The organism is Streptomyces sp. SAS_270 (genome assembly GCF_052543295.1).
This window is the reverse complement of record NZ_JBMNDS010000022.1, coordinates 45,790-103,138: the sequence shown is the minus strand read 5'-3', so window position 1 is coordinate 103,138 and position 57,349 is coordinate 45,790. Positions and strand designations below refer to the sequence as shown.

General features: G+C 68.5%; 49 protein-coding genes, 2 tRNA genes and 2 pseudogenes (1 of these 53 cut by a window edge). 25 read left to right on the top strand and 28 right to left on the bottom strand.

Annotated elements, in window-relative coordinates; translation table 11 throughout:
* From ACN6LB_RS17580 to ACN6LB_RS17570, 3 genes are all read left to right on the top strand, one after another.
* Positions 1-130, top strand: partial view of an MGH1-like glycoside hydrolase domain-containing protein gene (locus tag ACN6LB_RS17580; RefSeq protein WP_445026732.1) — the 3' end only. Its footprint begins 2,564 nt before the window's first position; the window shows 130 of its 2,694 coding nt (coding positions 2,565-2,694); its start codon lies off the left edge, out of view; the stop codon is at positions 128-130.
* Entirely contained in the window at positions 127-1,578 is a 1,452-nt protein-coding gene (locus ACN6LB_RS17575) for an alpha-amylase (protein ID WP_445026731.1), read from the top strand. Before ACN6LB_RS17580 ends, ACN6LB_RS17575 begins: the two co-directional genes overlap by 4 nt.
* Before the next feature lie 175 nt (positions 1,579-1,753).
* Positions 1,754-2,407 (top strand): DUF1326 domain-containing protein, encoded by a 654-nt coding sequence (locus tag ACN6LB_RS17570; RefSeq protein WP_445026730.1) that lies wholly within the window; start codon positions 1,754-1,756, stop codon positions 2,405-2,407.
* Between the two features lie 30 nt (positions 2,408-2,437).
* On the opposite strand, the gene ACN6LB_RS17565 is transcribed toward ACN6LB_RS17570, so the two are convergent.
* Positions 2,438-3,274, bottom strand: coding sequence for a DUF2182 domain-containing protein (locus tag ACN6LB_RS17565; protein WP_445026729.1), 837 nt, complete (start codon positions 3,272-3,274; stop codon positions 2,438-2,440).
* 219 nt (positions 3,275-3,493) lie between these two features.
* On the opposite strand from ACN6LB_RS17565, the gene ACN6LB_RS17560 reads away from it, so the two are divergent.
* Positions 3,494-3,985 carry a VOC family protein gene (locus tag ACN6LB_RS17560; protein ID WP_445026728.1) on the top strand — a complete coding sequence of 164 codons (492 nt, stop codon included), beginning with the start codon at positions 3,494-3,496 and terminating at the stop codon, positions 3,983-3,985.
* Positions 3,986-4,100: 115 nt separating this feature from the next.
* Complete coding sequence (locus ACN6LB_RS17555; RefSeq protein ID WP_445026727.1) at positions 4,101-4,937, top strand: alpha/beta fold hydrolase; 837 nt, start codon at positions 4,101-4,103, stop codon at positions 4,935-4,937.
* 15 nt (positions 4,938-4,952) lie between these two features.
* Here the strand turns inward: ACN6LB_RS17555 and ACN6LB_RS17550 are convergent, their stop codons facing one another.
* The 16 genes and pseudogenes from ACN6LB_RS17550 to ACN6LB_RS17475 form a co-directional block, all read right to left on the bottom strand.
* On the bottom strand, positions 4,953-5,303 hold the full coding sequence (locus tag ACN6LB_RS17550) for a UBP-type zinc finger domain-containing protein (protein WP_445026726.1): 351 nt from the start codon (positions 5,301-5,303) through the stop codon (positions 4,953-4,955).
* On the bottom strand, positions 5,300-6,757 hold the full coding sequence (locus ACN6LB_RS17545; protein WP_445026725.1) for an ATP-binding protein: 1,458 nt from the start codon (positions 6,755-6,757) through the stop codon (positions 5,300-5,302). The genes ACN6LB_RS17550 and ACN6LB_RS17545 overlap by 4 nt, the downstream gene beginning before the upstream one ends.
* Positions 6,754-8,430, bottom strand: coding sequence for an NAD(P)/FAD-dependent oxidoreductase (locus ACN6LB_RS17540; RefSeq protein ID WP_356144864.1), 1,677 nt, complete (start codon positions 8,428-8,430; stop codon positions 6,754-6,756). Before ACN6LB_RS17540 ends, ACN6LB_RS17545 begins: the two co-directional genes overlap by 4 nt.
* A 95-nt stretch (positions 8,431-8,525) precedes the next feature.
* Positions 8,526-9,800, bottom strand: a complete 1,275-nt coding sequence (locus ACN6LB_RS17535) for a DUF4032 domain-containing protein (RefSeq protein WP_356144866.1) — start codon at positions 9,798-9,800, stop codon at positions 8,526-8,528.
* Between the two features lie 48 nt (positions 9,801-9,848).
* A complete protein-coding gene (locus tag ACN6LB_RS17530; RefSeq protein ID WP_445026724.1) occupies positions 9,849-10,673 on the bottom strand; it encodes an amidohydrolase family protein in 825 nt (274 codons plus the stop codon).
* A 91-nt stretch (positions 10,674-10,764) separates the two neighbouring features.
* Positions 10,765-11,586, bottom strand: a complete 822-nt coding sequence (locus ACN6LB_RS17525; RefSeq protein ID WP_445026723.1) for an N-formylglutamate amidohydrolase — start codon at positions 11,584-11,586, stop codon at positions 10,765-10,767.
* A gap of 77 nt (positions 11,587-11,663) precedes the next feature.
* Positions 11,664-12,089, bottom strand: a pseudogene (locus ACN6LB_RS17520) (NPCBM/NEW2 domain-containing protein); the annotation flags it as partial.
* Positions 12,090-12,122: 33 nt separating this feature from the next.
* Positions 12,123-13,793, bottom strand: a pseudogene (locus ACN6LB_RS17515) (NPCBM/NEW2 domain-containing protein); the annotation flags it as partial.
* A 223-nt stretch (positions 13,794-14,016) separates the two neighbouring features.
* Positions 14,017-14,940 carry an RNA polymerase sigma-70 factor gene (locus ACN6LB_RS17510; protein ID WP_445026722.1) on the bottom strand — a complete coding sequence of 308 codons (924 nt, stop codon included), beginning with the start codon at positions 14,938-14,940 and terminating at the stop codon, positions 14,017-14,019.
* Between the two features lie 102 nt (positions 14,941-15,042).
* Positions 15,043-15,516, bottom strand: coding sequence for a carboxymuconolactone decarboxylase family protein (locus ACN6LB_RS17505; RefSeq protein WP_445026721.1), 474 nt, complete (start codon positions 15,514-15,516; stop codon positions 15,043-15,045).
* A gap of 168 nt (positions 15,517-15,684) precedes the next feature.
* On the bottom strand, positions 15,685-18,027 hold the full coding sequence (locus tag ACN6LB_RS17500) for an ABC transporter permease (protein WP_445026720.1): 2,343 nt from the start codon (positions 18,025-18,027) through the stop codon (positions 15,685-15,687).
* Positions 18,024-18,716, bottom strand: coding sequence for an ABC transporter ATP-binding protein (locus tag ACN6LB_RS17495; RefSeq protein ID WP_445026719.1), 693 nt, complete (start codon positions 18,714-18,716; stop codon positions 18,024-18,026). Before ACN6LB_RS17495 ends, ACN6LB_RS17500 begins: the two co-directional genes overlap by 4 nt.
* Positions 18,713-19,237, bottom strand: a complete 525-nt coding sequence (locus ACN6LB_RS17490) for a PadR family transcriptional regulator (protein WP_445026718.1) — start codon at positions 19,235-19,237, stop codon at positions 18,713-18,715. Before ACN6LB_RS17490 ends, ACN6LB_RS17495 begins: the two co-directional genes overlap by 4 nt.
* 213 nt (positions 19,238-19,450) lie before the next feature.
* Positions 19,451-20,977: a hypothetical protein gene (locus ACN6LB_RS17485; RefSeq protein WP_445026717.1), complete on the bottom strand. Its 1,527-nt coding sequence runs from the start codon at positions 20,975-20,977 to the stop codon at positions 19,451-19,453.
* A 91-nt stretch (positions 20,978-21,068) separates the two neighbouring features.
* Positions 21,069-21,455, bottom strand: coding sequence for a hypothetical protein (locus tag ACN6LB_RS17480; RefSeq protein WP_445026716.1), 387 nt, complete (start codon positions 21,453-21,455; stop codon positions 21,069-21,071).
* A 167-nt stretch (positions 21,456-21,622) separates the two neighbouring features.
* Complete coding sequence (locus ACN6LB_RS17475) at positions 21,623-22,186, bottom strand: GNAT family N-acetyltransferase (RefSeq protein ID WP_445026715.1); 564 nt, start codon at positions 22,184-22,186, stop codon at positions 21,623-21,625.
* 290 nt (positions 22,187-22,476) lie between these two features.
* On the opposite strand from ACN6LB_RS17475, the gene ACN6LB_RS17470 reads away from it, so the two are divergent.
* Positions 22,477-23,445 carry a hypothetical protein gene (locus ACN6LB_RS17470; protein ID WP_445026714.1) on the top strand — a complete coding sequence of 323 codons (969 nt, stop codon included), beginning with the start codon at positions 22,477-22,479 and terminating at the stop codon, positions 23,443-23,445.
* Positions 23,446-23,448: 3 nt separating this feature from the next.
* Entirely contained in the window at positions 23,449-23,874 is a 426-nt protein-coding gene (locus tag ACN6LB_RS17465; protein WP_445026713.1) for a DUF3592 domain-containing protein, read from the top strand.
* A gap of 56 nt (positions 23,875-23,930) precedes the next feature.
* Here the strand turns inward: ACN6LB_RS17465 and ACN6LB_RS17460 are convergent, their stop codons facing one another.
* Positions 23,931-24,833, bottom strand: coding sequence for an AraC family transcriptional regulator (locus ACN6LB_RS17460; protein WP_445026712.1), 903 nt, complete (start codon positions 24,831-24,833; stop codon positions 23,931-23,933).
* A 104-nt stretch (positions 24,834-24,937) separates the two neighbouring features.
* On the opposite strand from ACN6LB_RS17460, the gene ACN6LB_RS17455 reads away from it, so the two are divergent.
* Positions 24,938-25,912, top strand: coding sequence for an MBL fold metallo-hydrolase (locus tag ACN6LB_RS17455; RefSeq protein ID WP_445026711.1), 975 nt, complete (start codon positions 24,938-24,940; stop codon positions 25,910-25,912).
* On the opposite strand, the gene ACN6LB_RS17450 is transcribed toward ACN6LB_RS17455, so the two are convergent.
* Entirely contained in the window at positions 25,909-26,646 is a 738-nt protein-coding gene (locus tag ACN6LB_RS17450; RefSeq protein WP_445026710.1) for an ANTAR domain-containing protein, read from the bottom strand. The two genes, ACN6LB_RS17455 and ACN6LB_RS17450, sit on opposite strands and share 4 nt — an antisense overlap.
* Positions 26,647-26,773: 127 nt before the next feature.
* Here ACN6LB_RS17450 and ACN6LB_RS17445 point away from each other — a divergent pair, with 127 nt between their 5' ends.
* Positions 26,774-27,187 carry a helix-turn-helix transcriptional regulator gene (locus ACN6LB_RS17445; RefSeq protein ID WP_445026709.1) on the top strand — a complete coding sequence of 138 codons (414 nt, stop codon included), beginning with the start codon at positions 26,774-26,776 and terminating at the stop codon, positions 27,185-27,187.
* A 119-nt stretch (positions 27,188-27,306) separates the two neighbouring features.
* A tRNA-Met gene (locus ACN6LB_RS17440) sits at positions 27,307-27,380 on the top strand.
* A 154-nt stretch (positions 27,381-27,534) separates the two neighbouring features.
* Here the strand turns inward: ACN6LB_RS17440 and ACN6LB_RS17435 are convergent.
* Positions 27,535-27,900 carry a hypothetical protein gene (locus ACN6LB_RS17435; RefSeq protein WP_445026708.1) on the bottom strand — a complete coding sequence of 122 codons (366 nt, stop codon included), beginning with the start codon at positions 27,898-27,900 and terminating at the stop codon, positions 27,535-27,537.
* 97 nt (positions 27,901-27,997) lie between these two features.
* Positions 27,998-28,441: a tautomerase family protein gene (locus ACN6LB_RS17430; protein ID WP_445026707.1), complete on the bottom strand. Its 444-nt coding sequence runs from the start codon at positions 28,439-28,441 to the stop codon at positions 27,998-28,000.
* Between the two features lie 344 nt (positions 28,442-28,785).
* On the opposite strand from ACN6LB_RS17430, the gene sigJ reads away from it, so the two are divergent.
* From sigJ to ACN6LB_RS17415, 3 genes are all read left to right on the top strand, one after another.
* Positions 28,786-29,661, top strand: a complete 876-nt coding sequence (gene sigJ / locus ACN6LB_RS17425; protein WP_445026706.1) for an RNA polymerase sigma factor SigJ — start codon at positions 28,786-28,788, stop codon at positions 29,659-29,661.
* A 121-nt stretch (positions 29,662-29,782) separates the two neighbouring features.
* Positions 29,783-30,235 (top strand): VOC family protein, encoded by a 453-nt coding sequence (locus ACN6LB_RS17420; protein ID WP_445026705.1) that lies wholly within the window; start codon positions 29,783-29,785, stop codon positions 30,233-30,235.
* Between the two features lie 123 nt (positions 30,236-30,358).
* Entirely contained in the window at positions 30,359-31,096 is a 738-nt protein-coding gene (locus ACN6LB_RS17415; RefSeq protein ID WP_445026704.1) for a VOC family protein, read from the top strand.
* Positions 31,097-31,148: 52 nt separating this feature from the next.
* Here the strand turns inward: ACN6LB_RS17415 and ACN6LB_RS17410 are convergent, their stop codons facing one another.
* Positions 31,149-31,562, bottom strand: coding sequence for a VOC family protein (locus ACN6LB_RS17410; protein ID WP_445026703.1), 414 nt, complete (start codon positions 31,560-31,562; stop codon positions 31,149-31,151).
* Positions 31,559-32,143: a dihydrofolate reductase family protein gene (locus ACN6LB_RS17405; protein WP_445026702.1), complete on the bottom strand. Its 585-nt coding sequence runs from the start codon at positions 32,141-32,143 to the stop codon at positions 31,559-31,561. The genes ACN6LB_RS17410 and ACN6LB_RS17405 overlap by 4 nt, the downstream gene beginning before the upstream one ends.
* 208 nt (positions 32,144-32,351) lie before the next feature.
* On the opposite strand from ACN6LB_RS17405, the gene ACN6LB_RS17400 reads away from it, so the two are divergent.
* Complete coding sequence (locus tag ACN6LB_RS17400) at positions 32,352-33,002, top strand: MOSC domain-containing protein (protein WP_445026748.1); 651 nt, start codon at positions 32,352-32,354, stop codon at positions 33,000-33,002.
* Between the two features lie 349 nt (positions 33,003-33,351).
* A complete protein-coding gene (locus ACN6LB_RS17395) occupies positions 33,352-34,320 on the top strand; it encodes a hypothetical protein (RefSeq protein WP_445026701.1) in 969 nt (322 codons plus the stop codon).
* 126 nt (positions 34,321-34,446) lie between these two features.
* On the opposite strand, the gene ACN6LB_RS17390 is transcribed toward ACN6LB_RS17395, so the two are convergent.
* Complete coding sequence (locus ACN6LB_RS17390; protein WP_445026700.1) at positions 34,447-35,313, bottom strand: helix-turn-helix domain-containing protein; 867 nt, start codon at positions 35,311-35,313, stop codon at positions 34,447-34,449.
* Between the two features lie 148 nt (positions 35,314-35,461).
* Here ACN6LB_RS17390 and ACN6LB_RS17385 point away from each other — a divergent pair, with 148 nt between their 5' ends.
* Together ACN6LB_RS17385 and ACN6LB_RS17380 are read left to right on the top strand one after the other, a co-directional pair.
* Positions 35,462-36,376 carry an SDR family NAD(P)-dependent oxidoreductase gene (locus ACN6LB_RS17385; RefSeq protein ID WP_445026699.1) on the top strand — a complete coding sequence of 305 codons (915 nt, stop codon included), beginning with the start codon at positions 35,462-35,464 and terminating at the stop codon, positions 36,374-36,376.
* Positions 36,377-36,469: 93 nt separating this feature from the next.
* A tRNA-Met gene (locus ACN6LB_RS17380) sits at positions 36,470-36,543 on the top strand.
* A 111-nt stretch (positions 36,544-36,654) separates the two neighbouring features.
* Here the strand turns inward: ACN6LB_RS17380 and ACN6LB_RS17375 are convergent.
* From ACN6LB_RS17375 to ACN6LB_RS17360, 4 genes are all read right to left on the bottom strand, one after another.
* Positions 36,655-37,641 carry a L,D-transpeptidase gene (locus ACN6LB_RS17375; RefSeq protein WP_445026698.1) on the bottom strand — a complete coding sequence of 329 codons (987 nt, stop codon included), beginning with the start codon at positions 37,639-37,641 and terminating at the stop codon, positions 36,655-36,657.
* A 140-nt stretch (positions 37,642-37,781) separates the two neighbouring features.
* Positions 37,782-39,233, bottom strand: coding sequence for an amidase (locus ACN6LB_RS17370; RefSeq protein ID WP_445026747.1), 1,452 nt, complete (start codon positions 39,231-39,233; stop codon positions 37,782-37,784).
* Between the two features lie 142 nt (positions 39,234-39,375).
* The gene (locus ACN6LB_RS17365; RefSeq protein ID WP_445026697.1) at positions 39,376-41,214 is read right to left on the bottom strand and encodes a glycoside hydrolase family 15 protein; all 1,839 of its coding nucleotides are present in this window, start codon (positions 41,212-41,214) and stop codon (positions 39,376-39,378) included.
* A 41-nt stretch (positions 41,215-41,255) separates the two neighbouring features.
* On the bottom strand, positions 41,256-44,852 hold the full coding sequence (locus ACN6LB_RS17360) for an ATP-binding protein (protein ID WP_445026696.1): 3,597 nt from the start codon (positions 44,850-44,852) through the stop codon (positions 41,256-41,258).
* A gap of 841 nt (positions 44,853-45,693) precedes the next feature.
* On the opposite strand from ACN6LB_RS17360, the gene ACN6LB_RS17355 reads away from it, so the two are divergent.
* From ACN6LB_RS17355 to ACN6LB_RS17320, 8 genes are all read left to right on the top strand, one after another.
* A complete protein-coding gene (locus ACN6LB_RS17355; protein WP_445026695.1) occupies positions 45,694-47,592 on the top strand; it encodes a GMC family oxidoreductase in 1,899 nt (632 codons plus the stop codon).
* Positions 47,589-48,701 carry a ferritin-like domain-containing protein gene (locus ACN6LB_RS17350; protein WP_445026694.1) on the top strand — a complete coding sequence of 371 codons (1,113 nt, stop codon included), beginning with the start codon at positions 47,589-47,591 and terminating at the stop codon, positions 48,699-48,701. Before ACN6LB_RS17355 ends, ACN6LB_RS17350 begins: the two co-directional genes overlap by 4 nt.
* Positions 48,698-49,228 carry a hypothetical protein gene (locus ACN6LB_RS17345; RefSeq protein ID WP_356140472.1) on the top strand — a complete coding sequence of 177 codons (531 nt, stop codon included), beginning with the start codon at positions 48,698-48,700 and terminating at the stop codon, positions 49,226-49,228. The genes ACN6LB_RS17350 and ACN6LB_RS17345 overlap by 4 nt, the downstream gene beginning before the upstream one ends.
* A complete protein-coding gene (gene iolE, locus ACN6LB_RS17340) occupies positions 49,225-50,139 on the top strand; it encodes a myo-inosose-2 dehydratase (protein WP_445026693.1) in 915 nt (304 codons plus the stop codon). Before ACN6LB_RS17345 ends, iolE begins: the two co-directional genes overlap by 4 nt.
* Positions 50,140-50,141: 2 nt before the next feature.
* Positions 50,142-51,137 (top strand): sugar phosphate isomerase/epimerase family protein, encoded by a 996-nt coding sequence (locus tag ACN6LB_RS17335; protein ID WP_445026692.1) that lies wholly within the window; start codon positions 50,142-50,144, stop codon positions 51,135-51,137.
* Between the two features lie 29 nt (positions 51,138-51,166).
* A complete protein-coding gene (locus ACN6LB_RS17330) occupies positions 51,167-51,982 on the top strand; it encodes an MBL fold metallo-hydrolase (RefSeq protein ID WP_445026691.1) in 816 nt (271 codons plus the stop codon).
* Positions 51,983-52,001: 19 nt separating this feature from the next.
* The gene (locus ACN6LB_RS17325) at positions 52,002-53,657 is read left to right on the top strand and encodes an alpha-keto acid decarboxylase family protein (protein ID WP_445026690.1); all 1,656 of its coding nucleotides are present in this window, start codon (positions 52,002-52,004) and stop codon (positions 53,655-53,657) included.
* A gap of 682 nt (positions 53,658-54,339) precedes the next feature.
* Entirely contained in the window at positions 54,340-57,264 is a 2,925-nt protein-coding gene (locus ACN6LB_RS17320; protein WP_445026689.1) for a glycosyl hydrolase 115 family protein, read from the top strand.
* Positions 57,265-57,349: the final 85 nt, after the last annotated feature.

Here is a 57,349-nt window from a genome sequence, read left to right as displayed (position 1 = left end):
CGACACGGGCGCCGGACTCGGCGCCGCCCACCAGACCGGCTGGACCGGCCTGGCCGCGGTCACCGCGACCCTCTTCCGCGTCGTCGGCGCGGGCGACTGGGGCGCCCTGCGCGAGGAGTCCCTGTCATGACGGCGATCCTCGAAATCAACACCATGGTCTGGCTGGGCGAGTTGAGCACCCGCTACGGGCGCCGCGTCACCCTCGGCGAGGTACCCGGCGAGGTCTGGGACGAGATTGCCCTGCCGGGCATCGACGCCGTGTGGCTGATGGGCGTCTGGCAACGCAGCCCCGCCGGACTGGCCGTCGCCCTGCGCGACGAAGCCCTCCTCGCGTCGCTCCGCCAGGCCCTGCCCGACCTCACCCCGGCCGACATCGCCGGATCCCCGTACTGCGTCCGCGACTACGTCGTCGACGAGAGCTTCGGCGGCCCGCAGGGGCTCGCCGAGGCGCGCGCCCAACTCGCCGCCCGCGGCGCCCGGTTGATCCTCGACTACGTCCCCAACCACGTCGCCCCCGACCACCCCTGGCTCACCGACCGGCCCGCCGGCCTGATCCAGGGCACCGCCGACGACCTCGCCCGGGCGCCCAGGGACTTCCACGAGGTGTCCGGCCGGATCTTCGCCTGCGGCCGCGACCCGTTCTTCCCGCCCTGGCGGGACGTGATCCAGGTGAACGCCTTCAGTGACGAACTGCGGGCCGCGGCGGTGGACACCCTGGTGGCGATCGGCGACCAGGCGGACGGCGTGCGCTGCGACATGGCGATGCTGCTGATGAACGACGTGTTCGCCAAGACCTGGGGGGAGCGGGCGGGCCCGATCCCTGACGAGGACTTCTGGCCGTACGTCATCCCGCGTGTCCGCGCACGCCACCCCGACCTCCTCTTCATCGCGGAGGCCTATTGGGATCTCGAAGCGGCGCTCCAGCAGGAGGGCTTCGACCACTGCTACGACAAGCGGCTCTACGACCGTCTGCTCCACGAGAACGCCCAGTCCGTGCGCGCACACCTGCGGGCCGACCTCTCCTATCAGCGCGGACTCGTGCGCTTCCTGGAGAACCACGACGAACCCCGCGCCGCCGCCGTAATGCCGGCCGGGCGGGAGCGCGCGGCGGCCGTGGCCGTGGCCACCCTGCCCGGCGTGACGCTCTGGCACGAGGGCCAGTTCGAAGGCCGCCGGGTACGGCCACCGGTGTTCCTCACCCGTCGCCCGGAGGAACCGGTCGACGAGCCGCTGCGCGACTTCCACCACCGCCTGATCGCGACCGGCGCCGCCGTACGGGAGGGCGACTGGAGGCTGCTGACGTGCACGGGCTGGCCCGACAACGACACGCACCGCAACCTGCTCGCCTGGAGCTGGACCACCGCCGAAACCCGCCACCTGATCGTCGTGAACTACTCCGACCTCCCCGCCCAGGGCCAGGTACCGCTGCCGTGGGCCGACCTCGGAGGCCGCCCCTGCCGGTTCACCGATCTGCTCACCGCGGACACCTACGACAGGGAGGGCGACGGACTCCTCGACCCGGGCCTGTTCGTGGCGCTGGACGCGTGGCACTGTCACGTGCTGGCCCTGGAGGGCTGAAGGCACTGATGATCGCCGTACCTTCTGCCGTGAAAAGGCGCAGACTGGAGAGAGGACGAGAACAAGGAACGAGCCGCCCGGCCGCTGGGTGCAGCGGTAGCGGCGCCGGACCACCGGCCTGACGCTCTGCCGCCCGCCTCGGCCCATGGCCGTGGGTTCGCGAGGAGTGAGAACGATGTCACAAGCGGCGGTGACGATCCCTGCGTGGCATGTCGCAGGCGACTGGTTCGACGTATGCAAGTGCGACATTCCCTGCCCCTGCTCATTCGCTCAGCCGCCGACCACCGGGGAGTGCGAGGGCATCCTGGTGTGGCACATACGCGAGGGCAATTACGGCGACGTACGACTGGACGGTTTGAACCTGGTGATGGTCGCCTCGTTCGTCGGCAACATCTGGGCGGAGCACTCGGACGCGTACGCGGCGCTGATCCTGGACGAGCGCGCCGACGACCGGCAGCGCGAAGCCATACAGATGATCTTTGGTGGTCAGGCCGGGAGCTGGCCTGCGGAGATGATGAGCATGGCCGCCATGGAGGTGCGGGGCATGGAGTTCGCGCCCATCGAGGTCGAGATCGACGAGGACCGGGCTGCCTGGCGGGCCACGGTTCCGGGGCTGGTCGAGGCCCGCGCCGAGGCGTTGAGCGGCCCGACCTCCCCCGAGGGTGTCAGGGTGCAGTCGACCGGCCTGCCTGGCTGCGAGACCGGACCCGGAGGGCTCGCGACATGGGGGCGCGCCACCACCGACCGGGCCGACGCCTTCGGCTTCTCCTGGAATCGCTCCGGCCAGTCCAGCAAGACGATCACCTTCGACTGGTCCGGGCCTGACTGACTCGTTCGGTGCGTGAGTGAACCGCACGCGTCACATGCCGCCCATCGAGGGCATCGACCCCTGCAGTCCAGGCAGCAGCCAGTCCTGGAACGGTGCCAGCACTGCCAGGACCAGGAATGCGACGCCCACGACCCGTGCGAGCAGCGGACCCCAGGACCACAGCTTCTCCACGAAGATCACCGCGGCCAGTCCGGCCATCGCCGCCACGTTCATCATGCCGAGCGGGATCAGGACGACCATCAGGCCGGCGCAGCAGCCGACGCAGTACGCACCGTGGTGGACGCCCACCCTCAGATCGCGTGCAGGCCTCGGGAAACCGGCGTAGTGCACCAGGTGACTCAGCGGGTTGCGGCAGTGCCGAAGGCAGACGTACTTGAGCGGACCGAGCTGATACAGGCCCGCGAGCAGGAACGCCGCGAAACCGAACCAGCGTCCGGCGGTCGGATGGTCGTCGACGAGCCCGCCGGTGAAGGCCAGAGCCGCGTATGCGAGCACTCCGAACGCGGTCCACACCAGCAGGTATCCGCCCACGAATTCAGCGGTGCGCGCGGCCCGGGCCCACCCGGAGGACTGTCGGCCGATCCCGCGCACCCAGGTGATGGCCACCGGCGCCATGGACGGCAGCATCATCGCCGCCATCATCGTCACCCAGAGCAGCAGGAACAGCGGCAGCGCCATTCCCATTGTGCCGGGCTCGATCCCCATGTCCTGGGCCTGCCCTATGGTGAGCGCCCACGCGGGTACCGCGATCAGGACGACCAGGAGCCAGGCGGCCGCGAGATCCCGTTTCGGCAGCAACCCTCCGCCGGCTCCGGTCGGTGCGGCCGACCGGGCGGGTGCGAGGGAGGAGAGTCGAGTGTGTCGCATCGGAGTGGGCTCCTGGGGACTCTTCCAGGAGACCACTTCATCGTGCGCTGTGCACCTTTGCGCGGCGCTTCCGAGATTGGGCCCCAGCGGCGCAGCGGCTGCTTCCGAGGGAACAGTCCTCGACTGGGGATGTCGACGTCCATGGGCAGTCGCAAAGTGGTTGAATTGAGGATCAGTTGTTTGTATCGAAGACGTAGTCCGAGTATCCGAGGAGCCCCCATGGAGCGTTTGGACCTGGCAGCGATCGAGGCGGAACGCGAGCGGCTGAGGAAGGAGTACCTGGCCCCCGAACGGCCGGCCAGCTCGGCCCGCGGAGTGCACCACGTGGCGCTGCTCTCCGCGGACGTGGAGCGGACCGTGCGGTTCTACCAGGGCGTCCTGGAGTTCCCTCTCACCGAGATGATCGACAACCGCGACTACAAGGGCTCCACCCACTTCTTCTTCGATGTCGGCAACGGCAACCTGCTGGCCTTCTTCGACTTCCCCGGCCTCGACGTCGGCCCCTACGCCGAGGTGCTCGGCGGACTGCACCACCTGGCCATCTCGGTCGACCCCACGACCTGGGAACGGCTGCGCGACCGGCTCGCCGACGCCGGGGTCGACTACCAGGAGGAGAGCGGCACTTCGCTCTACTTCCGCGACCCGGACGGCGCCCGCGTCGAACTCCTCGCCGAACTCCTCGGCGAGATGTACGGCCACTCGGTGCGCTGAAACCCGGGCTGCGGCTCATCCGTCCGCGCACACCGATGAGTTCTGGCGCGCACACCAGTCCTACCCCCGTCACCGCGCTCGCGGACGACGCCCGATGGCGGAAGGACGACCGGCCATGGCCACACACCACACCCTCGACGTTCCCGGTGCACGACTGCACTACGAGATCCGCGGCTCGGGCCCGCTCCTGCTGGTGACGGGCGCGCCGATGGCCGCTGTCCACTTCGCCCCGCTGGCCGACGCGCTCGCGCGCCACCACACCGTCGTCACCCACGACCCGCGGGGCATCTCGGGCAGCCCTGTCGACGATCCCGAACAGGACTCCACCCCCGAACTGAGGGCGAACGACCTCGTCGCCCTCCTCGACGCCCTCGGCGCCGACTCCGCCGACGTCTTCGGCAGCAGTGGCGGGGCGGTCACCGGACTCGCACTGGTCGCACAGCACCCCAAGCGGGTCCGGACGCTGGTCGCGCACGAGCCGCCCGTGCTGGAACTGCTCCCCGACGCCGCCGAACGGCGGGCCGTGACCGACGACATCGTGGAGGCCTTCCACAAGGAAGGCATCGGCGCTGCCTGGATGAAGTTCATGACCGCCTCCGGACTGGTCGGTGGCGGCGACGGCGCGCCGACCGCGTTGCCGGGAGATCTGTCCGAGCAGGATCTCGCCGACAGCGCCCGCTTCTTCGCCCACGAACTCCGGGGCACCACACGTCATGTGCCCGACGTGAGCGCCCTGAAGGCCGGTCCGACCCGTGTCGTCATCGGCATCGGAGCTGCCTCGGGCCACCTGGTCACCTACCGGACCTCCGTGGCACTGGCCGAACGGCTCGGCACGCCGCCGGTCGAGTTCCCCGGCGACCATGGCGGATTCCTCGGACGGACCGAGGAGTTCGCCGAAGTGCTGCGCAGGACGCTCGCCGACGGGGGAGCGGGCGAACCCTCCGCCGGATGAACGTCCCACGGGGTGTCAGCGCAGCGTCTCCGCCCAGTTCGCGGGGACGCGCCCCGCGGGCCCGGGCGTGGGCTGGTCGGCGGGATGGCTGACCGGGGGAGCGAGGTCGGGACCGGACTCGTACAGCTCGGAGGTGTCGAAGTTCCAGAACCAGCTCTCGCCGGGCTCGAAACTGCGGATGACCGGATGCCCGGTGGACTGCGCGTGCGCGGTGGCGTGCTTCGAGGGCGAGTCGTCGCAGCAGCCGATGTGACCGCACTGGGCGCAGCGCCGCAGATGGAACCACCATCCGCCCGCCGCGTCGCACTCGACGCATCCCGTACCGCTCGGCGGGACGGCCGGGTCGATTCCGGTGGGCTCGGTCATGACGGCTCCTCGGGTGTGTCGGGGTCCGTGGCGGTCAGGGGAAGACGTACTTGGAAGCGGGTGTCGCCGGGCACGCACCGGACGTCGAGGCTGCCGTGATGCTTGTTGACGACGATGCGCCAGGAGATGTCCAGGCCAAGCCCGGTGCCCTCGCCCACCGGCTTGGTGGTGAAGAAGGGATCGAAGATACGGCCGCGGATGTCCTCCGGAACGCCGGGGCCCGTATCCCCGAACTCGACGAGGAGACGGTCGTGGTCGAGTGACGTGCGTACCGTCAGCGTGCCGTCCCCGTCCATGCCGTTCATCGCCGCGACCGCGTTGTCGACCAGGTTCGTCCACACCTGGTTGAGCTCACCCGGGTAGGCCGGGATCCTCGGCAGCGTGCGGTCGTACTCTTTGACGACGGTGACGCGGGAGCCGATCTTCGAGGACAGCATCAGCAGGGTGCTGTCGAGGAGTTCGTGCACGTCGCACACCTGGTACGGGGCCCGGTCGAGCTGGGAGTACTGCTTGGCCGCGTCGACGAGATGGGTGATGCGGGTGGTGGAGTCCTCGATCTCGTTCATGAGGAGCTCGGTCTCGACGGTGTAGTTCAGCCACCCGATGGCATTCGGGAGGATCTCCTCGTCCACGGCCGCCGCGACCTGGTCCAGCCAGTCGATGTCGAGACCGGCCTGCACGAAGGTGGGCGCCACCCGCCAGCCCTCCGCGATGCCGTGGTCGTCGAGCCAGTCGGCGAGGGCGTCCTCCCGGTCGGAGGCTTCGAGCGGGCTCAGGGCGGTTGCCTTGGCGACCCGTTCGGCCGTGCGTTCCTGGATCTCGATGAGACCGGCGAGGGCCTCACGGGAGAACGGGCCCCCGGCGATGATGCCGAGCTTGTGCCGCATCTTCCCGACCCGCTCGCGCAGCGTGGAGGTGGCGCGCACCGCCGCGGCGGCCGGATTGTTGAGCTCGTGGGTCAGACCGGCCGACAGCGAGCCGAGGGCCAGCAGCCGCTCACGCTGTCCGATCGCCTGCTGGGTGGTCTTCGAACCGAAGAAGAGACCCTCCAAGAGGTGGACGGCCATCGGGAACCAGTCCTGCATGATCGCGGCGAAGGTCTCGGCGGGCAGGACGAAGAACCGCGACGGCTCGGTGACCCGCAGCGAGCTGCTGTAGAACTGCTGCACCCGGTCGCCCAGATAGGCCTGCATGGCCCCGGAGTACACCCCGCGATTCGATGTGCGGTTGATCTCCACGTCGTCGTTGCCGACCCGGCGCGAGAGCAGGAGCGTGCCTTCGAGGAGGACGAAGAAGCAGGTGGCAGGGTCACCTTCCGCGTACACGGGACCCGGCTCGAACTTCTCCACGCGGCCTTCGCGGCACAGCCGGTCGAACTGCTCCGCGTCGAGCTTCTCGAACAGGAACAGCGTGCTCAGCTCGGCCACGCTGCACGGCATCGGCTGCCCGCTCACGACTGCTCCAGGTAACGGTGGACGAGCATCACGGCCATGGCTCCCTCTCCGACGGCGGAAGCGACCCGCTTCGCGGACTCCGAGCGCGCGTCCCCGGCCACGAACACGCCGGGCACGCTGGTCTCCAGGTGGTAGGGCGGCCTCTCCAGCTCCCAGCCCGCCGGCGGCTGGCCGTCGGCGGTCATGTCGGGCCCGGCCATGATGAATCCGCGCGCGTCACGCAGCACGGTCCCCTCCAGCCAGTCGGTCAGCGGAGCCGCCCCGATGAACACGAACAGCCACTGCGCGTCGACGAGTTCGGTGTGGCCGCTCGCCACGTCGCGCAGGGTGAGCTGCTCCAGGTGGTCCGACCCGTGCGCGGACTCGACCACCGTGCCGGCGCGGACGCTGATGTTGGGCGCGTCGTTGATCTGCTGGATCAGATAGTGCGACATGGACGCCTCCAGCGACGAGCCGCGCACCAGGAGGGTGACCGACTTGGCGCCCCGGGCCAGGTACATGGCCGCCTGTCCCGCCGAGTTGGCGCCGCCCACGATGTACACGTCGTGGCCCTGGCAGGAGGCCGCTTCGGTCAGCGCCGAGCCGTAGAACACGCCGCAGCCGGTCAGCTCGGACAGGCCGGGGGCCTCCAGCTGCCGATAGGACACGCCGGTCGCCAGGATCACGGAGTGCGCGGCGATCGCCGAGCCGTCCGAGAAGCGGACGGTACGCGCCGCCCCCGTGACCTCCAGCCCGGTCACCTCCCGCGCGGTCAGGATCTCCGCGCCGAACTTCGCCGCCTGGCGTCGCGCCCGGTCGGTGAGCTGTCCTCCGGACACGCCGTCGGGGAAGCCGAGGTAGTTCTCGATCCGTGAACTCTGCCCCGCCTGGCCGCCGGTCGCCGACCGCTCCACCAGCACGGTCCGCAGCCCCTCCGACGCGCCGTACACGGCCGCGCCGAGCCCGGCGGGACCGCCGCCGATGACCACGAGGTCGTAGAACTCCGCCGTCGGCGTGGTCGCCAGACCCACGTGCGCCGCGAGTTCCGGGTCCTCGGGCTCCACCAGCGGCGTCCCGTCCGGCGTCACCACCAGCGGGAGCCGCTCGCCGTCCTGGCCGGCGGCGGCAAGCAGGCGCCGGCCCTCCGGTGTGTCGGACGAGTACCAGCGGTACGGCACCTGGTTGCGGGCCAGGAACTCCCGTACGTCCGAGGAGCGCGCCGACCAGCGGTGCCCGACCACCTTGCAGGCGGGCACGGGCCGGTAGTCGCTGGTCCGCCAGGCGTCCAGGAGATCGTCCAGGACCGGGTAGAGCTTCTCCTCCGGCGGATCCCAGGGCTTGAGCAGGTAGTGGTCCAGATCGATCACGTTGATCGCGTCGATCGCCGCGTTCGTGTCCGCGTAGGCGGTCAGCAGCACCCGCCGCGCACCCGGGAAAACGTCGAGTGCCTGTTCGAGGAACTCGATGCCGTTCATCTGCGGCATCCGGTAGTCGGCGAGGATCACCGCCACCTGGTCGCCGCGCAGCTTCAGCTCCCGCAGCGCGTCGAGCGCGGACTCCCCGGACTCCGCGCGCACGATCCGGTACGACTCGCCGTACCGGCGCCGCAGGTCGCGGGCGACGGCGCGCGAGACTCCGGGATCGTCATCGACCGTCAGAATGACGGTCCGCGCTGGACTGGCGGCCTGTGTCATACGTCTCCCACCCCGAGCAGGTCAGTGGCACCCCGGCGTCACGTGCAGCACGGTGCGCCGCTCGGCCGTACCTGCCCAATCGTATGTATGAACGGTCACCTCTGCTCAGAAACCGTGTTCCCCCCGGTCACACCGGGTGCGTCCGTCCGCGGCGGCAGGGTCTCCCGGACGCGGGGAAGGATGTTGTCGACGTAGTCCTCGACGGCCGTGTCGAGCCCGATGTCGTGCTGGGCGCGCTCGGACAGGTACCAGCGGTGTTCGAGCAGCTCGTGATAGATCTCCGCCGGGTCCATGGAGCCGCGCAGCTCCAGCGGTACGGCGCGCACGGTCGGCCGGAAGACGTCGCGCACCCAGCGGTGGGCGAGGACCTCCGGGCGGGCGGCGAGGGGGTCGCCGGGCGCGTAGTCGTCCTGGGTCGCCATCCAGCTCTCCAGGTCGTTGAGGAGGCGGCGGGCCTGGTTCTCCTCGGCGTCGAGTCCGGTCAGCCGCAGCAGTTGGCGCTGGTGGTGACCGGCGTCCACGACCTTGGGAACGAAGGTGACCGTGTCGCCGTTGGAGGAGTGCGCGATCTGCATCTCGGCGACGTCGAAGCCGAGGTCGTTGAGCCGCCGGATGCGGCGGTCGATGTAGTGGTGCTTGCCCGCCGGATACACCGAGGTGCGGGTCAGCTCCTGCCACAGCCCCTGGTAGCGCGCGCAGATCTCCATGCCGAACTCGATCGGGTCCACGGAGGGGTGCAGCGCCCCGGACGCTTCAAGGTCCAGCAGCTCGCCGCTGATGTTGACCCGGGCCAGATCGAGGTCGTACTCCCGCTGTCCGTTGCTCAGCCGGGGATGCAGATCCCCGGTCTCGGCGTCCACGAGGTAGGCCGCGTAGGCCCCGGCGTCCCGTCGGAAGAGCGTGTTGGACAGCGAACAGTCGCCCCAGGCGAATCCCGCCAGATGCAGTCGGACGAGCAGGACCGCCAGCGCGTCCATCAGCCGGTGCATGGTGGCCGGCCGCATCGTCGTCTCGAACATCGCCCGGTAGGGCATGGAGCCGCCCAGGTGGCGGGTGATCAGTACGGGTTCCAGGGGCGCGCCGTCGTCGTCCGTGCGGCCGGTGACGACGGCGAGGGGGTCCACCGCCGGAATCCCCAGCCGGTCCAGGCTGCGCAGCAGCTCGTACTCGCGCACCGCCGGCCGCTCGGCGAGCTCCTTGACGGCCACCACCTCGTCCCCGGCGCGCGCGTAGCGCACGACGTGGCGCGATATGCCGCGCGGCAGCGGGACGAGGTATCGCTCCGGCCACTCTTCCAGGGGCAGCTGCCAGGGCAGTTCTAGCAGGAGCGCGGGGTGCTCCGGGTTGGTGGCGCTGATCTGCAATGCCATGAACGGGCTGACCTCACCTCAGGATGGACCGTGAACGTGCACAAGCATCTATGAAGGTGCCGGGAGGTGAAAGACACGTCGTGCGTTGCCTGAGAGGAACAGCTCGCTGGTCTCTTCGTCGAGGCGGAGATCGGAGAGGTGCTCCAGGGCCCGGGCAGGCGTGATCATGGGGTAGTTGGAGCCGAAGAGAACCTTGCGGCGGCCCCGGCCGCGCAGGTAGTCGACCAGCTCGGGCGGGTAGCGGCGGGCGGTGTAGGCGCTCGTGTCGATGTACACGCCCGGGTGCTTGTCGGCCACCGCGATCATCTCCGTGGTCCACGGGTAGCCGATGTGACCGCAGACGATGGTCAGTTCCGGGAAGTCGATCGCGACCTGGTCGATGTACGGGATCGGTCGGCCGGTCTCCGAGGGGCGCATCGGCCCGGTGTGGCCGACCTGCGTGCAGAACGGGATGCCGAGGTCGACGCAGGCCGCGTACAACGGGTAGTACAGCCGGTCGGTGGGCGGCAGCTGCCACAGCCACGGCACGATCCGCAGCGCGACGAAGCCCAGCTCCTCTACGGCCCGGCGCAGTTCGCGTACGGCGGCGACCGGCCTGGTCAGGTCCGCGCCGGCGACACCACGCAGCCGCCCATCGGACCGGCCGACGAACTCGGCGACCTCGTCGTTGCTGATCAGCGGACCCTGCGGCCCGTACCAGGCGCTGGAGAGCCCGGTCTCCACGTCGGCGGCGGCCAGTGCGGAGACCGTGGCCTTGACCGGAAGCGGCTCCTTCAGCAGCTCCATTCCCGTCCAGCGACGCAGCGACTCGAACATCTCGTGGTTGGAGTGGCGGAGGGTGGGGTGCTGCATCCACGCGTCGACGACCGGCATGATCTCTTGCCTTCCCTCCGGCTGTCGCCCGGCGGACGACAACGGCTAAGCGTGCGCTTACCGAGACCGTAGAGGGCCTTCGGCCGCGTGGCTAGGAGGGTGCCCCGCCGTCTGGCCGGGCGGTGACCGCGTCGACCAGCGCCGCCAGCGCGGAGGCAAGGCGGCCGAGCCCGGGGCCGGCCGGGCCGCCCGGCTCGCTCATGTACGTGTCCCGCCGGATCTCCACCATCAACGCGGTGACCTGCGGCTCCTTGCCGTAGAACTCCAGGGGGACATACGCGCCGGAGAACGGGCTGTCGATCCCCGCGTCGCCTGTGCGCGCGAACGCCGCCCGTGCCTGGGCGAGCAGCTCGGGCGGCGTGTGGAAGGTGTCGGTGCCCAGGCAGACCGGCGGTCGGGGGCCGTCGCCGTGCAGTTCGTAGGGCAGCCGGGCCGTCGGATACGAGTGGACGTCGATGACCACGGCCCGCCCGGTGACGGCCAGCCGGTCGGCGACCGCATCCGTCATCGCCTGCGCGTACGGGTGGAAGTACCGCTCGATCAGCGGGCGGGGGTCGAAGCCCGCGGGCCTCAGCGGGGCGCGGTGCGTGGTCTGCGTGTAGACCGCGCCCATTCCGACGGACAGCATCTCCTCCCGTTCGTCGGGGAAGCGCTCGGGATCGATCACAAGCCGCGACATCCGGTTGACGAATCGCCACGGGGCGACCCCGGCCGCCTTTGCCGCTGCCTCGGCGAGCTCGATGGTGTGCGCGTCGGTGATGTGGTCCAACTCGCGTGCCAGCGCGCCGTCCTCGAGCAGGATGTCGTCGCGTACGGGTGCCGGGATCGTCCGGGCGGAGTGCGGCACGTGCAGGATCACGGGCGAAGCGTCGGCGCCGGGGAGCAGTTCGAAGGTCTTCGGGGCGGGATGCATGAGGGGAATCCTCTCCCGGCACGCATCCCGCCGTCGCTGCTTTCGATCACTCCTGCCGGCGCCGGCAGGAGCCTGGCTCACGCACAGGTGAGCTGGGGTGTCGCCCAGTCGGCATGGTCGTAGTCGGAGCCGTCACCGGAGTCCGTGACGCTGAGCCGGAGTTCGAGACCTCCGGTGAGATCGGCGGTGAGCGTCTTCGCCGCGTCGGCGCCGGTGATCCGGCCGCTGTCCGCGACGACCGTGTCGTTGCGCAGGATGCGGAAGACGACGGATCCGTTGCTGCCCCCGGCCTCGTCGTCCACACCGACGTTCACGGTCAGCCGGGAGCACGAACCGCCGAGGTAGTACGTGACGTCGCTCGCCGCGTGGGTGCCGAGCCCTTTGGCGTACGTGGTGCCGTTGATCGTGAGGGCGCGTCCGTCACCGGTGGCCCGCTCGCCGTTGCTGCTGTCGCGCTCGACCGGGCCCCAGCCGCCGGAGGCCGCGCTCCACGTCAGGTCGCTCAGCGCATGCGTGCCCGCCGCAGGGCCCCTGCCGCAGGCGAGCCGTGCGTCCGCCCAGTCGGCGTGGTCGTAGGTGATCCCGTTCCCGCCGTCCGTGACGACCAGCCGCAGTGTCGTGCCGCCGGTGAGATCGGCGGTCAGCCGCAGCGGCGGATCGCTGTTCGTCCGCACCCCGCTGTCGGCGACCTTCACCGCGTCCCGGTAGACCTGGAAGTTCACCGAGCCGCCCGCGGTCGACTCGTCGTCCACCCCGACGTCCACGCGCAGCGAGGTGCACGCACCGCCCAGGTGGTACGTGATGTCGCTCGGGGCGTGCGTGCCGAGCCCCTTGGCGTACGTCGTCCCGCCGATGGTGAGGGTGTGCCCGTCCCCGGCGGCCTGCTCGCCGTTGCTGAGGTTGCGCTCGACCGGGCCCCAGCCGTTCGCCGCCGAACTCCAGGCCAGGTCGCCGAGTTGGCTGACCCCGGTCGGCGGAGGCACCGGGGCTCCGGGTGTCACGCGGTACATGACGGTGCCGTGTGCGGGCACCGACGCGCTGATCGTGCCCGAGGTGGTGCTCGTCTGCTTCGACCACAGGTCCTTGAGCGCGTACGACGTCGTTCCCCCGAGCCCGATCGCCTCCGCGGTCGTGGTCACCGTCCTGGCCGTCGTGTTCTCGTTCGTCAGCGTCACCGAACGGCCGCCGTCGGCAAGGGCTTTGGACATCACGACGAGCCCGCCACCGCTCGACACGACCGTGCCCTGCCGTCCCAGGGTGTCCTGGTCGACGGCGATGACGTCCGTGTTCTTGAGTACGTCGAGTGTCGCGGAGGACACGGTGCGCAGGTCACTGCCGATCAGCAGGGGTGCGGCCATCTGCGCCCACAGGCTGAAGTGGGTGCGGTACTCGGTGTCGGTCATGCCGCCGTTGCCGACTTCGAGCATGTCGGGGTCGTTCCACGCGCCCGGCTTCGCGTACGGGGCCAGGGCCTGGTTCTGGTGCGCGATGCCGATCATGCTGGACCAGGAGTCGGAGATGTCGCCGGTCGTACGCCATGAATTGCCGTACTCCGCCGCCCAGTTCCAGGGCTGGTTCTCGCCCCACTCGCAGATGCTGTACACGATCGGCCGACCGGTGGCCCTGAGGGCGTCGCCCATCGCCTTGTAGCGCTGCCTGGCGTCGACGCCGGTGTTGTTGCAGTTGTCGTACTTGAGGTAGTCGACACCCCAGGACGCCCACAGATTGGCGTCCTGCTGCTCGTGCCCGAGCCCGCCGGGGAAGCCCTGGGTGTCACAGGTCTTGGTGCCCGCGCTGGAGTAGAGGCCGAACTTGAGCCCCTTGGAGTGGACGTAGTCGGCAACGGCCTTGATCCCGTTCGGGAAACGGACCGGGTCGGGCACGAGGTTGCCGTTCGCGTCGCGGTTCGGCAGCGCCCAGCAGTCGTCGATGTTGACGTAGGTGTATCCCGCGTTCTTGAGCCCCTGCGAGACGAAGACGTCGGCGATGCCCTTCACCATCGTCTCGTTGAACTCCGCACGGCAGTGCGTGGAGTTCCAGTTGTTGAAGCCCATGGGCGGGGTGCGGGCGAGGCCGTTGTCCACGGTGGGAGCGGCGCGGGGCGCGGCCGATGCGGGCTGCGCCACCACGAGCGCCGAGGCGGCCAGGGAGAGCGCGGCTGCGACGACGGCGAATCTCTTCGCGTGCGGGCGTCGTTCGTCGGACAAGTGCGTCTCCCCGGGGTGAGTGGTGCACAGGACCAAAAAGAGCCGAACGAAAGTCACCACATCACAACGGGGTGTCCAGAACATGTCAAGGGTGAAGGTGGATGGAGTGGTGTCGGTGCGACCGAGGGTGGCGTCTCCTCGGTGATCGGTGATCGGTGATCGGTGATCGGTGATCGGTGGACGGCGGGCGTGGTGAGGTCGTGGCGTGCGGGCAGTACCGGGCTCACCCCATCCGCCTGCGGGCCTGTTTCACTTCCTGGCTGACGGCCCAGGCGTCGGCGACGGGACCGAGGTGGCCGAGCTTGTCCGGGTTGATGACCGAGCGGATCGCCTGGATCTGCCCGTCGAGGACATCGAGAGCCAGGGAGTGGAGCACCTTGCCGTCCCGGTCACGGAAGACCGCGCCCGGCTGACCGTTGATCTCGTGCTGTTCGAAGGTGATCTCGATCCGGGCCATGACCGGGTAGACGGAGGCGAGCAGGCGGGCCACGTTCTGCGCGCCGACCACGGCCTTGGCCAGCTGCGGGGCCTTGCCGCCGCCGTCCCCGACGAACTGGACGTCGGCGGACAACAGGCTCTGCAGCCCGCCCACATCACCCTGCGACAGAGCCTCGAAGAACCGCGCCGACAACTCCTGGCGCTCCCTGCGGTCCGCCTCGAACCGGGGGCGCCCCTCGCTCATGTGGCGGCGCGCCCGGACCAGCAGCTGCCGGCAGGCCGCCTCCGAGCGGCCCACCGCCGAGGCGATCTCCTCGAAGCCGAACGCGAAGACCTCCCGCAGCACGAACACCGACCGCTCCAGCGGGCTGAGCCGTTCCAGGAGCAGCAGCGCCGCCATCGACACCGAGTCGGCCAACTCGGCCGCGCGTTCCGGGTCCTCGTAGGGATCGTTCAGCAGCGGCTCGGGCAGCCACGCGCCGGCGTACGTCTCCCGTCTCACCCGGGCGGAGCGCAGCACGTCGATCGAGATACGGGTCACCGTGGCCGACAGGAACGCCTTGACCGAGACGGGCCGCGTCGTCGAGGCGTCGAAGCGCAGCCACGTCTCCTGGACCGCGTCCTCCGCCTCGCCCACGCTGCCCAGAATGCGGTACGCGATCGAGAACAGCAGCGGCCGCAGCTCCTCGAACTCCTCGACCTTGCTCACGCGTTCTCCCCCTTGTGGTTCTTGTAGTCCTTGACCCGGCAGCGAGGCCCGTGCCGACAAGGCATCCTTCGATGATCATCCAATACGTGGGCGGACGGCGGTTCAGTGAAACTGGCCGGCCACGTAGTCTCCGGCGGGCTGCTGGGTGATGACATTCAGCCGGTTCACCGTGTTCATGAACGAGACCAGGATGACCAGCGCGGTGAGCTGCTCGTCGTCGTAGTGCTGCGCGGCGCTGGCCCAGACCTCGTCGCCGACCCCGCCGGCCCCGTCCGCGACCCGGGTTCCCTGTTCCGCCAGTTCGAGGGCGGCCCGCTCGGCCTCGGTGAAGACCGTCGCCTCCCGCCACGCCGTCACCAGAGCGAGCCGCACCGCCGTCTCGCCGGCGGCCGCGGCGTCCTTGGTGTGCATGTCGATGCAGACCGCGCACCCGTTGATCTGGCTCACCCGCAGGGCCACCAGCTCCTGTGTGGCGGCCGGCAGGGGCGACTCCTTGAGCGCCTTCCCGGCCGACATGAAGTACTTGATGGCCTTGCCGGCGATCGGGCTGGCGAAGTAGTTCAGTCGCGCGTCCATGGTGTGCTCCTCCGTGCTCGGTTGGGACTTCACCCACGAGACGAGACAGCCCGCGCCACTGTGACACGCAAGGATGTGACCTGAGTCTCTCCAAGCGCGGCGTCGAGTGGGGGGGGGAAGGGGGCTCCTCCTGGCGGGAGGAGCCCACTTCGGGAGATGGGTGACGGGTTATTCCGTACGCAGTCCATCCGGGCGCATCATCCGCAGCAGCGGCGGCAGGCTGAGCAGCGTGACCACGGCGACCACGGCCGCGCCCACGCCGGTCATGGTCAGGACGCTCGGCCAGTCCATGGCCACCGGTGTACGGGTCATCTTCAGCAGCACCGAGCCGAGGGTGACACCCACCGTTGTGGCCAGGAGGAGGCCGAGACCGACCGGGAGGGCCGTCTGCCACAGCAACGACAGGCTCAGCGTGCGGCGCCGCGTGCCGAAGGCGACCAGCGCGGAGAGCAGCTTCCTGCGCTCGCGCAGCTGTTCCAGCTGGGAGACCAGCAGACTCGCGCCGATCAGTGCCAGCACGAAGGCGGAGCCGACGAACAGACCGGTGCGGAGGGAGGTGTACTTGGAGTTCTCCTGCGTCGCCGACCAGCCGAAGGCGAGTGCCAAGGGGTCGATCCGGGCGACGGTGTTGCGCACGTACTCCCGTGCGTCCGGCACCGACGGGTCCAGACGCAGGTAGACCCCGTCCGAGATCAACGCGGGCGCTGCCTTGGCGGGCAGGGCGGCGGGGGTCACCAGCAGACCGTTGGCGTCCTGCAGTGAGTCCTTGCGCGCGTCCACCAGCCGCAGGTTCGCGGGAACGGTCCAGGGCACCTCGCGGCCGCGTTCGGTGGCGTCGCCGTACGAGGGGTCGATGTACAGCCGCCGGCCGGGCTTGACGACGGCGATCTCGGCGGCGTTGCTCGGGGTTTCGTAGTGGCTTCTCGTTCGGGTGATGAACACGTCGCCGTCCTTGCAGGAGGGCAGTGTGGCGAGTTCGCGCAGGGCGGTGCAGTTGCCCACGGTCAGGCCGTTGCTGTTCTCCGGGTCGCGACGCGTGTCCCCGTACGACGAGATGGCCGGGGCCACTGCGGCCCGTACCCCCTTGGTGCCGCTGAACTCGCGCTCGACACCGGACAGCGTCTTGGGGTTGCTGAAGATGACCTGCATCTGGACCCGGCGGGTGTCCTGGCCGGTGGCCTTGGTGTACTGGCTCTGCGTTCCCGTGAACAGCATCTGCAGGGCGATGGCTCCGGCGACGGCGACGGCGATGCCGTTGACCATGCGTGCGGCGGTGCCGCTGCTCAGCTGCAGCCGCCGTACCGCGAGCTGCCAGGACAGCGTGCCCTTGCCGAGGCGGACGACGACCGCCTCCACGACCCAGGGCAGCAGCGCGGTGATGCCGATCAGCAGCAGCAGTACGCCGCCGATGACGAGGTACTGGTTGAACTCGCCGTTCTTGCGGCCCTTGCCGATCATCGGGTAGAGCATCGCGAGGCCGGCCAGCGGCGGCAGCAGTCGCCACCACAGCCGGCGGCTGCGCTGCTTGGCCGCGCGTACGACGCCCAACGGTTCCACCACCACGCCGCGCAGCGCGAGCAGCGTGACGAGTACGGCGGCGACCGGGATCGCCAGCGCGACCAGCGCGGCGAGCACGGGGGAGGGATCGAGGTAGCTGGGCCAGACGCTCACGCCCAGCACCTCGGTGGAGCCCAGCGTCTGCCGGCAGAGGAGGAAGAAGCCGGAGCCTACGACCAGCCCGAGCAGGGCTCCGGCAAGTGCTTCGCCCGCCGCGATCCGCCGGGTCATGTGGCTGTCCGAGCCCACCAGGCGCAGCGCGGCCAGGCGTCGGTCGCGGCGCTCGCCGCCGAAGCGGACGGCGGCGGCGATGAACACGGCGACGGGAGTCAGCAGCATCACGAACACGACCAGGACCATGAGCAGCAGCACCGGGTCGGTCTTCTCGGCCGGGGCGTCCGGGGGGCCGTACTCGGTCAGCCGGTGCGCCGCGGAGGAGGCCGTCAGCCCCGAAGCACCGGCGTAGTAGGCCAGTTCGTGGGAGCCGATGAGTCCGCTCTCACCGATCGTGCCGGTGATCCTGTAGGGCAGCCGCTCCCGCAGCAGCTTGGCGCCGTCCGAGGCGAGCAGGTCCTTGAGCGCGGGGGAGACCACCATGTCGCCCTTGCCCGGGAAGCTGTCGACCCCCGGGGGCAGCGGCGCCCGCTTGCCCTCGGGCTCCAGGAGCCGGCCGCGGACGTCGTCGTCGTGCCAGGTGGTGTCGGTGTTGGCGGTCAGGAAGGTGTTGTCGGCCTTCTGCGGGGCCTTGTCGGAGTACCTGTAGTCGTAGCGGGCGTTCTCCACCCTGTCGCGGGCGGCGAACACGTTGGGCAGGGCGGTGCACAGCAGGAGCAGTGCCACGCCGAGGCCGACGCCGACGGCGGTGAGCGTCATCCGGGCCCAGCCCTCGCGTCCGCCGGTGACGGCGAAGTGGACTCCCATGGTCAGGTCTCTGGCCCACTGACGAGGACTCATACGGCGCGCTCCATGTCACGGGACTTGCCGTCGCGGACGACGACCTCGCGGTCGGCGTAGGCGGCCACGCGTGTCTCGTGGGTGACGAGGACGACGGCCGCGTTGGTCGAGCGGGCCGCTTCCGTCAGCAGTTCCATCACGCGCTCGCCGTTGGCGGAGTCGAGCGCGCCGGTGGGTTCGTCCGCGAACAGCAGGCGCGGGCCGGTGACCAGCGAGCGGGCCACGGCCACGCGCTGGCCCTGGCCGCCGGAGACCTCACCGGGACGCTTCGCCTTGAGGTCGTCGACCTCCAGGCGCTCCATCCAGCCGAGCGCGGTCCGCTCGGCGTCCTTGCGGGAGGAGCCGTTCAGCCGCAGCGGCAGGGCGACGTTCTCCACACAGGTCAGTTCGGGCACCAGCTGACCGAACTGGAACACGAACCCGAACTCGGAGCGGCGCAGCGCGCTGCGCTGGGCATCGCTCATCTTCGCCAGTTCATGCCCGTAGTAGACGATCGACCCGGAGTCGGGCGGCACGATCCCGGCGAGGCAGTGCAGCAGCGTGGACTTGCCGGACCCGGAGGGGCCCATGATGGCGACGACCTCGCCGGGGTGTATCGAGAATCCGGCGCCGTCCAGGGCGTGGGTCGGGCCGTACGTCTTGCGCAGGTCGTGCGCGATGAGCAGGGCACCGGGGGGAGAAGTCGTCACAGGGTCACAGCCTCACGGAGTTTGTCGACTCGGGCGGCGGTCAGCTCCAGCCAGCGCAGGTCGGCTTCCAGGTGGAACAGGGCGTGGTCGCAGATCAATTGGTCCGCCAGATCACCCTTGCGCTTGCGGTCGGTGAGGATCCGCATGCTGCGCAGATGCTCGGAGCGCTGGGTGTCGAGGATCCCGGCGGCGTCGCGCCGGGTGAGCAGGGCGAGGACGACCTTGGTGTAGAGGGTCGACTGGAGGTATTCCTCGGGCTTCTCCGGGGTGGCCAGCCACTGCTGTACGTCGGTGATGCCGGCGTCGGTGATCGCGTAACGCTTGCGCTCGGGACCGCCGCCCGCCTCGATCCCGTCGACCTCGACGAGACCGTTCTTCAGCAGCCGGGACATGGTCGAGTAGACCTGGCCGTAGTGCAGCGGCCGGTCGTGACCGAACTTCTCGTCGAAGGCCCGCTTGAGGTCGTAGCCGTGGCGCGGGCCGGTTTCCAGTAGCCCTAAAAGGGTGTGACCGATGGACATGACCCGCACTCTACACACCGTGTATACGTCGTGTGTATACGCGCCGTGTATACAGGGTGTGCGCAGGTCGTGGCGCGGTGTACGACAGTGCAGGTCAGGGAGCCGGGAGTGCGGATCGTCACGGTTGGGAAACAGGCGGATCAGCGCCCGGGCCGCGCGGTGGTGTTCCGGGGGACGGCCGCCCGCATGGCCGGGAGACGCGCCGCGTCGGGTCTATGCGCCGCTCGGCTCCGGCACCAGCCGCGCCATCACGGCAGGCGGCAGCGACGGGTTGGCGGCAGCCGCTTCCACGACCTGCCAGTCGTCGTCGGCGAGCAGGTCGACGATGACCGGCGGCGGGAGGGCCGGGTGCCCGGCGGCTATGGGCCGTGCCCGCCGGTCCGCCAAGCAGGCGAGCAGGGCGGGGCCCGTAGCGTTGCTGTGCCGGGCGATTTCCCGCAACGCCTTCCGTACCGGCGGCAGGAGCTGGGCCAGGTCCTCCAGCAGTGCCGGCGGTGCGCCCAGGTTGGCCGCCACCCTGGCAACGACCTGAACCCCGTGCCGTTCGACCATTCCGCGCAACTGTCGCTCGCAGAGGCCCGGATGGGGCGCGATGGACTTGACCACCCTGGCATCCCGGTCGGCGGCCAACGCGTCGCGGATCTCGTCCGGCAGATCGCGCCGTTCGGCCAGCAGCATCCGTACCGCCGGATTCGACGACCTGGCCAGCTCCTCGACCTCGGCGGGGGAGGCGGTTGCAATCCTCGGCAGCAGCGTCGGTCCGAGCTTGACCGTGCCGGCCAGGCGGGAGAGTACGTCCAGCGGCACGCGCGGGTTGTGCGCCACGCTGCGCTGCACGTCATGGTCCCGGTCGGCCGCCAACGTACGGATCAGGGTGTCGTCGATCGCCGGGTTTCCGGCGAGGTCGGCGCGCACGCCGGGCACAGGGTCACCGGCGAGCCGCGCCCCCACCTGCGGCGGCAGGTCGGTGCGGGCGGCGAGGTGCAGCCGCAGCAGCATCGAGGGATGGTCGGCGAAGCGGACGACGGCTTCGACAGGCGTGGCAGGGTTTTGCAGCGCCAGCCCCGCGGTCTCAAGGACGGTCGACTCGTGCAGTCCCGCGCACGAGGCACCGGACCGCAGATCGCAGTCGAGCCGCGGGCATTCCGAATCGTGCACGAACGGCGTCTGTTCAACGTCGCAGACCAGGCACCGCTGCGCCGGAGGCAGCCCCTCGCCGGTGATCAGCATCGCCAGTACGTCCGGCGGCGTCGCCTCGTTGGCCGCCAGCGCGCGGCGGACCTCGGCATGCGGATGCCGCGCGAGCCGCACGGCCATGTCCGCCGACGTCCACAACGCGAGCTCCGCGACAACCCGTACGTCCCGGTCGGCAGCCAGCATCTCCCGCACAGCGAGCGGGAGGCCGGGGCAGGCGGCCAGCTTCTCCCGGCGCTCAACCTCGGGATCCGCCGCGAACAGCCGCGCCCACGCCGGGTCACCGGCCCCCTCGTCGAGCAGGGCGAGCGCCGCCCGCGGCTGCGCGACGGGATCGATGTCGGCAGAAGTCAGCCGGCCCTCGTACGCAAGCCGCACCGCGCTTTCCCCGACCCGCGCAGCCAGCGCAACCGCCTGCCCGTGGCTGAGGTCCGCCCGAGTGGCCAGGTCCTCGGCGATGTCCGCGTCCGCAACCGAGATGAGTCGCTCGACCAGCTCGAAGGGCAGAGCCGCATTGGCGGCGAGTCCGCACAGCACATGATTCACAGGAGGACATCCTGCCCGCACCATGGCCGAACTGCCGGTGGATTTCGACGCCGCCGAGCTCCACGGGCACTCCCGAGCACTCTCTCGTGCGTCAGGGAATGAGTGTGAAACTCGCCCGGTAGACGTAGCCCGGCATGATGGGGCTCCACACGAAGCCGTGCCCCATGGTGAGGATGTCTGTCTTGCCGTCGGGGTGATCCAGGTCGTTCATGACGTAGCTGATGGAGTACGAAACCGTAGCCGGAGCCGACCCCGACCACTCGTAGCAGCTGAGGTTCACCGGGTGCTCGTCGAAGTCCCTGACGGCCGTGGGGTTGTCCGGACTGAGGAAGATGTGGCGGATGTACTGCGGAAACACGGACCAGTCCTGGCAGATGACCTCGGTTGTCCGGGAATCGGCCGAGGCGGCGGGGGCCGGTGCCGTCAACGGGACGCTGAGGGCGGCGGCAACGGCCAGCAGAACAGCGGGTCTACGCATGGTCAGCTCCCGTGGATATGCCGATGGGCCATTCATTCTGACAACGAGTGCCGCCTTCCACAGGACGGATTCGAGCCCCCGTGCCCTGATAACCCGTCAATGCCGGAACGCGATCGCGTCGATCACCTGCCGGTGATCACACCACCGCCCACCCGGTTTCGGCGCTGTCAGGACGGTCTCTGCGCGAAAGCCGCCGGCGAGAACGTGAAGGCCACATAGGTGCGTCCGCCCACCTCGAAGTGGGCGTCCTCGGCCATCCCGTAATGCCGGTGCACCGCCAAGGAGCGCTCGTTGGCCGTCTCGACGAACGCAACGGCGAGGTCGAAGTCCTCCTTCAGCGCGCGGCTGAGCTCCCTGAGCAGCTTCGTCAGCACCCCACGCCCTTGGAAACGGTCGTCGACCGCGACGGGGCCGTAAAGGAAGAGCCTGCCCAGGTCGCGCCCGTCGGCCGCCTTGGTGACCGCTTGGACGGCTGCTGTGGCCGGGTGTTGTGGCGGGAGCCAGCCCGGTTCACTGGTGATCGCAAACCCGGCGAGTTCCCCCGCGGCGTCGGCGACGAAGATGCCCGGGCCATCCTGGAAACGGTCGAGGAGTTCGCCCGTCAGGCTGCCCTGCACAAACCCTCGACGCGCCCGTTCCTCATCGCTGAGCCCCACTCCGCGAGCCTTGTCCATCAGGGACAGGATCGCTGCGTGATCTTCGGGACGGGACCTGCGTACGTTGATCGTCACGCAGCAGACACTACGCAAAAACGCCGGCAACAGGGCCTTTTCGCCCTCGGCGCGACCACGTCACCCACCCCCACGGCCATGTCCAACTCCGGCTGGGCCGGGACGGGTTGTGGTACGCGTACGAATCGGAACCGGGCCACGACGACTGGTGGTCCCGCGGCACCCCAGAGCTCGCTCCGGTCGGCGCCCTGACCGGCAACGAGCGCGGCCTCTGTCAACTGATGTGCCACTACACTGCGCCGTGGCACCACAGGACACACAACAACTGGCCGAAAGCGAACGGGAGCGGCATGGCTACGGGGGGATGGGGGCCGGGGAACGGCCCGGGTCAGCCTGGCGGCAACGGACCGGGAGGCCAGGGCGGCTGGGGCGCTCCCTACGGACCACCACAGGGCGGCCCGTACGGTCCGCCGCCACCGCATCCGGGCCCGTACCAGCCGCCTTACCACCCCTACGGCCCCCAGCCCGCGAGGCCCGCTGCCCGGCGCCGCCGCGGCTGCCTGTCGTTCGGCGCTCCCTTCGGGCTCGTCGGTGCGATCCTGCGCTCCGCGCACCGCGTCGCCACCAGGCTCTTCGCGCATGAGGGTGACGGCCGGATCGAGGACCGCACCGTGGACCGCGTCCAGTTGGCCCGCACGGTGCTCGGTGCCGCCGCCACCGTCGCCCTGATCCTCGCCTACAACGTGGACCCGAACCGCTGGGAGGAGGCGGGGAAGGCCGGTGCCGCCCAGCTCATCATCGCCCCGTTCGTGCTGATCATCGCCGCACCCCTGGTCATCGTCGGATTCATCTACTACGCGCCCCCGCACCTGCGGCCGTACCTGCGCTCCCGGCTCCGCGCTCCCCTCAAGGCGGTCGGCTGGTACGTGCTGTCGTTGGTCGTCATCGGCGGAGTCCTCGCTCTGACGGCCCTGACCGTTGACGCCGACGACGGGAAGAGCTGGTGGGAGTACGCATTGGCCGTCGCCTCGCTGATCGTGGTCGTGTGGGGTTTTCCCTTCTTCTTCATGGCGTCGCTGTACTCGGCCCGCAGTGCCTTCAACAGCGCCCAGGTCCACCCGATGCTGCCGCCCGTCCTCACCCTGACGCTGGTGTGGGTGTTCGCGGCCTTCAGCCTGATAGGCGACGGCTTGCCGGGGGGCCCGCCCGTCGTCCAGTTCTGCTCCACGCTGGGCGGGCCGCTGTCGGTCACCGCCGTCTCGCTGTGGGAACTGCGGCGGATGAAGACCCGTTTCGGCGTCACCCTGCGCGCCTCCTGACACATGGACCGCGTATGGCTTTTCTCTCTCATCCCCCTGGCGATCGGCACGGTCTTCCTCGGTTTTGGTGTGCACGGCCTGCGCCGCGCCGGCGCGCTCCGCCGTACCGGTGTCACGGCCAAGGCCTGGATCCTGCGTCATGAGGCCAGGCGGGACGACGAAGGGTCCACCTTTCACCACCCCGTCGTGGCCTGGACGGACCGGGACGGGCGCAGGTGCGAGTACTCGTCCAGGTTCGGCCGCGCAGTGGTCACAAGCGGCTTCGGCGTGGGGGCGCAGGTCACGGTGACATACGATCCGCAAGCCCCCCACGTGTTCGCGGTTGAGGGCTGGGACATGAAGGCGGTCGACCTGCTGTTCACCGTGCTGGGATCGGTGCTCACGGCGGGCACGGTGACGGTGCTGCTCGTCCGGCTGCTCACGCTGTGACCGTGGCTCGCTGACAGCCGGGCGGCAGGCGGACGCGCGCCCTGGGCACTTGAGACTCAACTCGCCCGGTACTGCCCGGGCGTGGTCCCGTGCTCCCGTTTGAAGGCGTGCGAGAAGGCGTACGGGGTGCCGTAGCCGACGTCGCGGGCGATCACCGCCAGTGGTTGTGCGGTGTCGCGGAGCTGTGCCGCTGCGAGGGTGAGCCGCCACCAGGTGAGGTAGGCCATCGGAGGCCGTCCGACCAGTGTGGCGAAGCGGCGTGCCAGTGTGGGACGGGAGACCTTCGCCTCGGCGGCGAGGCGGTCGTTGGTCCATGGCGCTGCCGGGTCCGAGTGGAGGGCGCGCAACGCGGCGGTTGTCACCGGGTCGCTGAGTACCGCCGGCCAGAGCCCGGTGCCGCCCTCGGTCATCCAGGCGCGGACCATGTAGACGAGGAGAAGGTCGAGCAGGCTCGGGACGGCGATGCATGCGCCAGGCTGCTGCGTATCAAGTTCGTGGCCCAGCAGATCGATGGCGGTGCGCAGTTCACGGTGGCTGTCGGGGCGGTTGGGCAGATGGACGACGTCGGGCAGCTCCGCCATGAGCGGGTGGGCACGGCTGCGGTCCAGGCGGTACTTGCCGCACAGCATCCGCACCACGCCGCGACCGGCTCGGGGCTCATGCGCCCGCCTGTCGGTCCACTGCTCGAACCGCACCGCACGTTTCACGCCTGCCGCGTCGGCCGGGGCGTCCGCGATCACATGCCCGGTGCCGTGCGGCAGCAACACCGCGTCGCCCACACCGAGCGAGACCGGGTCGCCTCCATCGGGCAGGAGCCAGCAGCTGCCCTCCAGGACGACATGGAAGCCCGCGCCGTCGTACGGGTCGAGCCGCGCGCACCAGTTCCCGCTCGCGCGCACGCGGGTGGAGGACGGCCGCCCGATGCGTACGGCTGCAATCGCGTCGCTCACCACATCCATCGGCTCAGGGTATCGCCGACCGCCGCCCTCGTGAGAGGAATGCGTATTCGGGTGATCCGAACAAGCATTGAGAGGCTCACGTATCGCTTCATAGGGTCGACGTCATGATCAACGAAAACGTGTGGCGCCTTGTACTGGGAGACGTCGAGGTCATCCGGGTGGTCGACTGGCAGGGGCCCTACATCCCCTCGCTCGACCTGCTCCCGGGCAGCACCAGCGAGCTGTGGAAGGCCAACGAGGCCTGGCTGGCGCCCGACCACTGGGATCCGGAGACGGACCGGGCTGTGGTCGCGTTGCAGAGCTGGGTGTTGCGCAGCGGCGGACGGACCGTTGTGATCGACCCCGGCGTCGGCAACGGGCGCGAACGGCCCGGGGCACCGCGATTCCACCACTGGCAGGGTGATTTCCTCGGCGGACTGGAACGGGCCGGGGTGCGCCGAGAGGACGTGGACGTCGTGGTCAACACGCATCTGCACGCCGACCACGTGGGGTGGAACACCACTGCGGCCGACGGCGGTTGGGCACCGACGTTTCCCAACGCCCAGTACCTCGTCCCGGCCGCCGACGATGCCCACTTCGGCCCGGAGAACGGGTACGCGAACGGTCTGCGCGAGGTCGACCGGCTCATCTACGAGGACAGCGTGGCGCCCATCCACCGGTCCGGGCAGGCCGTGCGGTGGGACGGCGCCCACCGGATCGACAAGAACCTCACCCTGGAGTCCGCCCCCGGCCACACGCCCGGGTCGTCCGTCCTGAGGCTCACGTCCGGGAGCGACCGGGCGGTCTTCGTCGGCGACCTCGTACACAACCCGCTCCAGCTCCTGCGGCCCGACTGCAGCAGCTGCCTTTGCCACGATCCGGTACGCGCGGCGGCCAGCCGTATGCGGATCCTTGAACGGGCAGCGTCCGAAAAGGAATTGGTGGTACCGGCGCACTTCGGCGGTGCCGGTGCCGTCGAAGTGCGCAAGGAGCACGGACGGTTCACCCTCGGTGCCTGGGCCAGGCCTGCCGCGGCGGTCGCGGATCCCGACAGCGGCCCGCCTCGGACGGCCGCTGCGCCCCGCACCTCGTCGAACTAGTCTGCCGGGGTGCGGTGTGTCTCCACTGCCGTGGCCAGATGGCCGGCAAGGGGCTCAGGCAGTGCCTGGCCGTCAGCGGTCTGCAGGAGGGCGGCGGCGATCAGGTGCAGTTTGGTGTTGCTGTGCTGGGATGCGGTCACGAGGGCCTGCCAGGACTGCTGGGTGGTCAGGTGGAAGGAGGCCATGAGCATGCCGCGGGCCAGGTCGATCGTGGCGCGGGTCTGAAGCGCCCGGCGCAGCTGCGCGTTTTCGGCCGCGAGGTCCTCGCCGGCCGAGTCCGCGGTGGGTGCCGGCTGAGCGGGCGTCGGTCTTGCGGTGGTAGCCGGGTGCGCAGGGGGCCCCGCAGCGTCCACGGTGAAGTGCGGGAGGGTGTGGGCAAGGCCGAGCGGCGAGTCCGCGGCCGGACTGCCGGCGCGCGGGGTGAGGCTTTCGGCGGTCTCGTGGGCACGGCGGCGCACGTGCAGCAGGGCGGTGAGGGCGGAGCAGTCACGGAAATCGACCCCTGCGAGATCCAGCTCCAGGCCGTCGCTGTCGTGGTTCAGTGCATCGCTGAGGGTCTGCTGCAGTGCCTGGTCGCTGTCCAGGTCGAGTTCACCGGACACGGTCACGAAGAACCGGTCACCGGCCGTGTCGACGCTGAATGTCACGGGCGCCGGCGTCGGTGACTGCTTGAGCGTGGTGCCGCACTCGGGGCAGGGCCCCTCGTTGCGGGGGAGAGTGGCGTGGTGGGACATGAGGACTCCCGCACGTACCGGCTTCAGGACTACTCCAGCATCACCCGGCCCTCTTTTCATGTCAACCAATACATGAAACGAAATACGTCCTTTGCAATGCGTGAACTGAGTATCGTATCGTGGGGCCATGGATCGAGCGCCGCAACCGCACGCAGGCTGGACCTTCCTGACCAATCACTCCCGGGTGCTGGCCGCCATCGCGGAAGACCACACCGTCCGCATCCGCGATGTCGCCGTCCGTTGCCAGCTCACCGAGCGTGCTGTGCAGAAGATCATCGTCGACCTGGAAGAGGGCGGCTACCTCACCCACGTCCGGGAGGGCCGCTCGAACGTCTACCGCGTCGCTCCCGGCACGATGCTGCGTCATCCCTCGGATGCCCCGGCCGCCGTCGCAGACCTGCTGGCCATCCTGATCCGCCACGACTCGACGCGCTCCATGGCGTCCACCCCCGAGGCGCATGAAGCCCACGGACTCGACGGCTACAGCCATGAGATTCACAGGCGAGCCGTTGACAGCGATCAGCCGTCGGGCGGCGGCTGATCAAGGCCGGGTCTTCTTCGCCCACTGGCCTGCACGAGGGGCTCCTGCCGGTCGCAAGCGGCCCTCGGCAGGAGGTGGTCTCCCGGCCCGCTGTGATGGCGTACGGTAGGGATCACCGACGCGGGGTGGAGCAGCTCGGTAGCTCGCTGGGCTCATAACCCAGAGGTCGCAGGTTCAAATCCTGTCCCCGCTACTGCATGACGCAGGGCCCGGATCCACACGGATCCGGGCCCTACGTCGTTGCCGGCGCGGCAGGCGGTGTCACGGCCGCGGTCGGGGCGGCAGTGGCGCACTGCGGTGATCGTGGTGATGCAGGGGCCCAAGAACGTCGCCGCAATGTGTGCAGGTCAATCGGTGATCGTCACGCAGGGAAGACCGACGCTCTCGCCGCCGCGGAAGCCTTCCGCGCACAGCCGGGTGCCCGGCGCGAAGTGCCGCTGGGGATAGGCCTGGTCGCGGTAGGTCCGGAACGCGTCGACGTCCTCGACCTTCGTGTTGGCGCCCCACCCGTCGGTGGTCCACACGCGCGCGGAGATCCTGTGGGGCTGGTTGGTGTTGATGACCGACACCTCCACCCTTCCGAGATACGTCCCCGTGTCGTAGGTCTCGATACAGACGGCGTTGTTGCACCACTTGCCGGCAGCCAGCGCAGGCGGCCCAGCGGCGAAGACCAGACCGACCGCTGCAGCAGTCGCCGAAATACCCGTAACCATCTTCCGAAAGGCAGTCATACCTTGATCAACGAACGCTCCGGGTCCTTGTCACGCGCAGCCACCCACCGCGTGCCCGGCGTTGGCCCAGTCGAGTAAGTCACCGACGTGATTCGTGATCCGCGACGGATCCACCAGGGCCCCCAGCGCGTGGCGCCGAGTCCGACACGAGACGGCCGCCGACGGCGGTGCGATCGTCGCGTGTGGCGACCAGGTCGACGACGATCCCGCCGCGATGGTGCTCGCCGAGTGCCGTTGCAACGGCGTCTGTCACTGCTGCGACGAGCCGGGCCGCGATCTGCGGACCGTCGGCCCGGGTGAGCGCCTTCTCCCGGATGGCGAACGTCACGGTCGGCGCCGCATCTCGGCGGGCAACCCCGCCGACGGCCCAGCGGCCTGCCGGGAGCCCAGCGAGCTGTACGACGACGAGGTCGCGTGCCCACTCTCCGTACACGGAGGTGACCGCGTCCGTGAGTCGGGCGATGAGGTCGTTCTCGCGCCCGGTGAGCTGAGACTCGAGAGCGTGGACGGTGAGATGAGGCATGGTCGGTTGTCTCCCGTGGTCGGAACTCGGCGTCGGACCTCTGCGCCGAGACTTCGTGGACCGCCCGGCAACCTGCGCGCCGAGCCGTCCCGGACGCGTGCTGCGGCGAACCGCGGGCATGCGGTCGCCGTTGTGGCCGGCCGCTGCGGCCGCCACCCACATCGACGTGGCGATGGCCTCGATCGTCAGGAGACGGGCCGCCGTTGTCGCCCGCTGACATCCGCGGGTCCTGATCCGTCGTATCTCGCAGGGGGATCCGTACGTGGCGAGCGAAAGGCGCTGACCGAATGGACATCACAGGCGGAAACGAAGACGCTCCGGCGCGGCCCGGGGACGAGCCGCTCATGTCGCAGCGGCGCAGCCTCGCCAATCTCGCCTACCGACTGCTCGGCTCGCTGACCGAGGCGGAGGATGCCGTCCAGGAGGCGTACGCCCGCTGGTTCGCTCAACCTGTCGAACGCCGGGGCGCTGTCGCGAATCCCGGGGCCTGGCTGACCACCGTCGTGAGCCGGATCTGTATGGACCAGCTCCGTTCGGCGCGTATGCGCCGGGAGCGATACGTCGGTGAGTGGATTCCGGAGCCACTGCCGGCGCGGGCCGAGTGGAGCGCGCTCTCCCACGGCTCGACGACAAGAGATCCGGCCGACCACATCACGCTGGACGAGTCCGTCGAGATGGCGTTCCTGGTCGTGCTCGACTCGATGACGCCGGCCGAGCGCGTCGCCTTCATGCTGCACGATGTCTTCCGGGTGCCGTTCAACGAGGTCGCGGAGATCGTCGGCCGCACGCCGGGTGCCTGCCGCGAGCTCGCCTCGTCGGGCCGTCGACGAGTGGCTGCTGCCCGCACCCACGGTGCACAGGCCCGGCGGCGTTCTGCCATCGTCGGTGAGTTCCGCCAGGCGTGGCAGGCCAAGGACGTGGATGCCCTGGTACGACTCCTCGACCCGTCGGTCGTGGCCATCGCCGACGGTGGCGGTCGCGCGATGGCCTCGCCGGTGCCGGTCCAAGGCCACCAGCGGGTTGCGGAGTTCCTCGTACACCTGGCGACGCTCGCCGGTCGACTCGACCTCCTTGAGCGGACCGTCAATGGCCAACCTGGCCTTGTTGCGGTCAACGGCAGTCAGGTGCTGACCGTGTACGCGTTCGACACCGACGAGTCCCACATCCGACGTATCTGGGCGATTCGCAATCCGGACAAGCTCCGGTCCTGGGGCAGTTGAGGTGCGCGTCGGCCTCGAACCTGACAACTCCCGCTGCAGGGCCGTCGATCGGTCGGGCCGTCGGCGCGCTTTGATGCCGTGCTCGAACCGGCCGGACCCAGATCTCCGAAAGGAAGCATCGATGTCGTTCAACTCGCACACCCTGCACCTGACCGTTCGCGGCACGGACGAGGCATCCGCCTGGTACCAAAAGGCCTTCGGAGCCGCAGAGCTCACCAGGCTGGTGGTACCCGGCGGCCGGCTGATCCACGTCCAGATCCGCATCGGGACGCTCACCCTGATGCTGGCCGACGAGTTCCCCGAGATGGAGTCCTTCGGGCCGCAGCACTTCGGCGGCACCTACGGCGCCATCTATCTGCATGTCGACGATGTCGACGACACCTGGCAGCGGGCCGTGGATGCCGGAGCCACCGTGATCCGCCCATTGAGCGACACCTTCTGGGGCGAGCGAGAAGGCCAGCTGCTCGACCCCTTCGGTCATCGGTGGGGGCTCACGCAGCATCTCCGCGACGTCCCGCTCGCCGAGCTCCAGGAACTCACGACCGAAGCATTCTCCGGCCTCACCGCAGGCTGAACGCCGGGGCGTCGGCGGCACGTTCGGGAGGGACTCTCCGAGTGCGACCATGGTCAGCACCGGGTCGAGCACCTGTCTGACCGCCGGCGTCCCTGACCGACGCCGGATTCTAAGATCTACGGCATGGCAACACGACTCGTGCAGATCAATATGAAGGCGCTGGACGACTCCGCGCTCGGCCGGTTCTGGGCGGAGGCACTCGGTTGGGGTATCGACAGCGAGGCACCCGGCGTGACCAACCTCGAACCCGTGGGCTTCGCCTACCCAGACCCCGTGGCCGTCTGCATCGACATCATCGCCCGCCCGGAACCCAAAACGGTGAAGAACCGGGTCCACCTCGATCTGGCCACCACCTCGGTCGCTCATCAGGCGGAGTTGGTCGCGCGACTGACGGATCTCGGCGCGACGCTCGCCGACGTGGGCCAGGGCGACGTCCCCTGGACGGTCATGGCCGACCCGGAGGGCAACGAGTTCTGCGTCCTGGAGCCCCGTCCGGTCTACCGGGACACCGGGCCGATCGCCGCGGTGGTGGTCGACTGCACCGACCCACGAGAGATGGCCCGCTTCTGGGACGAGGCGATGGACTGGACGCTGCACGAAGTCACCGACGACCACGCGACCATGCGCTCCGCCCAAAACGTCGGCCCCTACCTTGAGTTCATCCGCACCCCCGACACCAAGAGCGTGTGGAACCGCGTCCACCTCGATGTCTGCCCCTACCCCGGTGACGACCTGGCAGCAGAGGAAGCCCGACTGCGTGCGCTGGGCGCCACCGACCCCGGAATCGACCAGTCCACAATCTCCTGGACGATTCTGGCCGACCCGGAAAGCAACGAGTTCTGCCTCCTCACGCCCCGCTGACCTCGAGCAACGGCGCGGTGATCCAGCGCTTGTCATCGGACGCCAGGAAGGCTCAGGCGAAGTCTGCTGCGGTGATGCCGTCGGGATGTCCGGACGGCCACTCCACCAACTCGATGCGATAGCCATCCGGGTCCGTGAGCCACGACGTCTTCGGGCCGTGCGGGCCGCCCGGGTACTGGAGGGGTTCGGGCCTCAGGCCGGCTTCGGTCAGCGTCTCCATGGTGGTGGCGAGCTTCTCCACCTGGATCGCGAGGTGGTCGAAGCCGCTGCCCACGTCGACCGGTCCGTCGCCGGGGCGGTGGACCAGTTCGAGCGAGGCCGCCGGTTCGTCGGGGAACTTGAGGATCACGAGGTGAGCGCCGTCGCCGACCTCGACCCTGCCCAGTTCGGTGTAGCCCAAGGCGGTGTAGAAACCGAGCGAGCGGTCCAGGTCGGTGACGCGGTAGGAGACGAAGAGCGTCTTCACGCGGCCTCCTCGGGGCGATGCAACCGGTAGCGGAGATGGGTGACGTCTCGATCCTCGAGCCGTCGGACGAGGTCGAGTTCGATGTGATCGCTACCCAGGTGGTCGAACAGCCGTCGGCCGTCCCCGAGGAGGACCGGAACCAGGTGGATCTCCAACTCGTCCATCTGCCCGGCTCGGAGAAGTGCTTGGGCCGCCCCCGCCCCATGGACCATGACCGGCCGGTCCCCTGCGGCTGCGCGAGCCTGACGGGCGCAGTCCTCGACATCGGTGATGAAACGCGCGTGGCCGGGTGGCACGTCCCCGTCATCCACCTGGTGGGTGAGTACGAAGATCGGCACGCCGTCGTGGTGGTCGCCCTGCCAGCGCCCGGCGAGTTCGAAGGTCCGACGGCCGGAGATCAGCGCGCCGGTCGCCAGCGCTTCGCGGTAGACGTCGCCGCTCGGACCGTCGGACTCCCGGTCGTCGAGCCAGTTGAAGAGCCGTCCACCGTCGCGTCCGAGCTCCTGACCTGGCCGATCGTCCGGGCCGGCGATATAGCCGTCGAGCGACATCGACATGTACAGCCGAATGGGATTGTTCATCCTGGCCTGCATCTCTCCTCCATGACACCGGGATCCGGTCTGATCCTCCGGCGGGGCGGGTTTGTCACAAGGAAGACTTCAGGCAACCGGCAAACTCATCGGCCCGACGCGCCGCCTGCTGCCGGGCGGACTCGACGAGCTCGAAGAGTGGCGAATCGACTGGGAAAAGGTGTCGCCCGAGCGCGCAGCGGATCGTATCGTCGCCGTTGTGAAGCTGCTCTCCGTCAATATCGGCCGGCCCCATCCCAACCCGTGGAAGGGTCTGAGCTCGACGGGCATTGACAAGCGGCCCGTTGACGGTCCGGTCGCCGTTACCGCCCCCGGCCCCAAGGGCACCGGCGCGGTGGGTCTGGCCGGTGACCGGGTCTACGACCTGAAGCACCACGGCGGCTCCGACCAGGCCGTCTACGCCTATGCCCGCGAGGATCTCGACGGGTGGGAGGCCGAGTTGGGCAGGTCGCTCGCGAACGGGGTTTTCGGAGAGAACCTCACGACCCTGGGGCTGGACGTCAACGGCGCCCTGATCGGTGAGCGCTGGCGGATCGGGCCGGATGTCGTCCTGGAGGTGTCGTGCTCGCGGATCCCGTGCGCGACGTTCCAGGGCTGGCTGGAGCGTGACGGTTGGATCAAGCGGTTCATGCAGGCCGCGCGGCCGGGCGCGTATCTGCGCGTGATCGAGCCCGGCGATATCCGCGCCGCTGACCCGGTCGAGATCGTGCACCGGCCTGATCATGATGTGACCGTCGAGCTCGCCTTCCGGGCCATGACTCTGCAACCGGAGCTGCTTCCGCGGCTGCTGGTCGCCGACGCCCTGATTGAGGAGGGCAAGGAGCTGGCCCGCCGGCGTACCACTGCGTAGGCACCGACGTCTGGCTGCGCCTGCGTGAGTCGCCATGACCGCGGAACTCCTTGGAATCGACTATCCAGGGCTCGGCGGACGAGCCGGCTAGTGCGCCACCCGGTAGCGGAGGCGCCCCTTGATCCTGGTCTTCGCCTGCGACGAGCCCCGGCCTGCGCCCGCTGCATCTCGGCGTCCGAGACCATAAGCAACTCACGGACAACGTTCCTGCGTACGGCGGGTTGAACGGCCGTTCTTTAGGCCATGAGGGCAGTCTCCCGGCCGCGACTGCGACGGTCACCGGCCGGCGTACCGCAGTCTTCCTCTGGCGCCACACCGATGGCCCGTGCCGCAGCCCAAGGAGAGGTTCATGCCCCGACTCCCGTACCTGGCCGGTATCGCCGCGACCGCCGTCGCCCTCGGCGTGCTCGCATCCGCTCCCGCATCCGGTGACGAGCCGATCGTGTCGCAGCCGCGCGTGGTCGCCCACTTCGACTTCGCCGCAGGGGAGACACCCGAGAACATCGCGCTCGAACCCGACGGCTCCGCCGACCTGACCTTCGCTTTCGCCCGCCAGGTCGCCAACGTGACCCGGCACGGAAACATCCGCGGACGCGTCACCCTGCCCGCCGTCGCGCACCCGAACACCCCCATCATCCACAACGCCATCGTTCTCGGCATCGCCCGCGCTCACGACGGCACCCTCTACGTCAACTACGCCACCGGCACCAGCAAGACCGGCATCTGGCGCATCGCGCCCGACGGCAGCAAGCCCAAGCAGATCGCCCAACTGCCCACGAACGGGCTGCCCAACGGCCTCGCCCTCGACGAGCACCGGGGCGTGCTCTACGCGGCCGACTCGGTGCGGGGAATCGTCTGGCGCGTGCCGGTGACAGGAGGCGAGCGCACCGCGTGGGCCACGGCAAAGGCCCTCGGCCCGGTCCCGTCCAAGACCGGCTTCGGGGCCAACGGCATCAAGGTCCACGACCACGCCGTCTGGGTGTCCAACACCGACCGCGGGACGCTGCTGCGCATCCCCGTACGCCGAAACGGCTCCGCGGGCAGGCTCGAGACCCAGGCGACAGGGCTCGACGGTATCGACGACTTCGCGTTCACCTCACGCCACGCAGACACCGTCCTCGCCGCGGTGAACGGCACCAACCAGGTCGTCGTGGTGCGCCCTGGCGGTACCCACTCCGTCGTTCTCACCCAGCAGGACGGGATCTCGAACCCGACCTCCGTGGCCGTACACGACCGGAGGGTCTACGTCCCCAGCGCCGCGTACTTCGCCACCGAGCCGGACCCGAACCTGCTCCTGGCCCGCCTGAACCGTCGATAGGGGTCTGGCCAGGCGTGACCAAAGGGACGGGCCCGCTTCCCGGGCCCGTCCTTCTCGCTCTGCGACCCCGGACACAGCGGTGAGGTTCGCCCCAGGCGCTTGGTGAAACCGCCCAGCAGCCGCCGGTCAGGGGAGCGCGATGGCGCCATGGCCACTGGTGACGCGAAGAAGGTCCAGTTTCCCCGCGTCGGTGCTTCCGGTCGCTGCCGTGTAGGTGACCATGCGCAGGTCGGCGCCGGGGACGATGAGGACGTCGCAGTCGAGCCGGATGTCGCCGATCTGAGGATGCCGGATCGTCTTGCGGTCGGTGGTGTGTTGGGCGGCGGTCGTCTGCGTGGCCCAGTGATGAGCGAAGGCATCGGACACGTTTCGCAGTTCCTGCACGAGGCGATCCAGCTGGGCGTCCCCGGGATAGCGGGACACCGCGTCCTTGAGGTCGGCGACGATCGACGCCTCGAAGACGTCTGGTCCGTGCTCGGATTGGACGGGCAGCATTGAGGCGTGTGCGAGGCCGTTGCCGAAGAGCGCACGAGCGAGGTTCCGTTCGGTGGGCGGGACGACGGCGGCATCGCCGAAGACGGCGCTCCACATGGTGTTCCACCACACCAAGGTCCAGTCAGCGCTGAACACGCCGACCGGGACGTCGCCCAGACGCGCGGCGAGCCGTTGGATGCCCGCGGGCACATGGCTGCTGACCGTCCCGTCCTGCGGCGGCAGGAGCCCGGCGCTTCGGTACAGCTGGTCGCGTTCGCCGGGGGAGAGCTGAAGGGCACGTGCGAGGGCGCCGACGACCTGGGCCGAGGGATTCCTCGCACGTCCCTGCTCCAAGCGCAGGATGTAGTCGACGGAAAGCCCGGCCAGTTGCGCGAGCTCCTCGCGGCGCAGTCCCGGGGCACGCCGGCCGTCCGTCACGGCGAAGCCGGCGTCGGCCGGAGCCAGGCGGTCTCGCCAGGCGCGTACGAGAGTGCCGAAAGCGGAGCGGGAGGAAGCCATGGGGTCATTCTGGCCGCGCGGCCCAGGATGAGCCTGGGTACTGCCAGTCCTAGGGACGGGGACGGCACTGGTCGGCGGTGGCGCGAGCGGCGAACGTGGACACGTGCCCGGGCCGGACGCCATCGGCCGGCCAGTGAAGGAGCCTTCGATGAAGCACACCATCGTGATGACGGGCGCGAGCCGCGGGATCGGCCGCGTCGCCGCCAGGCACATCCTGCGCCAGTCGCCGGACGCGCACCTCCTCGTAGTCGCCCGAGCATTCTCCGGCACACAGTTCGCCGCGGAACTCGCTACCGGCGGGCACACGGTCTCGTACGTCTCGGCGGACCTCGGCTCGCTGGACAGCGTCCGCTCGGCCGCCACCGAGATCCGTGACCGGCTCGATCGCGGCGACCTCCCGCCGCTGCGCGGCTTCGTGGGCAACGCGGGCATGCAGTACACGAACGCGCTCACCGAGACACCCGACGGGTTCGAGTCCACCTTCACGATCAACGTGCTCGCCAACCATCTGTTCGTCCGCCTGCTCCAGGACCGCTTCGCCGCTCCCGCCCGGATCGTCATCACCGCCAGTGACACCCACTTCGGCGACTTCAAGCACAACATGGGCATGGTGCCCGGCCCAGCCTGGAAGCCCCCGGACGTCCTCGCCCGCACCGGCGCCTTCCCCAACCCGGACACCGCGGCCGCCGGGCGCACCGCGTACTCGACGAGCAAGCTGGCCGCCATCCACCTCGTGCACGAGTACGCGCGCCGCCTTCCGGCCGGGATCGACGCCGTCGCCTACAACCCGGGCTTCGTCCCCGGCACCGGCCTCGCCCGCAACGCCGACCCCGTCTCCCGGTTCGCGATGCGCCGCATCCTGCCGGTGATGGCCCTCACCCCGTTCGCCACCAGCCGCAACGCCGCGGGCCGCCATCTCGCTGACCTCGTCCTCGGCACGCTCCGGGCGCCGACCGGCTCCTACGTCGACCGCGACCGCGTGGACCGTTCGTCGGAGGAGTCCTACGACGAACGGCGTGAAGGCGAACTCTGGGATGCCGTCGAACGTCTCACCGCGGCGTGAGCGGCCAGGACGACGGAGACGCTCTGTCCTGCGGCGGCTCGGCAGGAGGTGGTCTCCCGGCCCGCTGTGATGGCGTACGGTAGGGATCACCGACGCGGGGTGGAGCAGCTCGGTAGCTCGCTGGGCTCATAACCCAGAGGTCGCAGGTTCAAATCCTGTCCCCGCTACTGCATGACGCAGGGCCCGGATCCGCACGGATCCGGGCCCTGCGTCATGTCGGCGACGGTGATCTCGCCGCCAACATCATCGAGTGCTGATGGGCACGCCACCGCGGCACGTCACAGCGTCGCGGTCGTCCCCTGTCCGGAGGCGCTGCCCGCGAGCCACTGCTCCCATCCCAGGTTGAAAGCGGCGTAACCGTTGTCGGCCGGCGCCTTGGCCCGGGACGAGCCGGTGATGGTGACGGGATCACCCTGCTTGACCTGGCCGTAGAACCACTTGGCGTCCGAAATGGACAGGTGGACGCAGCCGTGCGAGCCGCGGGCGCTGCCGCTGCCCGGATTCGGGTCGCCGGTCGAGTAGTGCACGTATGTGCCGGACTGGGTCAGGTGGACGTCCCAGGGCAACGTCAGGTCGTAGTAGTTGGCGCTGCCCTTGTCACAGCTGATACCGACGCTGCAGGAGGTCATGTGGACCTTCTCCTGCTTGTCGATGACGGCCATGGTGCCGTTCCACGTCGGATACTCGGCGCTGCCCGCGTTGATCGACAGGGTGCGCACCGGCGTGCCGTTGCGGGTCACCTTCATGGTGTGGCCGGTCACCGAGACATCCGCGCGCACATCGTCACCGACCTTGAAGGTGTGCGTGTAGGTGCGCACGCCGTAGCGCCCGTTGCCGTTGCTGATGCCCTTCATGTCGGCGTCGACCTTCACCGTCGTACCGGAGGGCCAGTACGTCTTCGGGCGCCAGTCGGCACGCTTGTCGCCGAACCAGTGCCAGGCGCCCGCCACCGGCTGCGAGGCGCTCACCTTCATGTGCTTCTCGACCGTGGCCCGCGCCTTGGCCGCCACCGGGTTGGTGAAGACCACCGAGATCGGCATGGCCACGCCGACCGTCGTTCCTGTCTGCGGGGTGATCGTCTCCAGCAGCATCGGCGGGCCCGCGGGCTTCGACGGTGTGGGCGAGGACTTCGCGCTCGCCTTTCCCGACCCCTTCGCGTCGCTGCCGCTCGCCTTGTCGCCGCTGCCCCCGCCGCAGGCACTCGCGCCCACCAGCAGCACACCCGTGACGAGTGCGATCCCTATGCTGCCCTTGCGCCGTCCCACGACCTGCCCCGCTCTCTCGCTGTTCGGCCCTGACGGGCCCGCTCACTGTCAGACAGTGCCGGTGTGGACCGCAGTTGCACATGTTGCGTAAAACATGTCTCAAGTCTCGCTGCGCACCGCCGGAGCGGGGACAGCCGGGGCTACTTCGGCATCTGGAAGCCGCCGATCTCCCGCTCGAGCAGTTCGGCCAGCCGCAGCGCGGTGCGGTCCTCGAACATCGGACCGATGAGCTGCACTCCCACCGGCAGACCCTCGGGGGACGGACCCGTTGGTACGGCGGTCGCGGGCAGGCCCGGCATGGTGGCCACGCCGGCCCAGACGAGCTGGTCGAAGTAGGGGTACCCGACGCCGTCGATGTCGAGCCGGCGTCCCAGGGGATCGGGGTTGTGGTCGTGCGGGAACGCGGGAGTGGGCGTGATGGGACACACCACGGCGTCGAACTCGGCGAACAGCTGCCGCCAGCCGTGGCGGTGGAGCTCGCGACGGCCGTTCGCCTCGATCCAGTCACGGTGGCTGAACACCATGCCGCGCAGCCGCGCCGCATCCAGACTCTGGTCCTCCGCGCTCAGTCCGGCGGCGTGGATCTGCAGCTGCTCGTACGCTTCGACGGGAAAACGTGCAACGGTGCTCGAGAACAGCAACTGCGTGTAGAGCGTGGCGGCTTCGCTCAGATCGGGCAGCAGCGGACTGTGCCGCTCGACGCGGGCGCCGCCTGCGGCCAGCGCGCCGGCCACCCGGTTCACGCCCGCCCGCACAGCCGACCCGGTCGGAATGAACGGATGCTCCTCCAGGACCAGGACCCGGAAATCACCCAGGCGCTCGTGACGCGGGGGCGGCAGCTTCACGTTGTGCGCCACACCGAACGTCAGCGGATCCGGTCCGGCCATGACATCGAGCAGCAGCGTGAGATCGCGGGCCGTACGCGCCATCGGACCGACCACGGCGAGGTCGGCGTCGGCCGGCAACGCCGGCACACGCGGCGGGACCATACCGCGGCTCGCTACCAGCCCGAGCGTCGGCTTGTGCGCGTAGACACCGCAGAAGTGCGCCGGGGTACGCAGCGAACCGGCGAGGTCGGAGCCGATGGACAGCGCGCCGAATCCCGACGCCAGGGCCGCCGCTGATCCGCCGGAGGACCCGCCCGGTGTGCGACGGTGATCCCACGGGTTGTTGGTGGTCCCGTAGATCTCGTTGAAGCTCTGCACATCCTGCAGCCCCACCGGCACATTGGTCTTGCCGAGCACCACCGCGCCCGCGTCCTTGAGCCGCGACACCTGCACCGCGTCCTCAGCCGGCATGTAGTCCCGGTGCAACGGCATACCCCAGTTCGTGGGCAGTCCGGCGATGTTGTAGCACTCCTTGATCGTCACCGGAATGCCGAGCAGCGGCCGCTCCTCACCGCGGGCACGCGCCCGGTCGGCATCGCGCGCGGCCGCCCGCGCGCGGTCGAAGTCCGGCACACAGATCGCGTTGATCGCCTTGTCGTCCCGCTCGATACGGGCAATCGCCTCGTCGGTCAATTCCGCCGAGGTCACCTCACCGGCACGCAGGGCAGCCATGAGTTCTTCGGCGGTCTGAAAACTCCATTCCATGATTCCGACCGTACCGGCCACCCGAACGGGCCATGAAAAGGCATTTCGCACAACAGGATGGACGCCCGAATACTCGCCATCTCCCGCCCCGGCAAAGCCAGTTCACCCGCGGTCACCGGCGTTGGCGTGGACCGGGCCGGGGCTACCGCCTGTCGAGTGCCTTGTCGAGGGTGATGGCCGCGTCGATGAGGGCGAGGTGGGTGAACGCCTGGGGGAAGTTGCCGAGTTGGCGGCCCGTCGGGTCGGTTTCCTCCGCGTACAGGCCCAGGTGGTTGGCGTACCCCATCATCTTCTCGAACACCAGCCGTGCCTGGTCCGTGCGTCCCGCCCGGACGAGGGCGTCGACGTACATGAACGTGCACAGGGAGAACGTGCCCTCGGAGCCGCGCAGGCCGTCAGGTGACGCCGTCGGGTTGTAGCGGTAGACGAGGCTGTCGCTGACGAGTTCCCCGTCGATGGCGTCAAGGGTCGAGGCCCACATCGGGTCCTCGGGGCTGAGGAACCCGACCGTGGCCATGCGCAGCAGCGAGGAGTCCAGTACGTCGCTGCCGTAGTGCTGGACGAAGGCCTGGCGTTCCTCGTTCCATCCCTTGGCCATGACCTGTTCGTAGGCGGCGTCCCGCTCGGCCTGCCAGCGTCCGGACGCCGAGGGCCAGCCTTTCGAGTCGGCGAGGCGCAGAGCGCGGTCGAACGCCACCCATGACATGACGCGGCCGTAGGTGAAGTCCTGGCGTCCGCCGCGGGTTTCCCAGATTCCTTCCTCCGTCTGGTCCCAGTGGTCGGCCAGCCAGTCGAGGTTTTCCCGCATGGAGGTCCATCCGGCGTGTCCGACCTGGAGTCCGTGTTGGTGGGCGAAGTACATGCTGTCCAGTGCCTCGCCGTAGATGTCCAGTTGGAGCTGCGTTGCTGCGCCGTTGCCGATGCGTACCGGGAAGGAGCCCGCATAGCCCTCCCAGTGGTCGAGGGTCTGCTCCTCCAGGTCGGCCGATCCGTCGACCTTGTACATGACGTTGAGCGGGCCGGTCTTCCCGCTGTTGCCCGCCCGTTCCTTGACCCGGTCGCTCAGCCAGGCAATGAACGCCCGGGCCTCCTCCGTGAATCCCAGCCCGAGCAGGGCGTACACGGAGAAGGAGGCGTCGCGGACCCAGGTGAAGCGGTAGTCCCAGTTGCGTTCGCCGCCCAGTTGCTCCGGGAGGGCCGTCGTGGGGGCGGCCACCACCGCGCCGCTGGGTGCGAAGGTCATGAGCTTCAGTGTGATCGCGGAACGCTCCACCATCTCGCGCCAGCGCCCGGTGTAGTGCGACTGCGCCAGCCAGGAGCGCCAGAACGCCACGGTCTGGTCGAAGAGCTGTTGGTATGCGTCCAGGCGGACCTCGGCGGGTGGCCCGTCGGCGCCCACCTCCAGGACCAGCCCGCGCTGTTCGCCGGCCTGCAGGGGCAGCGACACGTGCAGATCGCCGTCCTGAACCGTGAGAGCGTCGAGGAGTCGCTTGTCGTGCGGTTCGCGGATGGGGTGCACGGTGAGTTCCGTGCCGTCCTGCGCGGCGAAGACCGCTCCGTGCGAGGTGATGTGCAACTCGTGCTTGCTGCGTCCGTAGTCGAACCGCGGGGCGATCTCCACCTGGAAGGTCATGCTGCCGCGCACACAGCGGACCATACGTACCAGCCGGTGGCGGGAGGTGACCGTCGTACCGGTCACGGGCATGAAGTCGATCACCTCACCGGCGCCCGCCTCGGTCATGAAGCGGGTCACCAGGACCGCCGTGCCGGGCAGGTACAACTGTTTGGTCGTATGGGTGGAGTGCGCCGGCCGGACGGTGCAGTGACCGCCCTTGTCCTTGTCCAGCAGTGCTCCGAAGACACTCGGCGAGTCGAACCGTGGGGAGCAGAACCAGTCGACCGCGCCCTCGGTGGTCACCAGCGCCGCGGTCTGCAGATCGCCGATGAGTCCGTGGTTCTCGATCAGTGGGTAGCCGTCCATCGGGGCGCCCCTTTCGGGTGTGAGATTCACCTGGACGTACCTCAAAGAGGGTGGTGGTCATCGTCGGTGGTTTTGCGGTTCCGGTTGGCCATTTCTTCCCAGAAGGCGTGCAGTTGGCTGACGGGGATGCTCACCCAGGGTGCGGTGTGCCGGCTGACGGCGGGCAGGCGCCAGCGGAAGCGGCTGTGCAGGAGCGCCTGTTGCTGTCGGCAGAACAGCTCGGCCATCTCCGCCTGAGCGTTTCCGGTCTTGGGGGGATAGGGGCACAGCCGGAACTCGCAGGGGGAGCGGCAGGTGGTGCGAGATCCGTCCCGGTCGGCCCGTCCGACACTGCGTTCGGGGTGGAGAAGGTTGCGGTCGTGGGTGAGGCAGTGCGGGAGGTCGTCCTTGTTCGCGAGTTCCAGACGTTCCTCGATGTCGTCGGGGCTCCCGTTGCCCTCGGTGAGGTTGAGCATGACCAGTACGTCGGCGAGAAGGCGTTGGGCCCGGGGGTGCAGGCTGCTCCAGCCGACGGACGGGGCGATCCACAGGTTGTGTTTGCGGTAGCGCTCCGGATCGGCCGGGGTGGAACCGACGGTGTCGCTGACTCCGTTCTCGTCGATCCAGATGAACCGCTCGGGGTGGCCTGTCTCCAGGGCCAGGGTCACCAGATCGCCGACTTCGGCGATGAAGGGGTGGAGGACCTTTTCAGCGTGGCGTTCGTAGGTGGCGCCGACTTGGGCCGGGGTCTCGTGTGCGCTGCCGGCCAGCGCGAGCCATCGGGTGACCGAGCTGATGGGATCCAATGGGGCGTTGGATGCCACGTCGCCGTCCGTCGCGCGTCCAATGCTGTCGGGGAGCTCCCACAGGCACAGTGCATGAAGCAGACTCAACTGCGCGTACCAGTAGCGACTGCAGGTGAGCATCTTCTCCGCCTGCTTCACCAGGTAGGCCCGGGTCTCTTCGTAGGCGCCCGGGTGCCGTCTCCTGCGGTTCGCCGCGTTCTTGAAGCCCTGGGCCAAGGCGTTCTCCAAGGAGAGCGGTATGAGCGGCTTCTGCTGTCCGGTTGCGGTGATCAGGTTGCGCAGCCAGAGGCTCAGCCGTTCCTTGGCCTCGTCACGGTATTTTTCGGAGACGGAACCGACGATCATGGGAACGAGCCAGGCCCGGAGGGTGAAGTGGCGCCACCACGTGGTGCGGCTCCGCTCGTATTCCTCCACGATCCCGTCGTGCTCCCGCTGTCTCTTTTCCGCCGCCTCCGGGTCGTCAGTCGGGTCCGAATCCTCTTCACTGAGCCACGCAGTGTAGTCGTGGTCGAACTTCTTTTTGGCGTCACGGATCTTTTCCAGGTACTGGGATATGGGATCGGATCCGAGGGGGAATTCCGTGCGCAGGTCCTGGAAGGCCGAATCGCCGCCGGCAGCGATTTGATGCGAGATCGCGATCCGGACAGCGTAGGAGGGCTCATGTGTGCCGATCTGGAAGAGGCGCTTGTAGGGAAGAGGCGGTCGCACGCACTCCTGCCCTGAGCGTTCTGAAGAGGGATGGCTCCCTTTGCTGCGGCGGTCCCGTTCACGCAGAGCGGATCCGAAGTTCCGAACCAACCTCAGCTTCGCGTCCTCGATGGTCCGCTGGTCGCCTCTGATATCGAGGCGCGCCCATTGTTCATCGAGTTCTTGGGCCAGTGTGTCCTGTATTGGCGCCGGATCGACACAGTCTATTTCCAGGGCTGCGGCGTACAGGTCGAAGTACTTTGCGTCGTGCCGGTACGCGGCGGCATTGCTGAGCAGCTCGGCCAGCCTCTGCGGCGTTCCATGACTGCCCTGTGCGTGCGGAGTGGTGTGGGGGTGGGTGGCCGACTGAGTGGTGACGAGATCTGCCCGGTGGCGTGAGAGCAGCACGAGAGCGATGAGCAGTTCTCGGGACGGGCCCGGGCTGTGCAGCGCCGGTTCGATGACCGCGCCGATCTTGTCGTCCGGTATCTCCCTGAGCAGGCGATATCCCAGATAGGCCTGGAGGATGCTGTGGGGGAAACGAACCTTGTTCTCGCTGCCGTACACCAGCCCGAGAAGCTGTCCGTTGGCGGTGTATCTCGCCAACTCTGTACGGCACTCGTTGGGGTAGTCCAGGGTGTTGAGCCAGGGCGCCGACACGCCGATCTTTCGGCCCAGCACGCCCCAGATGGCGTCGCGTTGCGCCGGGGTGACGACCAGGCGGGTCCCATGTTGTTGGGCACCGCCCGGAGGTTCGTGGTGATTGCCCTGAGGCTGCGTGCGATGAAGCAGGTCGTCCACGTGCGCGCTGACGAAGTCATCGAACGTCACCTCGAGACTGTCCTGCAGCAGTCCCAGGCAGGCCAGTGCCGACACGACCCACATGGTTTCCCGACGTTCCCCGCGGTCCATCACCAGATCGTCGAATATGCGGCCGTCTTCAATGGCCTGTCGGTAGGTGTTGAGAAACCCGAGCCTGAGAGTGGAGCAGTCGTTGCTGCGTGTGTCCAGGCGATCGTTTTCGTCACGGAGGGTCAGATGCTCCAGCAGCCCGCACCGCTGCAGCAGCCGGGCGATCCGTAGATAGATCGGCGAATCCACGACCTCGGCGGTCTCCACCACCCAGTCGAGACGGCGTTCGTCCAGCTCGCCGGGCTCCCGTACCAGATATTCCAGGGCCGCTTCCTCGCTCAACGGTTCCATATCGGCGATCGCGGCCCGGGTGCCCTCCAGCGGTGTGTGCGGGCGCGAGGCGATGACCAGGGGAAGCTTCTGGCGATCCGCTCGCTCTATCGCCCGGCGGATGATGTTGTCGCGGTCCTCCTGGTACTTCTCGTCGAGAAGAGCCTCTTCCAGGCCGTCGGCGATGACGACGATCTTGCCGTCGAGCCTCAGCTGCCGCCACGTCTTGTCGATGCTGCTGCCGGCGAGCGCTCCTTGGTCCGCTTCTTCCGCGAAACGGCGCCGTGCCATTTCCTCGAAGTCGAGTTCGGCGCCCTTCATGTCGCGCAGACTGATCGGCACGGGAACGGCGGACTGCTGTGCCAGCATCCGAGTGAGTTCCACCAGAACGGCTGTCTTGCCGACACCCACACCGCCGACGAGCAGATAAGGCTTCCGGGTTTTCCGATTACGGAGTGTCTGGGCCATCACCTGGGACAGTTCGTGGCGCCCGACGATCCGGTTGACGAGGGTTCCAGCCGTGGGGACCAGATCATGTGGATGTGTACGCGCCTTGTCGATGAGCGGCTTTTTGGTCTTGTGGTACCAGTACAGAAGAAAGAGCGCCAGTAGCAGGGAACCCGTGAGAACTGGGCCCACGATGTGGGAGACGGCATCGAACCATGGGGATTCCAGCACGTTATTGAAATCTGATTCATTGCCCTTCAGGAAATCATAAATGGCCAGTCCTACCCAAATGAAAAGCAGAGCCGTCCCGAGGAAAGCGTATGCGCGCAGCAGGGGGCCGAGGGAAAACCATCCGGGGCGCCACTTGCGAGCTGTGGCGACGCCCTTGCGTGCCTCCCTTTCAGTCCTGAACCTGCGCCAGATTCGGCCCGTTGCCCCTGAGATCCGGGACCACCCCCGTCTCGGATACAAGGTGTACCAGGGGGCGCTGTGTGGCCGTTCTTTGCCTTTCGGGCGGCGGATCACCTTGGTGGGCATGAGGTCCGTTCCCTCCGCGCTGCACATCAATGGCGGGATGTTGTAGGCAGGACGTGGCAGGAGCGCCGAGTGTGGGCGTCGATTGTGGGCGCAGAGGGAAATCAGCGAGTGGTACTCGTGGTGCCACACATCACAGGTGCGTTCTTCGCTCCACACTGCCCCAGCGTGATCTCGCTGCCCCGCGTCGAGGTCGTTTGCCTCGCGAATGGCTGCTTGCACGCATGCCTCTTCCATGAAAGCACTGGCGGGGAAGAGCGCAACACGGCGTCGTCAGCGTGGCCGTACAGGGCGTGCGGGATGCCCATGGTGAACACCGCGCTGCACAGGAACTCGTGGACGGGCAAAGGTTTCTGATGTCCATTCAGGGCGCCGGCCGTCAGGCTGCGGCGTCGGGCAGGTCGTGTTCCGGGGCGGCTTGGGGCATGCGCCCGCTGCCCACTCGGCAATGTTGAGGGTTCCCGCGTATCGTTGGTGACGCGGCAGTGTCCAACGCGCCGTGTCTTCAGCAGCGACATCAATTCGCAGCTTGACCATCGAAGTGCCTATGAACGATCTGCGCTCTCTAGCGCCGTCCATCGGCTCGCTCGCGCAGAATCCCATACATACCCGTGGCGGCAGCCCATGGACGCACTCGGTTCTGACCTTTTCCATTCGCGTGATCAGGACTCCGACAGACGGCCGGATTCGATGGATCCGCTCGAAAGGCAACGGAGTTCACAATTACCCGGGTTCCAGTTGTCCACCATGCGCGCCCGGGCCGCCGTATGACGCGGCCGCCCGACTCTGACCCCGGCCGCCGCGCCGGTTCCGGCTGTGCCTGGCAGTGGAGGAGTGACTTCCCATGTACGCGAAGTTTCCCCAGGGGGCGGCAAAGCGCACCGACCCCGAGACAGCGGCCGAGGTTGTCTACGACGCCGTCATCGTCGGCGGCGGGATCTCCGGCGCCCTTGTCGCCCTGCGGCTGAGCGAAGCCGGCAGGAGGGTGCTGCTTCTTGAAGCGGGCCCGGCCGAAGACCTCACCCTGAGGGGCTACGAGAGCTATCTCGACCGGTTCTACTCGGCCATCAGCAAGGACAACCAGGCCCCCTACCCGGCCGTCGCCAACGCTCCGATGCCCCGGGGCCCCGACGCACGGCGCATCACCCCGGGTGCACCCGACGCATCGTCCTACATCGTCCAGAGCGGGCCCCTCGCCACCGACACCACCTATACGCGGGTCCTGGGCGGCACCACCATGCACTGGGAGGGCAAGACGCTGCGGATGCTGCCCGAGGACTTCCGGATGCACACGCTCTACGGCCAGGGGACGGACTGGCCGCTCACCTACGAGGACCTTGCCCCCTACTACAACGAGGCCGAACGCGAGATCGGCGTCTCCGCCGACGTGGAGGACCAGGCCTACCTCGGCATCACCTTCGACGAGGACTACGTGTTCCCCATGAAGGGACTGCCCCTGTCCTACCTGGACCGGACGGTCGCCAAGGACCTCGACGGGATGCCGGTCGAGCTCGACGGGGAGCAGCGGGAGCTGCGGGTCCGGCCCTTCCCGCAGGGCCGCAACGGGATACCGAACCCGGCCTACGACGGCGGGCAGGGCTATGTGCCGCGAGGGGCAGTGAGCGCCTATCAGGTCGAGGTCGGCGAGCGGTGCCAGGGCAACAACAACTGCGTGCCCATCTGCCCGGTGCAGGCCAAGTACAACGCCGGCAAGACCCTCGCTGTGGCCCTCCAGAGCGGCCGGGTCGACCTGGTGGCCCAGGCGGTGGCCCACAAGGTGCACGTCGACGAGCAAACGCACCGGGTGACCGAGATCGAGTACCGCCGCTACGACCGGCCCGACAGCCCGGGCTTCACCACGATGAGGGCCCGCGGCCGGCTGTTCGTCCTGGCCGCCAACGCGGTGGAGAACCCCCGGCTGATGCTGGCCTCCGGGCTGCGCGGTTCGAGCGGCCTGATGGGGCGCAACTTCATGGACCACGCCTACCTGCTGGCGTGGGGCCTGCTGCCCGAGGTGGCAGGCACCTTCCGTGGCACCATCTGCACGGGCGGTATCACCGACCTGCGCGGGGGCCGCTTCCGCAGCCGCCAGGCGGCGTTCACCGTCGACATCCACAACGACGGCTGGGGCTGGGCCCGGGGCGCGCCGATGACCGACCTGATTGGCCTGGTGGACTCCGCCGGCCGCTACGGCGAGTCCCTGCGCCAGGGTCTGGTGGATCAGGTGTCCCGCCAACTGCAGCTGGCGTTCATGGTCGAGGTCCCCGCCGACCCGAGCAACCGGATCACCGTGAGCCCGGACTTCACCGACAAGCTGGGCAACATGCGGCCGGTCCTGAACTACGACATCCCCGAGTACACGATGCGGGGGGTGGCGTACGCCCGGCAGCTGTCGAGACGGATCTTCGCCCGTCTGGGAGCCGAGGACCACACCGCCTACAACCCGAACTTCTGGGGCTACGCCGTCCACGACGGCGTGGGCTACGAGCTCCGCGGGGGCAACCACCTCGCCGGCACCCATGTGATGGGCCGCACACCGTCGACCTCGGTGGTCAACGCGGACCAGCGGTGCTGGGACCACGAGAACCTCTACATGGTCGGCGGGGGAAGCATGCCCACCGTGGGCACCTCGAACGTGACGCTCACCCTCGCCGCCCTGTGCCTGCGCAGCGCCCGGGCCATGGTGGCCCAGCTCGACTCCGAGACCGCACCGATCAACGTTACCGGGGAGGCGGTCCCATGACCGTGTCGACCATCGAGAACCGTGACGACCTGTTCAGCTACCTCAACGCGGCGATGGCGCTGGAGCACGCGACCATTCCGCCGTACCTGACCGCGTACTACTCCATACATTCCAGCACCAATTCCGACGCCGCCCACATCATCCGGGTGACCGCGGTGGAGGAGATGCTCCACCTGACTCTCGTCGCCAACGTCCTCAACGCCATCGGCGGCGAGCCCGACCTGACCCGCGCCGGCTTCGTGCCGTCCTATCCGGCCTACCTGCCGGACGGGGAGGACGACTTCACCGTCGACCTGCGGCCCTTCTCCCCCGAGGCGGTGGAGACATTCTGCAAGATCGAGCGGCCGGGCAGGGCCCCGAGCGACGACTCGCGGCTGGTGAAGGCAACGGAGGGCAGGACTCCGCTCCTGGTCTCCAGCCCCACCGCCGAGGAGATGCGCTTCTACAGCATCGGCGAGTTCTACGAGGAGATCATCGAAGGGCTCGAAAAGGTGGCTGCCAACGATCCCGCGCTCTTCTGCGGGGACCCGGCCCGCCAGGTGGGGCCCGAGTACTTCTACTCCGGCGGCGGAGCGATGATCGTCGTCTCCGACCTCGACTCGGCGCAGCAGGCGCTGCGCTTCATCGCCGGCCAGGGCGAGGGCCTCGATTCAGGCATATACGACGCGGACGGGGAACTGGCCCACTACTACCGGTTCCGGCAGCTGCAGCTCGGACGCTACTACCAGGTGGGCGACCACCCCGGTGCACCTTCGGGGCCGCCGCTGAGCATCACCTGGGACGATGTGTACAAGGTGAAGCTGAGCGTCCGGCTGGCCGACTACCCCGAGGGATCCGAACTCGCCCAGGTGGCCCGGGACTTCAACGCCGACTACGGAGCCTTTCTCGCCTCCCTCACCAAGGCGCTCAACGGGCACCCCGCCCTCCTGCAGGAGGCCGTCTGCGAGATGTTCCGCCTGCGCGACGGCTTCAACCGGCTGGTGTGCAACCCGCTGCCGGGCAGCGACGGCCTGCACGCCGGCCCCACCTTCGAGATTCCGGCTGCCAACGGGGCCGATCCGCAGGCCTCCTCGGATGCCGGCGAGACAACCCGGAGCGTGACACGATGACCGCCCCGTCGTTCGAGAAGTTCCTCCTGCTGTCGGTCGACCTCACCGCTTTCGAGGAAACCGATCTGCTCGGCACCGGCATGGGACACCGCTATCTGGCGAAAGTGCGGGCCGCCTGCGGCGACGAGATCGTCACCGCTCTGCTGGACGCCCACCGGGCTTCCCGCACCGACGCGGCCGGCGGGGGAAGCCCCCAAAGCCGTGCCCGCACCCCCCTCGACCGGGATCTGTTCGACCGGGCCCTGCGCCACCGCATCTTCAGCGACGACCGGCTCGGCCCGGTCGCCCGCAACGTGATCAAGCTCTGGTACGCCGGGTTGTGGTACGCGCTGCCGGCCGAGTGGATCGACCGCTACGGAGCCCACACGGCGTCAGAAACCTCCACGGTCACCGCCGCCGCCTACCAGGAGGGGCTGCTGTGGCGGGCCATCGGCGCCAATCCTCCCGGTGCCAAGGCACCCGGATACGGCTCCTGGGCTCAGCCACCCCGCATCGCGGACCGCTACTTGAAAGGGGCGACAAGATGACGGCCACAGCCCACCGACTCAGTCCGGACAAGGTGAAACTCGGCATCTGCTGCACGCTGTGGTGGAACGACGACTTCCCCAGCATCGACGCCGGCATCTCCTTCGGCCAGGCCGTGAGCGACATGGCGCTCGCCGGCTTCCAGGGCTGCAGTATCGGGCACAAGTACCCTTCGGACGCTGCCGAGCTCAAGGCCGCCCTCGACCTCCGTGGCCTGCGTGTGTCCGAGCCCTGGACGAGCACGTACTTCACGATCGGCAACATGCGGCAGAAGACGATCGCCGCTTTCGAGGAGACGCTGGCCCATATCAAGGCCCTGAGCGGGACCGAGCTCGTCGTGGCCGAGTTCGGTGCTTCCTCGCACCTGCTGCCTGTGGACGTGTTCGCCAACCGCCCCGTTTTCACCGACTCCCAGTGGGACGCCCTGACATCGGGCCTCAACGAGCTCGGCAAGATCGCTGGCTCGGCCGGGATGAAGCTCAGCTATCACCACCACATGGGCACCGGCGTCATGACCAGGGCCGACATCGACCGGCTGATGGCCTCGACCGATCCGGAACTGGTCCACCTGCTGCTCGACACCGGCCACGCGGCCTTTGCCGGCGACGATCCGCTGGACCTGGCGCGGGCCTACGCCGACCGCATCGGCCACGTCCACCTCAAGAGCATCCGCCCCGAGGTCGTCAGCCGGGTGCGTGAAGAAGGCCTGTCGTTCCAGGAGGGCATCGAGCTCGGTGCCTTCACCGTGCCCGGAGACGGCGGGATCGACTTCCGGCCCATCCTCGACGCGCTGGCCGCCGCGGATTACCAGGGGTGGCTGGTCGTGGAAGCGGAGCAGGACCCGAACAAGGCCGTCCCGCTCGAATACGCCAAGAAAGCCCGCGCCTACCTCGCCGACATCCTGGGCTGGTGACCATGAACGCGACACTCGGACGAGACGTATTCTTCAGCTTCTTCATGTTCACGGCCGATCTGCGGCCCCAGGACGCGGACTACAGCCGGACACTGATCAATCACCTGAATGTCCTCACCGACATGGGCTACGACGGTTTCGACGTGCATATCGCCGCGCCGCCCGCAGGCGTCGATCACAAACTCGAGGTCGACAGCTATATCGGCCTCAAGAAGACATTCGATCAGGCAGGCCTGGGGGAGGTGAAGTTCACCACCAACGTCGGGACCACACGCACCTTCGACCCGACTTCGCCCTACGAGGAACAGCGCACGCAGGCCCTGTCCTACCTCAAGTCACGCGTCGACATCACCCGGATACTGGGCGGCGACTCGATCATGTCCGGGCCGTTCATCTACCCCTACGGGGTCTTTCCGCTCACGGACACCGACGAGCCGATCTGGAGCGACGCCCTGCAGGACTGGATGAAACCGCGCTATCACGCCGCGCGTTCCGTCTTCGAAGAGCTGCTGGAGTACGCCGCAGCGCAAGAGGTGAAACTCGCCGTCGAACCCGTCAAGAGCTGGGAGACGCCGCCACCCAACATGGTCTCGGAGGTACTGGACTTCCTCGAGGACCTCGAACATCCGCAGGGCGGCGTCACGATCGACACGGCGCAGGTCGTGATGGAAAGCCAGGGCCCGTCGGTCCTCAAGGAGAACGTCGCACGAGCGACACGGCAGGACCGCCTCTACTACGTCCACATATCCGCACCCGACCGGGGAGCGGTGAAGGACAGCTGGATCCCCTGGCACGTCATCTCCAAGGAGATCGAGCCCGTGTATCGCGGGCCGTACCTGATCGAAGTGTTCAACGCGATCCCGCCGTTCGACAGCTCCATGCGCATGGCGCGCCGGCGTTTCTGGCGCCCCGGCGAGGACGACCCGGTGCCCGCCAGGGACAGCGCCTACGACGTCGCAAGGGCAGCGTTGCAGGAGCTGCGAGAGCAGACCACATAACCCCGGAGAGGCCACCCATGCTGCCTCAGGTGTCAGACCCCGTCATCATGGTCGTGAAGCAGACCGGCGACGTCCGTATTCACACCTTCGTCGCGTCCTTCGCGTACAACAACATCGCGAACGCCACGCACATCATCGAAACCAGGAACCAACTGGTTCTCGTCGACGGGCAGTTCCTCGCCCCCTACGCGAGAGCATTCAGAGACTACGCGGACAGCCTCGGCAAGCCCATCGAAAGGCTGTACATCTCCCACCGCCACCCCGACCACTGGTTCGGTCTGGGAACTGCGTTCACCGACATCCCCGTTCACGCGTTGTCGGAGACCATGACGTTCATCCGCGATCATGGAGAAGACTCGAGAAGCGACCACTGGAAACTCGGTGACCTGGCTCCGGAACGGATCGTCGTTCCCGGAAAGGTCGCTGCTCCCGGTGAAGAGACGATCGACGGGGTCAGGTATGTCTTCGATCGGGTGACTGACACCGAAATCGACTACCACCTCACCATCAGGCTCCCTGAGATAGGCGTGTATTTCACTCAGGATCTGATCTACAGCGGCACTCACCTGTACCTGACGAAGCACATGGACCACTGGACCCGGGTGCTGCAAGAAATGCTGGTCTCGGACTACGAGTTGTTCATGCCCGGCCACGGCCTGCCGGCGGACAAGAACGAAGTCGCCGGCAACTTCGAGTACCTCTCCGCAGCCCGGCAGGCAATCGGCAACGGGCTGACGGGCGACGCCTTCAAGAATTTCATGCTGCAGCGGTATCCGGAGCGCAAGTGCCCGGGGATCTTCGACATCTACATGCCCCGGCTGTTCGGCGGCGCGAGCGACTACTGACCACGGAGGTGCTTCAACCATGAACGAGGGCTGCACTGTAGGAAAGTACCTGGTGGACAGGCTTCGCCAACTGGGGTTGGATCACCTGTTCGCCATCGCGGGCGACTATTCCATAGAATGGCTGAACCGGTACGTTGCGCCGAGCGGCATGAAGATCGTCGAGGAAGTCAACGAGGTGAACGCCGGTTACGCGGCGGACGGATACGCACGACTCAAGGGAATCGGCGCCCTCTGCGTCACCTACTCCGCAGGCGCACTGTGTGCCGTGAACGCCGTCGCCGGCGCCTACGTCGAGAAGGTGCCGCTCGTACTGATCAACGGCACACCGAGCATAAAGAAGACCCTCACCTTCGAGCAGACCGGCTTCAGCGCACATCACTTCATCAGCGGACGCGAAACGGATCTCCAGTCGTTCGAGCACCTGACGGCTGCAGCCATACGCATCGACAACCCGGACCTCGCGCCGACATTGATAGATTATGCGCTGACCCGGTGCATAAGCGAACGGCGCCCGATCTACATCGAACTGCTCCAGGACATGGTCGACTTGGAGTGCGAGCCGCCCAGGGGCGTTCTGAAGCCCGCCAGGATTCTGTCGGACGAGACCAGCCTGGAACAGTCGGTCGCACAGATCTGCGCAAAGCTCGAAAGCGCCGAGAATCCCCTCATCTGGCTCGGCGTGGAGATCGACCGCCTCGGCCTTCAGGACAAGGCCATGAGCCTGATCCAGCAACTGAACGTCCCGTTCGCCACCGAACTCCTCAGCAAGGCCGTCCTCTCCGAAGACGACGCGCAGTTCGTCGGCGTGCTCGACGGCCAGGCATCATCCACGGTCGTAACAGATCTGGCCGGTACGTCCGACTTCATACTGGCCCTCGGTGTGTGGCTCACCGACATCAACTCGTTGGGCTGGGAACCGGACTACAACAAGACCGCCTTCGCATCGTTCGACGCGGTAAAGCTCGGAACCTATTTCGGCGGACAGGTCGCGCTGGAGCATCTGATCGACGGAATCCTGGCCCAAAAGATTGCGCCCAAGGAGCGGAAGATGCCGGAAAAGCCGGCCCGCAGCGTACCGAACATGGGCGAGGCCGACGTCATCACATACCAGGGGTTCTACGACTACATCCAGCAGCACATCGACAGGAACACCATCGTCGGCGCCGACGCCAGCATGAACTACTTCGGGAGCCTGCTGCTCGACGTACCCAGCTCGGGAGGATTCATCGTCCAGTCGTCCTACTCGTCGATAGGTTACAGCGCGCCGGCCGCGACAGGCATCTGCCTGGCGAAGAGTCCAGAGCAAAGGGCCATTGTCTTCTCGGGTGACGGCGGCTTCCAGATGACCGCCCAATGTCTCTCCACACAGACCCGGCTGGGACTCGATCCGATCATCTTCGTCATCGACAACGGCGTCTACGCCGTGGAGCAGTGGCTCGCCGATGCAGAGGTATTCCACTCCGACGAGCCGTTCTACAAGCCCTGCGAGCTGCACCGTTGGAACTACAGCAGGCTGGCAGACGTCTTCGGCTGCCGGGGGTGGGAAGTCGGCACGTACGGCGAGCTGGGCGATGCCGTGACGGGTGCGCTGGCGAACTCGAGCGGTCCGTCCATCATCCAGGTGAGAGTGCCTCAAAAGACGATTCCCGACAATGCGAAGTGGAAGGCTCACTGAAGCTTGTCCCGTACCCACTCGTCGAGAGCTGGATCGCGACCTCCACCAGGGCGCGTATGCCGGAGACCGGCCAGGAGGCAGCGGCAAGTGGGCGCAGCGCCAGGCCGCTTGGCGCCCGCTTGCTCCGTGTTCGTGCCTGCCCGCGCATAGTTGAGCAGTGCCGCTGTGACTTGTCGGCGCCCAAATGCGTAGAGGCGGGCTCGATGAACCAGCGGCAGAAATTGGGGTCGAGGTCCAGCAGCCGAGCCACCTCGGTATCACAGGCCCTTCACAGGGCTGAGCCCGCGCCGACGCGGCGGGCAGAAACGCGGAGCCGACATCCACGGAGCGCTCCAGGGTCCATGGGGCGTGGCTCCCGGTGTCGCGGATGGCCATTCGAGCACTGCGACCGCCGGACAGCGATCGCAGATGACCGTGCCGCCGGCCCGGTTGAGTCGTTCCCGTAGCCGCCCGCCCCAAAGTCGCCACCTGCCTCTGGACGTCCTCACAGGATCTCTCCTAGGCTGTACAGCAAGCGCTTTCTTGTCCTGTCCATGACTGTCGCGCCGCCGTGCCCCGTCGCGCCCGACGTGAAGCCGGCGCGGTAGGCGCGGGACCGGTGCGGAAAGGCGGTGTTCCCGTGCCGTACGACGAGCCGCGCAGAGCCTCACCCATGTGGACCCGCACGTCATTCCTCCGCGGAATGGTGGCAGTCGGAGCCACCCCGCTGCTCCCCGGCGTTCTTGCCTCGACCGCCCATGCGGCGCCCTCGGAACTCCCGATCCGACCGGACTTCCCGTTGGTCGACAACGGTGGCGCAGTCGCTCTGTTCGTGGATCCGGCGGACGACCCCTCCGTGATCCGCGCGGCCGGTGATCTCCAGGCGGACCTGGAACGAGTCAGCGGCATCCGGCCACGGCTGCTGCACACGCTCCCCGAGCGGGCCGAGCGCCTGGTCGTTGTGGGCACCATCGGCGCCGGCGCCGCCGTGGACCGGCTCGTCGCGGGAGGGCGCCTGGACACCTCCGGGGTCAAGGGCCGCTGGGAGGCGTCGGTGACCCAGGTCGTGGACCGTCCGCTGCCCGGCGTGGACCGAGCCCTGGTGATCGCCGGGAGCGACCCGCGCGGCACCGTCTACGGCATCTACGACACCTCGGAACGCATCGGCGTCTCCGCCTGGTACTGGTGGGCCGACGTGCCGGTCGAACACCGCGACACCGTGACCGTACCGGCGGGCCCGCTCAAGCGGCTCGAACCCTCGGTCCGTTACCGGGGCATCTTCATCAACGACGAGGAAAACCTCACCACTTGGTCTCACCGCACCCAGGAGCCGGACAAGAACATCGGCCCCAGGACGTACGAGCGGATCTTCGAGCTGCTGCTGCGTCTCAAGGCCAACTACCTGTGGCCCGCGATGCATCCGTACTCCGACTTCTTCAACAAGTACCGAGAGAATCCCGAGCTGGCCGACCGGTACGGCCTCGTGGTCGGCTCCAGCCACCCCGAGGCCATGTTGCGCAACGGCGTACACGAGTGGGAGCCGTGGGCGAACGAGCATCCGAACGCCGACGGCAGCCTGCCGGTGTACGACTACACGGTGAACCCCGGTGTCATCTCCGACTACTGGCGGGCCCGGGCACGGCAGAACGCCGGGTACGAGAGCAGCTGGACGCTGGGCATGCGCGGACTGCACGACAGTGCGCTGGAGACGCGGAACGCCACCACCATTCCCGAGAAGGTCGCGGTGATGAACGACATCATCGCCGACCAGCGCCGCATCCTGGCCGAGGAGGTCGGTTCCGGTGCCGTCCCGCAGATCTTCATCCCGTACAAGGAGGTCCTGGAGCTCTACAACGCGGGCGTCCAGGTCCCCGACGACGTCACGCTGATCTGGCCGGACGACAACCACGGCAACATGCGCCAGTTGCCGACCGAGGCCGAGCGGCGGCGCGCGGGCGGCAACGGCATCTACTACCACCTCTCCTACTGGGGCCGGCCCAGAAGCTACCTGTGGCTGGACACCACGCAGTTGAGCAAGATCTGGCAGGAACTGCGCCGGGTCTACGAGCATCAGGGCGACCGGATGTGGATCTTCAACGTCGGCGACATCAAGTCGATCGAGACCGGGTTGTCCTTCTGCATGGACATGGCCTGGGACGTGGACCGCTGGGGACCCGACGACGTCGAGGAGTTCCTGGTCGAGTGGGCCGGGCGCCAGTTCGGGCGGCGGCACGGCCCCGAGATCGCCGCGATCCGCACGGAGTACTACCGCCTCGCGGCCGAGCGGCGTCCGGAGTTCATAGATCGCGGCGTCTTCTCGACCGTGCACCACGGTGACGAGGCGGCGCGCCGCCTGGCCGCCTACCAGAAGCTGTTGGACCGGGCCCGGACGCTCGGCGTCAAGCTCCCCGAAAGCTACCGGGACGCCTACTACGAACTGGTCGAATACCCGGTTCACGGAGCGTACTTGATGAACCTCAAGTACTACTGGGCGGACCGCAACACGCTTGCCGTCCGCCAGGGACGCGGGGCGGGGGCGAACCGTTTCGCGGACCTGGCCGAGGCCGCCCACGCCGAAGAGCAGGCGATCACGAAGCGCTACAACATCGAGATCGCGGGCGGGAAGTGGAACGGGTTCGTCAACCCGTATCCCTCCCAGATACCGATGGCGCCGGGCCGCCCGAGCGTCACCAGGGTTCCCCGGCAGGAGACTTCGGGACTGGGAGTGGCTGCGGAGGGCAATGAGACAGGAGCGGACCGCCCGCTGTCCTTCTCCTCCTGCACCCGCCACCCCCGCTTCGTCGACGTGTTCAACACCGGCTTCCTGCCCCTTCAATGGAGCGCCGAGACCAGCCATCCGTGGGTCCGGCTGAGCACGACCGGCGGCAGTACGACCGAGCAGGCCCGGGTGTGGGTGGAGATCGACTGGGAGCGGGTGCCGGAAGGCAGCACCCCGGCAACGGTGACCTTCACCGCTGACGAGCAGCGCGCCGAGGTACCGCTGCAGGTGGTCAACGACGGGGAACGAGCCCGCCGCCGGGCCCGAGGATTCGTGGAAGCCCACGGGTACATCTCGATCGACGCCGCGCACTACGAGCGACAGGTACCGCGCGGCGGCGCCCACTGGCGAACCGTCTGCGGACTCGGTCGCCGTGCCGGCGCTGTCGAGGCGGCCCCGTCGACCGCGCCGCCCATCGCGGAGGACTTCATCACCCGGGCACCCGAGCTCCGCTACGAGGTGCGCTTCACCAACACGGGCACATTCCCAGTGACGGTCTACCGCCTGCCTTCCCTGGACGAGCGGGGCAAGCGCCGGTTGGCCCTGGCCCTGGACGACCAGCCGGCCACCGTCCTTTCGGGGCAGGCCGTCGCCACCGGGAACCGGGGCGACGCCTGGGCCCGCAACGTAGAAGAGGGCATCGAGAAACTGACCGCCACGGTCACTGTGACCAACCCCGGCGATCATGTCCTGCGACTCTTCATGGCCGACCCCGCCATTGCCGTGGACCAGATCGTCATCGCCACCGGTGGCCCTGTCGCCGGCTACCTCGCACCACCCGAGAGCTACCACCGAGTCTTCAATCCGAACCCCGCCCTCGAACCGGGCCTGGACCTACCGGACCACTGATCCGAGGGTTGACTGCGGGTTGGTCGCGTCTCCTCGGCGAAGCCGCACAAGGCCGCGGGCCGGCGCCCCTTTTCGGGGCGCCGGG

Bases quoted from the DNA above. Each gene is read 5' to 3' on its own strand.
- ACN6LB_RS17390 (WP_445026700.1), bottom strand. From the start codon at position 35,313: ATGGCTTCCTCCCGCTCCGCTTTCGGCACTCTCGTACGCGCCTGGCGA.
- ACN6LB_RS17445 (WP_445026709.1), top strand. From the start codon at position 26,774: ATGGATCGAGCGCCGCAACCGCACGCAGGCTGGACCTTCCTGACCAAT.
- ACN6LB_RS17525 (WP_445026723.1), bottom strand. From the start codon at position 11,586: ATGCATCCCGCCCCGAAGACCTTCGAACTGCTCCCCGGCGCCGACGCT.
- ACN6LB_RS17480 (WP_445026716.1), bottom strand. From the start codon at position 21,455: ATGCGTAGACCCGCTGTTCTGCTGGCCGTTGCCGCCGCCCTCAGCGTC.
- ACN6LB_RS17500 (WP_445026720.1), bottom strand. From the start codon at position 18,027: ATGAGTCCTCGTCAGTGGGCCAGAGACCTGACCATGGGAGTCCACTTC.
- ACN6LB_RS17350 (WP_445026694.1), top strand. From the start codon at position 47,589: ATGACCGTGTCGACCATCGAGAACCGTGACGACCTGTTCAGCTACCTC.
- ACN6LB_RS17420 (WP_445026705.1), top strand. From the start codon at position 29,783: ATGTCGTTCAACTCGCACACCCTGCACCTGACCGTTCGCGGCACGGAC.
- ACN6LB_RS17550 (WP_445026726.1), bottom strand. From the start codon at position 5,303: ATGACCGAGCCCACCGGAATCGACCCGGCCGTCCCGCCGAGCGGTACG.
- ACN6LB_RS17395 (WP_445026701.1), top strand. From the start codon at position 33,352: ATGCCCCGACTCCCGTACCTGGCCGGTATCGCCGCGACCGCCGTCGCC.
- ACN6LB_RS17470 (WP_445026714.1), top strand. From the start codon at position 22,477: ATGGCTACGGGGGGATGGGGGCCGGGGAACGGCCCGGGTCAGCCTGGC.
- ACN6LB_RS17565 (WP_445026729.1), bottom strand. From the start codon at position 3,274: ATGCGACACACTCGACTCTCCTCCCTCGCACCCGCCCGGTCGGCCGCA.
- iolE (WP_445026693.1), top strand. From the start codon at position 49,225: ATGACGGCCACAGCCCACCGACTCAGTCCGGACAAGGTGAAACTCGGC.
- ACN6LB_RS17320 (WP_445026689.1), top strand. From the start codon at position 54,340: ATGGTGGCAGTCGGAGCCACCCCGCTGCTCCCCGGCGTTCTTGCCTCG.
- ACN6LB_RS17360 (WP_445026696.1), bottom strand. From the start codon at position 44,852: ATGCCCACCAAGGTGATCCGCCGCCCGAAAGGCAAAGAACGGCCACAC.
- ACN6LB_RS17385 (WP_445026699.1), top strand. From the start codon at position 35,462: ATGAAGCACACCATCGTGATGACGGGCGCGAGCCGCGGGATCGGCCGC.
- ACN6LB_RS17540 (WP_356144864.1), bottom strand. From the start codon at position 8,430: ATGACACAGGCCGCCAGTCCAGCGCGGACCGTCATTCTGACGGTCGAT.
- ACN6LB_RS17455 (WP_445026711.1), top strand. From the start codon at position 24,938: ATGATCAACGAAAACGTGTGGCGCCTTGTACTGGGAGACGTCGAGGTC.
- ACN6LB_RS17435 (WP_445026708.1), bottom strand. From the start codon at position 27,900: ATGGTTACGGGTATTTCGGCGACTGCTGCAGCGGTCGGTCTGGTCTTC.
- ACN6LB_RS17335 (WP_445026692.1), top strand. From the start codon at position 50,142: ATGAACGCGACACTCGGACGAGACGTATTCTTCAGCTTCTTCATGTTC.
- ACN6LB_RS17560 (WP_445026728.1), top strand. From the start codon at position 3,494: ATGGAGCGTTTGGACCTGGCAGCGATCGAGGCGGAACGCGAGCGGCTG.
- ACN6LB_RS17415 (WP_445026704.1), top strand. From the start codon at position 30,359: ATGGCAACACGACTCGTGCAGATCAATATGAAGGCGCTGGACGACTCC.
- ACN6LB_RS17555 (WP_445026727.1), top strand. From the start codon at position 4,101: ATGGCCACACACCACACCCTCGACGTTCCCGGTGCACGACTGCACTAC.
- ACN6LB_RS17570 (WP_445026730.1), top strand. From the start codon at position 1,754: ATGTCACAAGCGGCGGTGACGATCCCTGCGTGGCATGTCGCAGGCGAC.
- ACN6LB_RS17405 (WP_445026702.1), bottom strand. From the start codon at position 32,143: ATGAACAATCCCATTCGGCTGTACATGTCGATGTCGCTCGACGGCTAT.
- ACN6LB_RS17370 (WP_445026747.1), bottom strand. From the start codon at position 39,233: ATGGAATGGAGTTTTCAGACCGCCGAAGAACTCATGGCTGCCCTGCGT.
- ACN6LB_RS17325 (WP_445026690.1), top strand. From the start codon at position 52,002: ATGAACGAGGGCTGCACTGTAGGAAAGTACCTGGTGGACAGGCTTCGC.
- ACN6LB_RS17530 (WP_445026724.1), bottom strand. From the start codon at position 10,673: ATGCCGGTCGTCGACGCGTGGATGCAGCACCCCACCCTCCGCCACTCC.
- ACN6LB_RS17490 (WP_445026718.1), bottom strand. From the start codon at position 19,237: ATGTCCATCGGTCACACCCTTTTAGGGCTACTGGAAACCGGCCCGCGC.
- ACN6LB_RS17535 (WP_356144866.1), bottom strand. From the start codon at position 9,800: ATGGCATTGCAGATCAGCGCCACCAACCCGGAGCACCCCGCGCTCCTG.
- ACN6LB_RS17575 (WP_445026731.1), top strand. From the start codon at position 127: ATGACGGCGATCCTCGAAATCAACACCATGGTCTGGCTGGGCGAGTTG.
- sigJ (WP_445026706.1), top strand. From the start codon at position 28,786: ATGTCGCAGCGGCGCAGCCTCGCCAATCTCGCCTACCGACTGCTCGGC.
- ACN6LB_RS17355 (WP_445026695.1), top strand. From the start codon at position 45,694: ATGTACGCGAAGTTTCCCCAGGGGGCGGCAAAGCGCACCGACCCCGAG.
- ACN6LB_RS17450 (WP_445026710.1), bottom strand. From the start codon at position 26,646: ATGTCCCACCACGCCACTCTCCCCCGCAACGAGGGGCCCTGCCCCGAG.
- ACN6LB_RS17365 (WP_445026697.1), bottom strand. From the start codon at position 41,214: ATGGACGGCTACCCACTGATCGAGAACCACGGACTCATCGGCGATCTG.
- ACN6LB_RS17465 (WP_445026713.1), top strand. From the start codon at position 23,449: ATGGACCGCGTATGGCTTTTCTCTCTCATCCCCCTGGCGATCGGCACG.
- ACN6LB_RS17505 (WP_445026721.1), bottom strand. From the start codon at position 15,516: ATGGACGCGCGACTGAACTACTTCGCCAGCCCGATCGCCGGCAAGGCC.
- ACN6LB_RS17460 (WP_445026712.1), bottom strand. From the start codon at position 24,833: ATGGATGTGGTGAGCGACGCGATTGCAGCCGTACGCATCGGGCGGCCG.
- ACN6LB_RS17430 (WP_445026707.1), bottom strand. From the start codon at position 28,441: ATGCCTCATCTCACCGTCCACGCTCTCGAGTCTCAGCTCACCGGGCGC.
- ACN6LB_RS17345 (WP_356140472.1), top strand. From the start codon at position 48,698: ATGACCGCCCCGTCGTTCGAGAAGTTCCTCCTGCTGTCGGTCGACCTC.